The sequence below is a fragment of the Eubacterium sp. AM05-23 genome (assembly GCF_003477535.1).
In the GTDB taxonomy this organism is placed as follows: Bacteria; Bacillota; Clostridia; order Eubacteriales; family Eubacteriaceae; genus Eubacterium; species Eubacterium maltosivorans.
The window spans coordinates 461372-505589 of record NZ_QUDF01000001.1 but is presented as its reverse complement, the minus strand read 5'-3'; the positions used below and the strand labels follow the sequence as shown (position 1 = coordinate 505589).

30 protein-coding genes are annotated in these 44218 nt (G+C 50.2%); all 30 read right to left on the bottom strand.

The genetic code is table 11. From position 1 onward, the window contains the following. Nucleotides 1-610: 610 nt before the first annotated feature. The 30 genes from lysS to DW091_RS02095 all read right to left on the bottom strand — a co-directional run bounded on the left by lysS (nucleotide 611) and on the right by DW091_RS02095 (nucleotide 43997). Nucleotides 611-2077, bottom strand: coding sequence for a lysine--tRNA ligase (gene lysS / locus DW091_RS02235; RefSeq protein WP_058693518.1), 1467 nt, complete (start codon nucleotides 2075-2077; stop codon nucleotides 611-613). 9 nt (nucleotides 2078-2086) lie between these two features. Next, nucleotides 2087-2572, bottom strand: coding sequence for a transcription elongation factor GreA (greA, locus tag DW091_RS02230; protein WP_058693517.1), 486 nt, complete (start codon nucleotides 2570-2572; stop codon nucleotides 2087-2089). Between the two features lie 201 nt (nucleotides 2573-2773). Next, nucleotides 2774-5980 carry a carbamoyl-phosphate synthase large subunit gene (gene carB, locus DW091_RS02225; protein WP_074617565.1) on the bottom strand — a complete coding sequence of 1069 codons (3207 nt, stop codon included), beginning with the start codon at nucleotides 5978-5980 and terminating at the stop codon, nucleotides 2774-2776. After that, nucleotides 5971-7083: a glutamine-hydrolyzing carbamoyl-phosphate synthase small subunit gene (gene carA, locus DW091_RS02220; RefSeq protein ID WP_058693515.1), complete on the bottom strand. Its 1113-nt coding sequence runs from the start codon at nucleotides 7081-7083 to the stop codon at nucleotides 5971-5973. Before carA ends, carB begins: the two co-directional genes overlap by 10 nt. 90 nt (nucleotides 7084-7173) lie before the next feature. Beyond that, a complete protein-coding gene (locus tag DW091_RS02215) occupies nucleotides 7174-8439 on the bottom strand; it encodes an adenylosuccinate synthase (RefSeq protein WP_074617564.1) in 1266 nt (421 codons plus the stop codon). A 352-nt stretch (nucleotides 8440-8791) separates the two neighbouring features. Continuing rightward, on the bottom strand, nucleotides 8792-9130 hold the full coding sequence (locus tag DW091_RS02210; RefSeq protein ID WP_074617563.1) for a helix-turn-helix transcriptional regulator: 339 nt from the start codon (nucleotides 9128-9130) through the stop codon (nucleotides 8792-8794). Between the two features lie 448 nt (nucleotides 9131-9578). Next, entirely contained in the window at nucleotides 9579-10172 is a 594-nt protein-coding gene (locus DW091_RS02205; protein WP_118517277.1) for a D-Ala-D-Ala carboxypeptidase family metallohydrolase, read from the bottom strand. 77 nt (nucleotides 10173-10249) lie between these two features. After that, entirely contained in the window at nucleotides 10250-10480 is a 231-nt protein-coding gene (locus DW091_RS02200) for a DUF2922 domain-containing protein (protein ID WP_118517276.1), read from the bottom strand. 61 nt (nucleotides 10481-10541) lie between these two features. Continuing rightward, nucleotides 10542-10766 carry a hypothetical protein gene (locus tag DW091_RS02195; RefSeq protein WP_013382142.1) on the bottom strand — a complete coding sequence of 75 codons (225 nt, stop codon included), beginning with the start codon at nucleotides 10764-10766 and terminating at the stop codon, nucleotides 10542-10544. A gap of 89 nt (nucleotides 10767-10855) precedes the next feature. Beyond that, on the bottom strand, nucleotides 10856-11485 hold the full coding sequence (locus tag DW091_RS02190) for a sigma-70 family RNA polymerase sigma factor (protein WP_058693511.1): 630 nt from the start codon (nucleotides 11483-11485) through the stop codon (nucleotides 10856-10858). A 9-nt stretch (nucleotides 11486-11494) separates the two neighbouring features. Further along, nucleotides 11495-11695: a hypothetical protein gene (locus DW091_RS02185; protein ID WP_058693510.1), complete on the bottom strand. Its 201-nt coding sequence runs from the start codon at nucleotides 11693-11695 to the stop codon at nucleotides 11495-11497. Then, nucleotides 11692-12315, bottom strand: coding sequence for a restriction endonuclease subunit S (locus tag DW091_RS02180; protein WP_118517275.1), 624 nt, complete (start codon nucleotides 12313-12315; stop codon nucleotides 11692-11694). Before DW091_RS02180 ends, DW091_RS02185 begins: the two co-directional genes overlap by 4 nt. Beyond that, nucleotides 12312-12782: a phage antirepressor KilAC domain-containing protein gene (locus DW091_RS02175; protein ID WP_118517274.1), complete on the bottom strand. Its 471-nt coding sequence runs from the start codon at nucleotides 12780-12782 to the stop codon at nucleotides 12312-12314. The genes DW091_RS02180 and DW091_RS02175 overlap by 4 nt, the downstream gene beginning before the upstream one ends. A gap of 132 nt (nucleotides 12783-12914) precedes the next feature. Next, nucleotides 12915-13442: a hypothetical protein gene (locus tag DW091_RS02170; RefSeq protein ID WP_118517273.1), complete on the bottom strand. Its 528-nt coding sequence runs from the start codon at nucleotides 13440-13442 to the stop codon at nucleotides 12915-12917. 263 nt (nucleotides 13443-13705) lie between these two features. Next, nucleotides 13706-16042: a preprotein translocase subunit SecA gene (gene secA, locus DW091_RS02165; protein WP_118517272.1), complete on the bottom strand. Its 2337-nt coding sequence runs from the start codon at nucleotides 16040-16042 to the stop codon at nucleotides 13706-13708. Nucleotides 16043-16081: 39 nt separating this feature from the next. Further along, nucleotides 16082-16963: a leucine-rich repeat domain-containing protein gene (locus DW091_RS02160; protein ID WP_224168725.1), complete on the bottom strand. Its 882-nt coding sequence runs from the start codon at nucleotides 16961-16963 to the stop codon at nucleotides 16082-16084. A 105-nt stretch (nucleotides 16964-17068) separates the two neighbouring features. After that, nucleotides 17069-17956 carry an ECF transporter S component gene (locus DW091_RS02155; RefSeq protein WP_118517270.1) on the bottom strand — a complete coding sequence of 296 codons (888 nt, stop codon included), beginning with the start codon at nucleotides 17954-17956 and terminating at the stop codon, nucleotides 17069-17071. After that, a complete protein-coding gene (locus DW091_RS02150) occupies nucleotides 17935-19629 on the bottom strand; it encodes an ABC transporter ATP-binding protein (RefSeq protein WP_118517269.1) in 1695 nt (564 codons plus the stop codon). Before DW091_RS02150 ends, DW091_RS02155 begins: the two co-directional genes overlap by 22 nt. Nucleotides 19630-19663: 34 nt before the next feature. Beyond that, entirely contained in the window at nucleotides 19664-21751 is a 2088-nt protein-coding gene (locus DW091_RS02145; protein ID WP_118517268.1) for a leucine-rich repeat domain-containing protein, read from the bottom strand. Then, on the bottom strand, nucleotides 21748-22686 hold the full coding sequence (locus tag DW091_RS02140; protein WP_013382153.1) for an energy-coupling factor transporter transmembrane component T: 939 nt from the start codon (nucleotides 22684-22686) through the stop codon (nucleotides 21748-21750). The genes DW091_RS02145 and DW091_RS02140 overlap by 4 nt, the downstream gene beginning before the upstream one ends. Before the next feature lie 344 nt (nucleotides 22687-23030). Further along, nucleotides 23031-24125, bottom strand: a complete 1095-nt coding sequence (locus DW091_RS02135; protein ID WP_118517267.1) for a DUF4430 domain-containing protein — start codon at nucleotides 24123-24125, stop codon at nucleotides 23031-23033. Between the two features lie 32 nt (nucleotides 24126-24157). Continuing rightward, nucleotides 24158-25099: an ECF transporter S component gene (locus tag DW091_RS02130; RefSeq protein WP_118517266.1), complete on the bottom strand. Its 942-nt coding sequence runs from the start codon at nucleotides 25097-25099 to the stop codon at nucleotides 24158-24160. Further along, nucleotides 25096-29109, bottom strand: coding sequence for an Ig-like domain-containing protein (locus DW091_RS02125; RefSeq protein ID WP_118517265.1), 4014 nt, complete (start codon nucleotides 29107-29109; stop codon nucleotides 25096-25098). The genes DW091_RS02130 and DW091_RS02125 overlap by 4 nt, the downstream gene beginning before the upstream one ends. Before the next feature lie 93 nt (nucleotides 29110-29202). After that, nucleotides 29203-31350 (bottom strand): FIVAR domain-containing protein, encoded by a 2148-nt coding sequence (locus DW091_RS02120; RefSeq protein ID WP_118517264.1) that lies wholly within the window; start codon nucleotides 31348-31350, stop codon nucleotides 29203-29205. Nucleotides 31351-31367: 17 nt separating this feature from the next. Then, a complete protein-coding gene (locus DW091_RS02115; protein WP_158577806.1) occupies nucleotides 31368-34964 on the bottom strand; it encodes a dockerin type I repeat-containing protein in 3597 nt (1198 codons plus the stop codon). A 135-nt stretch (nucleotides 34965-35099) separates the two neighbouring features. Next, nucleotides 35100-40544, bottom strand: a complete 5445-nt coding sequence (locus tag DW091_RS02110; RefSeq protein ID WP_118517262.1) for an FIVAR domain-containing protein — start codon at nucleotides 40542-40544, stop codon at nucleotides 35100-35102. A gap of 105 nt (nucleotides 40545-40649) precedes the next feature. After that, on the bottom strand, nucleotides 40650-41360 hold the full coding sequence (locus DW091_RS02105; protein WP_133067056.1) for a hypothetical protein: 711 nt from the start codon (nucleotides 41358-41360) through the stop codon (nucleotides 40650-40652). Between the two features lie 367 nt (nucleotides 41361-41727). Then, nucleotides 41728-42369 carry a CpXC domain-containing protein gene (locus tag DW091_RS02100; protein ID WP_074617545.1) on the bottom strand — a complete coding sequence of 214 codons (642 nt, stop codon included), beginning with the start codon at nucleotides 42367-42369 and terminating at the stop codon, nucleotides 41728-41730. A gap of 642 nt (nucleotides 42370-43011) precedes the next feature. Then, entirely contained in the window at nucleotides 43012-43164 is a 153-nt protein-coding gene (locus DW091_RS19980) for a hypothetical protein (protein WP_013382162.1), read from the bottom strand. Then, entirely contained in the window at nucleotides 43161-43997 is an 837-nt protein-coding gene (locus tag DW091_RS02095) for a leucine-rich repeat domain-containing protein (protein ID WP_013382163.1), read from the bottom strand. Before DW091_RS02095 ends, DW091_RS19980 begins: the two co-directional genes overlap by 4 nt. Nucleotides 43998-44218 lie beyond the last annotated feature (221 nt).

Genomic DNA, 44218 nt, shown 5'->3' with positions numbered 1-44218 from the left:
GCCAGCGTTCGTCCTGAGCCAGGATCAAACTCTCAATAAAAAGTTTATCGTTTGCCTTTCGGCTTCTTGATCTGGTTCATGTGATGATTTTTTGAAGTGTTCATCGCACTTGCGTTTTTATCCTTTGCTGATTTTCATCAGCTGGAATTTCAGGTTTTATGGTACTATTCTCTTTTCTATGACCCTTTTTTTCTTTTCGACAAAGCCGCATCTGCTGTGTTGCCCGGATCACGCTTTCAGTCACATGCTCAAGTATGCTCCTTCAATCGCTCCTCCGTGCGCCTTGCACCTGCGTCTTTCCCTTAAAGAAAAACGTTTAAAGCGTGTTCAACTTTCTCAAGCGAACTTCTTTATTATACCGCGTCGTTCTTATTCTGTCAAGCACTTTTTAAAATTTATTTTTAAATTTTCTCAAGCGCTGGACTGAAAGCCCTGCGGCGCTGTGCTCTCCGAGACAGCTTAATTAGTATACCCCGTTCCTTACCCTTTGTCAAGCACTTTTAACCATTATTTTAATCTTTTTTGATTTATTTTTAACTTTCGCGTTTTTTACGGCTCAGAATATAAAAAGGACTGGCAGTACTGCCAGTCCTTTGCCGCTTGCTGAAGCTTAATCGTCTAGGGGTTTCATGGTTGGGAATAGGATAACGTCGCGGATACTGTGCTGTCCTGTAAACAGCATCACCAAACGGTCAATACCGATTCCAAGGCCGCCTGTGGGCGGAAGACCAACTTCCAGCGCGTTGATAAAGTCTGCATCATATGGGTGTGCTTCATCATCACCATCAGCCTTTTTCTGTACCTGTGCCTCAAAACGTCCTTTCTGATCAATGGGGTCATTGAGCTCGGAGAATGCGTTGGCACATTCGGCACCGTTGATAAACAGCTCGAAACGCTGAGTATATCGCGGATCAGTGGGTTCACGTTTAGATAACGGCGAAATTTCTACGGGGTGCATGGTCACAAAGGTGGGCTGAATGAGCTTGTCCTCTACATATTCGTCAAAAACTTCTGAGATGATTTCACCGATAGAGTGCTTGTCTTCCACATCGACATGCAGCTTTTTCGCTGCTTCCTGCGCTTCTGCCAGATCGGTCATCACATCAAAATTGACGCCGGTGTGTTCTTCCACTAAATCGACCATTCTTGCACGTTTGAAAGGCGCTGCCAATGAAATGTCATGGCCTTCGTATTCCACGGTATCCGTGTCAAGGATTTCTTTTGCCAAAAATCCATACAAGGCTTCCACCATATTCATTACATCATCATAATCCGCATAGGCCTCGTAGGTTTCAAGCAGGGTAAATTCGGGATTATGGGTTGCGTCCATGCCTTCATTACGGAACACACGGCTGAGTTCATAAACTTTATCAAAACCACCGACAATCAGCCGTTTAAGGGGCAATTCCAGGGCGATACGCATATAAAGCGGAATATCCAGAGCATTATGATGGGTCACAAAGGGACGGGCATTGGCGCCGCCTGCCAGGTTGTATAAAACCGGTGTTTCTACTTCGATAAAACCGCGGTTGTCCAGGAATTCTCTGATCTTACGGATGATCTGAGAACGCAGGATAAAAACATTTTTAACTTCGGGATTTACAATTAAATCGACATAGCGCTGACGATAACGCAGCTCGGTATCTTTTAAGCCATGATATTTTTCCGGTAAAATCTGGAGGGATTTACTCAGTAAAGTCAGTTCTTTTACGCGAACCGAAATCTGTCCCTTCTGTGTTTTAAACACTTCACCCTTAATTCCGACAATATCGCCGATGTCATAGGTTTTGATTTCGTCGTAATTTTCCAGCAGATCCTTCTTTAAAAACATCTGGATTTTTCCGGTACTGTCCTGAAGGTCATAGAAGCCGACCTTTCCCTGACCTCTTTTTGACATGATACGTCCTGCCATGGAAACAGGCTTTTCTTCATACGCTTCAAAGTTTTCATTAACATCATCTGCGTAAGCAGTCACGTCATAACGTGTTATCTCGAAAGGGTTCTTCCCTTCATCCTGGAGCTTCTTCAGCTTTTCACGTCTGACGGCTAGTACTTCACTTAAATTTTCTTCGCTCACTGGGCTCTCCTATCTTCTGATCTCTAAAATTTCATACTGAACTTCACCATCCGGAATCGGAATCGTCACAACCTGCCCGACCTTGGCGCCAATCAACCCTCTGCCGACTGGTGATTCGTTGGATAATTTATTCTGTGTAATATCGGATTCTGCTGATCCGACAATTTTATATTCTTCGGTATCGCCAAACTCAAGGTCTTTTACCTTGACGATGCTGCCGACCCCGACGTCCTCGGTGTGAATGTCATTATCATCAATGACCTTTACCTTTTTAATTTTGGCTTCAAGTTCAGAAATTTCACCTTCTACGAAGCCCTGTTCTGATTTCGCTTCATCATATTCGGCGTTTTCACTCAAATCGCCGTATTCTCTGGCCGTTTTAATACGCGCCGCAACTTCGTAACGTTTAACCGTTTTTAAATACTCTAAACGTTTCTTTAAATTATCAAGACCCTCCTGGGTCATTACTAATTCTTCATTCAAATGATCAGTCATTTTTGTTTCCCCTTTATGTGGTACGGAATGTATTTAATTCCATACGCATTACTTAAAATCATGCTTGATATTATAATTTTTTTAGACGCTTCTGTCAAGTCAACCATTTGATTTCACGTCTTTTGTATACAATTTTACAGATATTATCGAAAAACCACCTGAAACAGGTGGCTTTTCGGACTGTTTAATTCTATAAATTCACTAGATTGTGTTGATGTCTACCAGATCAATATCGGCCATTGTCTTATTGGATTCCAGACAATTGAGCAATGCTCTGGCCGTATCGAGGGAGGTCAGCAGACTGATAGAGCTTTCAACAGCCTTTCTTCGCATCTTAACCTCGTCCTGTTCTGGCTGGCGGCCTTTTGTAGAAGTGGAGATAACATAGGTTACCTTTCCGCTTTCTAAAAGATCCCCAATGTTTGGCGCTTTTTCTGCCATGCGCTTAACCACCTTTGCCGGTACATTGTTTTCGTTGAGTACCAGCGCAGTGCCGACGGTCGCAAATATCTTAAAGCCCATTTTATGGAACCGGCGTCCGATGTCCACAATTTCATCTTTATCGCGGTCCCGCACGGTCAGAAGTACCCCGCCGGTACGTTCCATTTTATAACCGGCTGCTACAAGTCCCTTATAAACAGCGTCCTCAAATTTTTTGCCAACGCCCAGAACCTCACCGGTTGACTTCATTTCTGGTCCAAGCTGGGTATCAACATCCTGGAGCTTCGCAAAGCTGAATACCGGCACCTTGACCGCTACATAGTCCTTAACCGGATGGAGGCCGGAGCTGTAGCCCATTTCCTTTAAGGTTGCCCCCATCATAATCCGGGTTGCAAGGTTAACCATCGGAATATCGGTCACCTTAGAAATATATGGTACGGTTCTTGAAGAACGCGGATTTACCTCGATGACATAAACCTGGCCTTCATAGACAACGTACTGGATGTTTACAAGGCCGATAACATGCAGCTCTTTGGCAAGTTTGCCTGTGTAATCAATAATCGTGTCCTTGATTTCCTGAGACAGGGTCTGCGGCGGATAAACCGAGATGGAGTCCCCAGAGTGGACACCGGCTTTTTCAATATGCTCCATGATTCCAGGGATCAGGTAGTCTGTTCCGTCACAGATGGCGTCGACTTCGACTTCTGTTCCCATGAGATACTTATCGATCAGCACAGGATTTTCAAGCTCATGTTCGGTAATAATGTTCATATATTCCACAACATCGGCTTCTTCGTAGGCGATAATCATATTTTGGCCGCCAAGCACATAGGATGGACGAAGGAGTACCGGGAAGCCCAGCCGTTCTGCCACTTTCACAGCTTCTTCAGTCGTATAGACGGTTTCTCCCTTTGGTCTCGGGATGCCGCAGCGTTCCAGCAGATCGTCGAAAAGTTCACGATCCTCAGCGGCGTCGATATATTTGGGGTCTGTGCCCAAAATGCCGACATTAATTTCATCCAGATGTTTTGTCAGCTTAATGGCTGTCTGTCCCCCGAACTGGACGATGGCGCCGTCTGGCTTTTCCGTCTCTACGATGGAGCGCACATCCTCTGCTGTGAGAGGCTCAAAATACAGACGGTCTGAGGTATCAAAGTCGGTCGACACCGTTTCCGGATTGTTGTTGACAATGATGGCCTCATAGCCCAGCTCTTTTAAGGCCCAGGCACAATGCACAGAACAGTAGTCAAACTCAATCCCCTGGCCAATACGGATTGGTCCAGAACCAAAAACAAGGATTTTCTTTTTATCACTCTTGTGCTCATCCAGGAAAATTTCCGCTTCGTTTTCTTTATCCATTGTGGAATAAAAATAAGGTGTCTCCGCTTTAAATTCCCCAGCACAGGTGTCAACCATTTTAAAGGAAGCATACTGTCTGCCGGTCGGGATCTTTTCACCAGTCAGGCGCTCAATGGTAGAATCCATAAAGCCCAGCTCACGGGCAACCGCCAGACGTTCCATGCCGCGTTCGTCGCTCAGGCCCTTTTCGCGCAGGTCGCGTTCCATCACGGCCAGATGGCGGAGCTTGTCGAGGAACCACATATCAATCTGGGTGGCTTCCCAGATTTTTTCCATATCCAGTCCACGGTACAGGGCTTCATAGACAACGAAGCAGCGTTCATCATCCTTACGGCCAACCGCTTCCATGATTTCATCATCCGGCGCTTCACGGTATTTTTCGACGCTCAGGGTGTCAAAGCCCAGCTCAACCGAGCGAACAGCTTTCATCATCGCCTGCTCAAAGCTGTTGCCGATAGACATAATTTCACCGGTTGCCTTCATCTGTGTACCCAAGGTACGCTTAGCGTAAACAAATTTATCGAATGGCCATCTTGGGAATTTAACAACGATATAGTCAATGACCGGTTCAAAACAAGCCGGCGTTTTACCTGTGATGTCATTCATGATTTCATCCAAAGAGAAGCCCACAGCGATCAGCGACGCAATCTTGGCGATCGGGTATCCGGTTGCCTTTGAGGCCAGCGCTGAAGAACGGGAAACTCTTGGATTTACCTCGATAACCGCGTAATTGAAATTTTCCGGGTCCAGTGCGAACTGGCAGTTACAGCCGCCCTCTACACCCAGAGCCGAAATAATTTTAAGGGCAGAGGTTCTGAGCATCTGGTATTCTTTGTCGCTCAGCGTCTGGCATGGCGCCACGACGATGGAATCGCCGGTGTGGATGCCGACTGGGTCAAAGTTTTCCATGGAGCAGACGGTAATAACATTCCCTTTGCTGTCACGCATGACTTCAAATTCGATTTCTTTCCAGCCGGAAATGCCGCGTTCAACCAGAATCTGGGTGATCGGCGACAGGCGCAGGCCGTTGGTGGCAATTTCATGAAGCTGTTCCGGATTATCGGCAATCCCACCACCGGTTCCGCCTAAGGTAAAGGCTGGACGGACGATGACCGGGTAGCCCATGGTGGAGGCGAAATCCAGGGCGTCCTCAACGGTTGTAACGACCTTTGAGGGAATGACCGGTTCTCCAATTTCTTTCATCATGTCTTTAAATTCCTGACGGTCCTCTGCCTTGTCAATGGTTTCGACATTGGCGCCCAGCAGCTTCACATTATGTTCGTCTAAAAAGCCTTCCTTGGCGAGCTGCATGGATAAGGTCAGGCCTGTCTGCCCACCAAGGGTGGAGAGGATGCTGTCTGGTTTTTCCAGGAGGATAACCCGTTTAACGACATCCAGTGTCAATGGCTCAATATAGATTTTATCGGCCATGGCCTTATCGGTCATGATCGTAGCCGGGTTTGAGTTAATGAGAATAACCTCAAGGCCAACCGCCTTCAAGGCTTTACAGGCCTGGGTACCGGCATAGTCAAATTCTGCTGCCTGGCCAATTACGATCGGGCCAGACCCGATGACAAGTACACGCTTAATATCATTTCTTAAAGGCATCCCTGTTGTCCCCTTTCCATTAAATCCGAAAAACGTTCAAATAAATATCCTGTATCATTGGGGCCTGCGCTGGCTTCCGGATGAAACTGCACGGTAAAGGCCGGAATGTTTTTATAGGCAATCCCCTCGCAGCTGCCGTCATTCATATTGACATGGGAGATGGTTCCCACATCCTCCGGAATGCTCTCAACGGCGTAGCCGTGGTTCTGGCTGGTAATAAAGACCCGATCCTTGGATAAATCCTTAACCGGCTGGTTCAGTCCGCGGTGTCCGTATTTCATTTTGCGGGTGGTACCGCCCATGGCCAGGGCCAGCAGCTGGTGTCCCAGACAGATGCCGAAAATCGGCTTGCCGTAGGCGATGAAGTCCTGAATGTTTTTAATGATTTCCACATTGTCTTCGGGATTTCCGGGGCCGTTGCTCAGCATGATGCCATCTGGATTCAGTCTTCGGATATCATCGACCGTAGAGTTAGCCGGCATAACCGTCACATTACAGCCGATCTGCAGCAGCATTCTGAGGATATTGTGCTTGTAGCCATAATCCATGAGCGCGACATGGTTTGCGCGGTTTTCACGGGTATAGAACCAGCCCTTTTTCTTCTGGGTAACCACCTGTACTGGATTGACCACCTTATAATTCCGGATCTGCTCCAGCAGCGCTTCTTTTTTCTCATAGACGTCCTCGGTGGTGATGGCGCCGTTCATGGTGCCAAACTCACGAATCTTGCGGGTGAGGGCGCGGGTATCAATATCCCAGATACCGATTTTACCCTGCTTTACAAGAAAGTCATTAATCGTGGCTGTGGTTCTGAAGTTTGATGGTTCCTCGCACCATTCCTTTACAATGTAGCCATTTACCCAGCTTTTTTCTGATTCCATGTCGTCATTATTGACCCCATAATTTCCAATAAGCGGGTAAGTCTGAAGCACGATCTGTCCATAATAGGACGGGTCTGTCAGAACTTCCTGATACCCGGTCATTCCGGTTGTAAAGACAATCTCCCCAATGGTGGTGCCTTCGCAGCCGAAATTGTAGCCTTCGTAAACCGTCCCGTCCGACAACAAAATGTAGGCGCGCTTGTCACGTTTAAAATAAGACATTTTCTCCTCCTCTATTTTTCCTTCAACTTTTATACTTACAAAAAGAGAATAATGCAGGCAGCATTATCCTCTTTAAATTATTTCGTTTCCCTAAACAGCTAACTCTTCGCGATCTGGGCCAACGCCGACGTAACCAACTGTGGTTCCGACCAGCTCTTCAATTGTCTTAATGTATTTTTTCGCATTTTCCGGCAAATCTTCAATCTTCCGGATTTCTTTGGTGGAACACATCCAGCCCGGCAGGGTTTCGTAAACCGGCTTTACACGTTCCAGCTCTTCGGTGTTCGGGAAATAGTCAATGACCTCACCATCCAGCTCATAGGCAATACACACCTTAATTTGCGGAAGGTTATCCAACTTATCAATTTTACACAATGCCAAAGTATCAAATCCGTTGATTAAATTTGTATATTTAAGCACCGGAATATCTAACCAGCCCAGACGTCTGGAGCGTCCTGTTCTGGCGCCAAATTCGTCATCCGGCTGATCACCGGTTCCCCTTATCAGGTCGATGTCTCCCTCAAATTCCTCTGTCGGGAAGGGGCCTGCCCCCACAGCGCTCGAAAAGGCCTTGGCCACACCGATGACACGATCAATTTTTTTGGCTGAGAAGCCGCCGCTTACCGCCGCATAAGCCGCTGTGGGGTTGGAGGATGTCACATAGGGGTAAATGCCCAGGTCAATATCCTTCATGGCTGCCAGCTGGCCTTCAAATAATATATTCTTACCAGCGTCAATATAACGGTGCAGGTAACGGATCGGGTCCACAATCATGGCTGCAAAGCGTTCTGCCCATTGCTCACATTTTTCATAGAGAAAATCAACGGTATAATTTTCAGCGCCGTAAGCCCGCATCTGGTTGTTGATGACCGGGACAATGGCCTCCAGCTTCTTTCTGGCAGAATCCAGATTGAGTAAATCCTCAAAACGCAAGTTTTTACGCAGAGCTTTATAGGAATAAGCCTGGCCAATCCCGCGTTTGGTGGTACCGATACCGCCAGATGCTTCCATCAGCTCATCCAGCTTCTGATGATAGGGCATCAGGATATGGGCCTTACCGGATATTTTCAACCCGCTCATTCCGACGCCGGCATCTTCAATCTGCTTGATTTCATCTTCCAGAACATCCGGATTCACCACTGTACCTGTACCGATTAAGCACTCGCCGCCTTCATTAAAGATACCGCTTGGAATCAGATGCAGCTTGAACACGCCGTGCTCGTTGATGACCGTATGGCCGGCGTTATCCCCGCCCTGGAAACGGACGATCAGATCACAGTCCTTTGACAGGTAGTCAATCATTTTGCCTTTACCTTCGTCGCCCCACTGTGCTCCAACTAATACAGAAATTGACATTGTATCATTCCTTCCTCAATATAAGAAGCAGTTCCTTATATCATTCGATTCATTTGCATATTCATACATTTTTTATGCATCTCTTTTGAGACCGCACATATTATACCACATAATTTTTTCCTTGTCTCTAAAAACCTCTCAAAATCTGAGCCTTAAGACAATTTTGAAAACATTTAATATGGCCGGAAGGCCATTTGCCCACGATTTTTTTGAAAACGGGCACTGCATAGTTATTTATGAACCGGCCGGGCCGGCGGTTCCATCTGGCTACCTATTTATATGTGCCATAAAATATGCGCCATAAAAAAGGAGGCTGTGGTTTCACAGCCTCTTACACGTTGTCTCTTCCCCTCTACTCCACCGGATCGTGGCTTAAAAGAAACAATGTCAGGATTTCTTCCGCATAGCTGCCCTTTTCTTTTGGGCAACGTTCCAGCAGCTCCAGTACCTCGGAATATCTGGCGCCCATGTATTCCTTGGGCCCATAGAGAATGGCGTCTGCCGACATTTTTAAAACATGGCAGAAACGGTTCAGGCTTTTTAAGGAAAAGCCCTTGGTGCCCAGCTCGATATCGGCTAAAAAGGTCGGCGTGATGTCAACCTTTCTGGCCAGCTCGTCACGGGACATATTCAGAAACGTTCTCTGTTTGCGGATACGCAGGCCCATGGCCTTGTAATCTAGCTCTTGCATTTAATTTCCCCCTCTTCTCTCTCTAAAGGTAAAGGCTTTGAAATAAAAAACATAGCAGACGCGACAGGAGCGAATGAGCAAAAGCTATCCATTATCCGTCCGTCCTTTCGGAAAATAAAAACTGCGCATGGCAGCTACCCACACACAGTTAAGAAAGTTCAAGAAAAAACTCAACAATAACACAAAATTAAGAACAGCTATTGAATAAAGAAAGAAAATAGCATATAATTAACTTTGCGGTACTCCTCAGGAGGTGTGGTGCCCAGACACCGCATTGCCGTATTGTGGTAGTGACACAGTACGGATGCCGCAATTTTTATTTCTATACTCTTTATTATAGAATAGATTGAAATAATATGCAATTCTTATTTGTTTTTTCAGGCTAATAGTTTTTTTCGTATGCTATTTTATCTTTCAGCGTTTTACTGTTCTTGATTCCCTCCTCTCCTCAACGCCAGATTTCGCAGTGGTCAAACTGCTGATCCGGGTACTCGATGACTCCAAGCCCCAGCGCCCGGGCCGCGGCGGCCACCTCGTCATAGGGCACGCCGGGACAGTACAGGTCGGCCGCATGACCGGACAGGTGCCAGGAGGCCGCAATGCCGCCTACCTCCGCATTGCGCCTTTCACAGCGAACGCCTGAGGTGATGATGATGGGCTGGTCAAAATAACACCGCAGCGCCTCGATTTTCTCTAAAAGCTCTTGGTCCATGGCTGCGGGCCAGCCGTCACAGTAGCCCGCGCAGTCACAGGCATACTCGTCCATGAGAAAGTGGGCCGAGGCCCAGGGGCCGTCGGTGAGGATGGGGTCCTCGGGCAGGGGGTGGTCGATGACAGCCCCGTCCTGAGGCGTTTCCTGTGGATCCGGCGCTGGTACGGCTGGTTCTGGCGCCTGCGGCTCTGTTTCCGAAGCTGATGGCTGCGGCGCTTTATCCGGTACCTCCTCCAGCGCAAAGCCCAGCCCTGTGAGAAAAACGCAGGAAATCAGGATCAGAATTGAGAGGATTAATCTTCGGCTGATGGTTTTATAAAAATTTTTCATTTGGGTTCTCCCTTCTTGAATGCGTGGATGGCGGATCCTCAACGATCCACTAAAAAAAGGGGGCTTTCGCCCCCTTTTTACTCAACGGCTACGTCGGTAGTGGTGGTGTCCACGCGCTTGGCGCCGGACAGCTTGGCGAGGGCGAAGCCGTCGGGCTGGAAGATGTTGTCGGCTACGATGCCGGCCGCCGCTGTTTGTATCTCCGCATCGGTGATGCCCTCTCGGTAGTCTGGGATGGTCATTCGGTACTCTTTGCCGCTTTCGGTGGTAAAAATCAGGTTCAGGTCTTTTTTTGTGGTTATTGCCATGGTTTATCTCCTTTTCTTATCCTTGCTTTTATCTGTTTTCGGCTGCTGTGTGCTTTCTTTTTTACTCGGTTTTTGTAATGTCGCTGGCGGTGATGCGCTCACAGCCCTCGCCAATGGGCTCCTGCATGGAAATGATGTGCCCGTAGGCACTGTCCAGCTGTTCCTTGGTGGCGTCGTGCCTGACGTCGCCGTAGGTTTTGCTTCCGCGTTCAATTTTTCCTTCTTTTTCGCCATAGTTTACCTTTACTTTGAGTTTTGTGTCTTTCAGGTTTTCTTCGACTGCCATGTGTATTTCTCCTTTTTGGGTTTGTATTTTGTGTGGCGTTTTGCCCTACACTATATACATACTTTTTTTTTTGAAAATATCAACGCTTTTCACAAAACTTTTTTTATTTTTTTTAAGGCGCGGTCGCGGCGCTGGTTTACCGCCTGGGGACTGATGCCTTCTGTTTCGGCGATTTCGGTCTGGGTCATGCCCTCGTAGTAGTGCTTTTCCAGCACGCTGCGGTAGCTGGGACTTAAGCGGCTCAGCCCCCTGGCGAGCTTTTTCCGGCTCGCGCTTTTTTCCTCGCGCTGGATATAATCGGCCTCGAGGTTTGTCGCTTTATCGGGCAGCACCTCGGCATAGGTCAGGCCCTGTCTCCCCGGCACCTGATCGTCAAGGGTTGTATCGGGTTTGACGGAATGGTTAAACTGGCCGTGCTGCCACTTTCTGTAATACTGGCGCAGGTGCGCCTGGATAAAGGCGTTAAAGCTGGCGCCACGCCTGGGGTCAAACTTTTTCAGGCCCTCCATAAAGGCGATGACGCCGTCCTGAAAGGCGTCCTCGAACTGGTCGTCATGGATCCCTGAGCGGCTGAGGGTGGCCAGTATCAGCGGCCTGAAGGCCATGACCAGCAGCTGGCCCGCGGTACTGCCGCTTTCTCTTTCCGGGCTGCCGTCCGGATATTCCTGCCCGTTTTTACAGGTTTTTACCAAATCGTCAATCACCTTGTAGTTACTCAAATAAGCCTCCTATTCGTCCTCATAGACGTCTGTAATCTCAAGCACAATGCCGGGAAAGCGGTCCTCGACGGCGGCGCTGAGGTCGTTGAACAGGTCCTCGGCTTCCTCGGCGCTGCGGGCGTAAAAGCCGGCTTTCATAAGACATTCGGCCTCGACCATGTAGCTTCTTTTTCTGCGGACCAGACTGGGTCCGGTGCCGTATCGGTTCATGTGGTTTCTCCTTTCTGCTTTGCCTCTCTCGCGGCCCACATGGCGTTAAAGGCGGCCACGCTGTCACCGGGATACAGGGCCTGGATGGCGGCTTTCTCGGATTCGGTGAGCGGCGGGAGCAGGTTAAAGCCGTGGATGCTGTGGGTATTGGGCGGCTCCTCCTGATTATAATAGAACAGAGACGCCTGTTTAGGGTTTATATTATTTATATACGGTTGCGCCCCGTGTCCGCTTTCTGTAGCGGTTTGTGTCCATACGAGCGTCGGCTCCTGACGCTCTCCGGCGGCGATGCTGGCCGGGGCCAGGCCTTTGTCAAAGGGGATCAGGCGGTATTGTCCCGCCCGGTTTCCCGCGTCGGGGGTGTACGTCACGCGCTGCTTCCGGATCAGCGTCTGCCTTTGTGTCCAGAGGGCCTGGCGGTTTTTAAAGCCAAGGGCGTCCTGAAACAGCTTGTTGGGCACCCGGAATTCCACCGGCCAGTACCAGAAGCCGTCGGCGCCCTTTATGGCGGCGCGGTTATTAAAGTACATGAGGTAATGCCAGAAGGCCTGGAGCAGAGGGCTCAGGCGCTGCTGCTCCATCCAGCGGAAAAAGGCGAGCAACTCGGTCAGGTAGTTCATGCGGACGCCGCCTCCTTTTTAAGCCTGTCCGCAAAATAGATGCAGCCGGCCGGCGTCAGATAAAGCCTGCGCCCCGGACAGGCTGCTGTCTGGTTTCCGATTCTGAGGATTCCCATGGCCGCCGCCCTTTGGCTCACCTGGTTTAAGGTGCCGGGCGCATTCTTTCTCAGGTAGCCTCTGGCGCGCAGCCAGCGGAAAAAATCGTGCTTGCTTATGATGATGCCCTCTGCCTTCATCCTTCTTAAAAAGGCGCTGGTCTCGGTAAGCGGCTCCATGCCCAGACACCACTGCCCGGGGTTTCTTTCCGGATTGGCGGCCAGGTGGATATCCACCACGATGTGCCCGGCGGCCCCACCAAGCGTGAGCTGTGCCGGGGCCTGGAATTTTTGGGCGCACGAAGCACACCTGCCTGCCCCTGCTTTTTTTGCCGTATCCCTGTTTCTTTCGCGCATTTGTTTACGATTCATTGTAAACCTCCTGTAAATTAAAATGATTTTGTTTCCGGTACGCTCGGTACCGCTCTTTATCTTACAGGTATCATTCTAAAACAAATTTTTTACTTTTACAAAGCGCGAAAATAGAATTTAATAGTTATTTATTTAACAATATAGATTTTCAAAATAGCGCTTCCGCCACCGGTAAACCGTGGAGTATTCGCCATAAAAGGGCACCTCGTGCCAGGGGCGGCCACGCCTGGGCTGCAGCCGGCCCGGGCTGCGCAGCTCCTCTCTGGTAAAAAGGGTATGCAGCACTTCGACCACAGTGTATAGGAGCACGCGCATCCAGCGCAGGATAAAAAAGGGGAACACCCGCTGGTTACGGTCACATTCCAGGCAGGTTTTGCTGCATACCCAGAAAAGATAGAGGGTTCCGTCCCCGGTTTCAACCTCCTTATAAAAGCCATTGACGATTTTAAGCCGGCCGTCTTTTTCCTTTACGGAAAGGGTTTTTTCCGCAAGCTTACCGCCGCAGTGAATGCAGACATGCTTTTTATGGCCGTGATAAATCCACTCTTTCACAGGCTTTTCGCCGTTCCTGCTCCGGTATCCGGTATCGACCTCCTCAAAATCCCCGGGGTGCTTCGCGATGTACTTTGCCAGTGCCTTTGCCGTAATTCTCTTTTTCATTCTGGACTCCTCTCCATTAGACCAAACAAAAAAACACCAAAAGCTCCAATGAGCCTTCAGTGTTTTTTATTCAGGGTGACAGCAAGTGTCCCTGTTTTTTATTTAATTGTCCTGTTTCCCTATGAACCGCGCCAACTGTTCGGGGAATAATTTTCTTCTTTCAGTACCATTATAACCGTTTTCAATCAATAATGCAATCCTTTTCTGTCGTGCGTAAAAAAGGCCCTCAAGCGTTCTGTAACACGCTTGAGGGCCTTTTGGCGCTAGCTGTCCGCCTGGCAGCGCAGCAGCGCCCTGATGGTGTTTTCCTGGATTTCCTGAACCATTTCGTCGAACATGGCAAAGCCTTCCTTTGTGTATTCTTTTACGGGGTCGTTCTGCCCGTAGCTTCTGAGGCCGATTCCCTGCTTCAACTGGTCCATGTTGTCGATATGGTCCATCCAGGCCATGTCCACGGCTTTTAAGAGCACCTCTCTCTCAAGGGCGTCCCGTGTTTCCCGGCCGATTTTGGCCGAAAGTTTTTCAAGATGGCTGCTGAAAAGACTGCCGAGGGCCTGCTCCAGCGCCTCCCGGCTCTTTAGCGTATCGACAAACTTAAAATCGGTCTCTGGAAAAAAGGATTTGCCCAGGGCCTTTTTCAGTCCCTGGATATCCCAGTGGTCAGCGATGGGATCGCTCATGAAGATGTCCAGCACTGAGGCGAAGATACGCTGCCCCATGGCGAGGATCTGGTCGTGTATATTCTCGCCGTCCAGAACCTGCTGGCGCTGCTTGTAGATGATCTCACGCTGCCGGTTCATCACATTGTCATATTTCAGAACGTTTTTACGGTCGTCAAAATTCTTGCTTTCCATTTTTTTCTGGGCGTTTTCAATGCCCTTTGTCAGGATTCTGCTGGTGATGGCCTCGCCCTCCTGAAGGTCGATGACCTCGCTGAGCTTTTTCATCCGCTCATCGCCGAAGATCCTCAGCAGCGGGTCCTCCAGGGATAAATAAAAGCGGGACTCTCCCGGATCACCCTGACGGCCCGAACGCCCTCTCAGCTGATTGTCGATGCGGCGGCTCTCATGTCTTTCTGTCCCGATCACGTATAAGCCTCCCAGCGCCTGAACCCCTTCGCCCAGGCCAATGTCTGTGCCGCGGCCGGCCATGTTGGTCGAGATGGTGACCGCGCCGGCCTGGCCGGCCTTTGAGATGATCTCAGCCTCCTGCTCATGGTATTTGGCATTGAGCACGGTGTGCTCAATCCCTTCTCTTTGAAGATAGCCGCTGAGGGCCTCGGACTTTTCGATGGACACGGTGCCGATGAGAACCGGCTGGCCCTTTTCATGACGCTTAAGGACGTCCCGGGTCACTGCCTCAAATTTCGCCGCCTCGGTCGCGTAGACCGCGTCCTCATGATCGGTCCGGATCATGGGCTTATTGGTGGGGATGGTGACCACGTTCAGATTGTAAATAGAGGAGAACTCGTCCTCCTCTGTTTTGGCTGTGCCGGTCATGCCCGCGAGCTTATCAAACATACGGAAGTAGTTCTGAAAGGTGACGGTGGCAATGGTCTGTGTCTCGGCGTTGACCGGGACATTTTCCTTGGCCTCGATGGCCTGATGCAGCCCGTCTGAGAACCGGCGGCCCGGCATGGTGCGGCCTGTAAACGCGTCCACAATCACCACTTCCTCGCCGGCCACGATATAATCCCTGTCCCGCTGCATCAGCTTATGGGCGTAAAGCGCCTTGTTAATACAGTGAAAAAGCTCCATGTTGACAATATCGGCAAGGTTGTCCACGCTGAAGAACATCTCTGCCCGCTGGATTCCTTTCTCGGTCAGCTGGACGGCTTTCAGCTTTTCGTCCTTCTCGTAGTCCTCTGGCCCCAGCAGCTTGACAAAGCGGTTGGCCAGGCGGTAGAGTTTGCTCTCGGGGCCGCCCGGCCCCGCGATAATAAGGGGCGTCCGGGCCTCGTCGATGAGCACGCTGTCCACCTCGTCGATGATGGCATAATGGAGGCTCCGCTGAACCTGGCTGTCGAGGCTGAGTGCCATGTTGTCCCGCAGATAGTCAAAGCCGAACTCATTGTTTGTTCCGTAGACCACATCAGCCGCATAGGCAGCTTTCTTTTCCTCCGGCGTCTGCCCGCTGACGACAAGGCCGACCCGCAGGCCCAGATACTCGTGGATCTTCCCCATGAGCTCCCGATCCCGCCTGGCCAGATAATCGTTGACGGTCACCACAAAAACGCCCTTGCCCTCCAGGGCATTGAGGTAGGTGGGCAGGGCCGCCACCAGGGTTTTGCCCTCACCGGTTTTCATCTCGGCGATATTGCCCTCGTGCAGGACGAGCCCGCCGATGAGCTGAACCGGAAAGGGCTTCAGGCCGATGGCCCTGTACGCCGCCTCCCTGACCACCGCAAAGGCCTCGGCGGTCAAATGATCCAGCGGCTCTCCGTCCTTAAGCCTTTTCCGGAACAACGCGGTCTTATCTCTGAGGGCGCTGTCGCTGAGGGCGGCCATTGCGTCCTCCAGGGCCAGGATCCTGTCCGCTGTTTTCTGAAGCCTTTTTACATCACGCCTGGATGGGTCGAAAATCTGATTTAAAGCTGCCAAAATACGTCTCCTTTGTCAATTGTGATTCTTTTTTACCGGTCAGTCTACATACTCGGTTTTATATTGAAATTCTTTGCAGTAGTCGTCAACCTTTGAGTTTCTTTTACAGTGTACCACCGTGTTGCCTCTGTTAAAAAGCCAGTCGCCCATGACCTCGGGATCATGGAGCAGCACCACCTTTTTCAGCCGTGGGCAGCCGTGAAAGGCCCACTTCTCAATACGCCTGACGCTTTCGGGAATATGGATGCTCTCGAGAAACTTGCACTTCAAAAACGCGCTGTCCCCGATGGTCACCAGCCCCTCTGGCAGGGTCAGGGATTGAAAGCAGCAGCCCACAAAGGCTTCCCGGCCGATGATTTTCAGCTCTGGCGGCAGGGTGACCTGCTGCAGCTGCTTGCAGCCATAAAAGGTGCGGAAGGCGATCATCTCGATCTGCCTGGGAATGACCACCGTCTGGAGGCTGTCGCAGTCGATAAAAGCGTTCTCGCCAATTTCCTCAAGGGCTTCTGGCAGCTCAATGGTCTTGAGCGCCCGGCACAGCTTAAAGGTTCTTGGCCGGATTACCCGCAGCTTTTTGGGAAGATTGATCTCACGCAGCTTGCGGCACTCCATAAAGGCTGCCTCGCCGATTTCCCGCACACTGCCCGGCATCTTGACCGCCACCAGTTGTGTACAGCCCCGGAATGCGTTTTCTCCGATGGACATCACCGAGGGCGCAAGCTCCAGCCGGTGGATTTTTGTGATATTCATGCAGGCCTTTGACCCGATGGTGCGGTACTCACCGCCAATGACCAGATGCCTGACCTTATTCTGCCTGGCAATGGCCGTTGTGTAGACGCCCCGGTTTTGGCTGTTCGGCTCAGGGGGCCGCTGTCGGGCACTGCGCTCCCTCTGGTTGGTGCTTTTGATGTTTTCTGCCATTTCATTTCCTTCCTCTGTGTAATGTATATTTTTTATGCCGCTGCGCTGTCTCCAACACCGTACAGCGGCCATGAAAGTGCCTGACACAGGCATGGGGATATTTTTTTAAGATTTACCGGCTGATCCGTTCTCGATCAGGCCGTATTTTACCTTGATCCGTTCCAGCTTTTCGATCAGGGGTCTGGCGCCGAAAAACAGGAAAATGACCGTTGAGCAGGCGTAAATCAGATTAAAGGGCGCACCTGAAAAATATAAGGGCAGCGCCGACCACCAGGTCACCGCACTCTGGTACATGAACACACTGGCCGTATCCATTAAAAAGCCGTAGATAAAGAAAGTGGACAGAAACCCAAAGAGGCAGAGGGGCCCCTTTTTCATCGTTAATCTTCCTTTTTTAAACAAAAGCCCTGCCAGAAACCCGATGATGCCCGTGGCAAACATCTGCCAGGGCGTCCAGGGGCCCTGTGTCAGGAAAAAATTGGAGGCAAACATGGACACTGCCCCCACCAAAAATCCGGATTCGGCGCCAAAACATACCCCTGCCACAATAACGACGGCGATGACAGGCTTAAACTGCGGCAGCATAAAAAACGCCGCGCGCCCCGCCACCGCAATGGCCGCTAAAAGTGCCAATACGACCAGCTCCCGGGCCTGGGGCCTCCGGCCCTCAAATACCATCACAAAGGGCACCATGGAATAAACCATGATCATCATACTGATAAAGAAATACTTGCGGTCCCCGATGCGGATACCGATAAAAATCGTGAGGGGAATGAGCACAAAAATCATCAGCAGCGCCGCCCATGTCCGTTTTGACAGCTTCCTGCTCTCTGGCTTTTCCACCAGGCTGCCATCGGCTGGCGGCACCCAGAGCTCGCGGTCACTCCGGACTGGAGCCGCATCCTCTCTTTTTTTTACCTCATACTTTTCTTTTGGCTTGCCGCCCTCCAGAAAATCATCCAGAAACCGGTCTAAAGATTCATTTGGCAACATGTGATCACATCCTTCACGGTAATGGCATTGTCAAACAAATGCCGGGACAAGCGGTTGGCCGAGGTCGTATAAAAGCTGTTTCCCGAAAAAAAGGCTCTCGGGGTGTTGGCGGTCACAATACTGCCCTCAAAGAACAGGCCGCAGGTGTCGGCGTATTGGGCGCAGAATTCCACATCGTGGGAAACCATCACGATGGTCACCCCATGCTCCTGGAGGCGCTTGAGAATTTCGGCCAGCTCCCGCTTAAAGTGGTTGTCCAGCCCCTTTGTCGGCTCATCCATCAGCAGTATGCGGGGCTTCAGCAGCATGATTTTGGCCAGGGCCAGACGCTGCTGCTCGCCGCCGGAGAGGTCGTAGGGGTGCTGCCCCAGGAGGTGCCCGATATGCATGAGCTCTGCCATTCCCTCAACCGCTGTGCGTTTGTCCATGTCGCTGTCAAATTCGGAGCGCCTGCGCTCATTGGTACCGCCAATGGCCTCAAACAGGTCCAGCTCCACTGTCTTTTTGACAAAAAGGCTCTGGGGATTCTGGGGTAAAACGCCCAGAAAGCCATGAAACAGCTCCTTATCCGAATATTTTCGAACTTCCCTCCCTTCAAGCTTTACCTTTCCCCGGTATGGCCGGTTAATACCTGAAATCAAGGACAGGGTGGTGGTTTTGCCGGTGCCGTTGCCGCCTACCAGGGCATACAGCTGGCCCCGCTTGATCTCCAGTGACAGGTCGCATACCACATCGGGAAGATTTTTATCATACCGGAACCAGACATCTCTCAGCTCGACAACGGTCTCCGCTTCTTTAAAATGGTCTGCCTCAATGGGAATACTCTTTTTCTCGACAGGCTTTCCCTCAAACAGCTCCGACAGCCACTGTCTTCCCTCCCGCACAGTCAGCGGGCAGGGCATTTCATTATCGATTCCGGCGTAAATCTGCATGGGCGCAGGCATGGACAAAAACATATCATGCCCCATGCCCCGCAGTTCTTTTCCGATTTCCCGCGGAAGCCCCTGAGCGATAACCGAACCCTGGTCCATGACAATGACCTTATCCGCGGCTGGAAAAATATCCTCAAGCCGGTGCTCCGTCATGATAATAGTAGTGCCCAGGTCACGGTTAATCTTCTTGACAGTTTCCAAAAAATCAGAAGCCGCAATGGGGTCAAGCTGCGAGGTCGGCTCGTCCAGAATCAGCAGCGACGGGTGCATGGCCATGATGGCCGCCAGGTTTAACAGCTGCTTCTGCCCGCCGGACAGCTCGTTCACATTCCGCCGGAACCATGCCTGAATCCCAAAATAAGAGGCCATTTCCGCCACTCTCAAGCGAATAGTCGGCGTGTCATAGCCCAGGCTCTCAAGCCCAAAGGCCAGCTCATGCCACACCTTATCGGTCACAATCTGATTGTCTGGATTTTGCAGCACAAAGCCAATTTCCGAGCTCTGTGTCCGGATATCCACCTCAGAAAGCGCGCGCCCTTTAAAAAGAATCTCCCCTGTCCGTGTTCCGTGGGGCGTGAGCACTGTTTTAAAATGCCGCAGCAGCGTGCTTTTGCCACAGCCGCTCTTGCCGCACAAAACGACAAAATCCCCGTCATTTATCTCCAAATTGATGCTGCAAAGCGCCGGATTCTCCATCTCCGGATAGGTGAACATCAAATCCCTTATTTCTACTTCTGCCATATCTTTTTAAGCAGCTCTGCTGCTCAAGCCTCCTTTATTTTTTGTACAGTGCTGATACCTTGGTCTTTAGCCCCGCTTCACGGGCCATTTTCAGAGTGACGGAATTTTCCGGGCACTCCAGAACCGTCCGCGACGCAAAGCTCTGAGGCGAGAAATACGTGACGCCGGCACCAGCCTTTACATACTTAATCTTCTTACAGTTTGTAAAAGCATTTTTTTCAATAATTGACACACATTGCGGCAGACAGAACGAAGCCAGCGCCTGGCAGCCGTAAAAGGCATATTCGTTGATCCTCAAAAGCCCGCCGGGCCAGTTGACCTGCTCCAACCGTTCACAATTCTGAAAGCACCCCTGGTCAATGAGTCTGATAGTTTTCGGCAGGTCCACTGCCTTTAAGCGCCTGCAGTCCCGGAAGGCCCGGGCCGGCAGAACAGTGAGCCCCTCTGGCAGCCGGATTCTTTCCAGGCTCCGGCAGTTCGCAAAGCAGCTGTGCTCCAGATGCCTCAGGCTGTCCGGAAGCACCACCTCCTCCAGCGCGTCACAGTTAAAGAACGCGCCCGCCCCGATTGTCTCTGTTCCCTCTGCGATCACGATTTTGCGAAGCCGGCTCTGGCCGGCGTACTGAAAGCTTTCAACCTGCTTTCCGATATGCCGCACCGACGGCTCCACCAGCGCGCCGGGCGGAGGAACGCTGACCACCTGACGGTGGTGCGTGAGCCTTAAGGCTTTCCAGGCTCCGGCATCGGATACCGTGTAGCCCATGCTTTTGAAAAAAGCGATCATTCCCTCCTCCTCTGGCCGGCAAAGCAGCGTGACCGCCTGCATAAGAAAGGGCCTGAGCGCCATGCCGCGGTGCAGATAAAGCGCCTTGACGGCACTGCCTGCAAAAACCTGATTGTCCAGCTCAGCCTTTCCAAGAAAATCGACACGTCTCAGGCGCTTTGTGTCCCGAAAACTGAAGCGCTCAATACACGCCACATTTTCCGGAATAATCAATTCTTCCACAGGGCATCCCTTAAAAGCGCCCTCACTCACGGTTTTCAGACTTTTAGGAAAAGTAACCTCCCCCAGGCTCTTACAATCTGCAAAGGCTTTTTGCCCAATGCACTCCACGCCCTCGCCGATAAGTACTTTTCTGATTTTTTCACGGCCGCAATAGGCTCTTGGCGGTATCTCCCGGATGCCAAAGACCAGCAGAAATGTATCCTTGGGGTAAGTCTCGAATTCGAGTACTGCTGTTTCAGGGCAATGGTACAGATAGAGCGCGAAGCTGTCCTGTTTTCGGCATAATTTAAATCCCCGGGCTTCCATCAGAAGCCGGGAATCCTGATTCCAACGACAAACAACCCGTGCGTTTGAAGGGAAAGCGGCCCGTCCGAATGCAGGGACCCCGCCTTGAAATATTATTTTTGTTAAATGCGCGCAGCCCGCAAAGGCATAGCTGCCGATGGCCAAAAGGGATTTTGGCAAAACCAGACGGCGCAGCCTGCCGCAGTGCAGAAAGGCTCCGTCCCGGATCTGCTCAAGCCCCTCCGGCAGAAACAGCTCTCTAAGCCCGGCGCCGTCAAAGCAGTGGCTCTTCAGGCACTTCACCGTGCCTTTAAAACTCAGCTTTTCCAATCTCTCGCAGCGGTAAAAGGCGTAGACCCCGATAGCTTCAATTTTCCCGCCAAATTCAATGGCTGCCAGAGACCGGCAGTTCCAGAACGCGCCATCCTCAACGCACCGTACAGATCTGAGACCTGTCACAGTTCTGAGCTTAAGGCAATTTTTAAACAGCTCCTTTGAAATAATCCTGAGTCCAGAGGGAAGCCGTACATATTCCAACGACTTACAGCCGCAAAAGGCTTCATCTCCAATGGACTCAACCCCATCGGGCAGCATAATCTCCTCAAGTCCCTCGCAACCCCAGAAGGCCCGCTCATCAATATGTAAAAGCGTTTTGGGCAAGACAATCCTTGTAATATTTTTCATGTCTTTAAAGGCCGATACCTCAATATCCGTAAAGCCGTTTGGAATAACGACCTCACCACTCAAATGGTTGTTGAGCACATAGCTTCTCTGCAAAACAGCCCGGGGCGAGCTCCGCCCAAAGCCAATCTCCACTGTCTGCCGGATCAAATAACCTCAACTCCTTCGTGCCGCGCCTCTGCTTCAGGAATGCGTCTCTTAAGCCACCACCACTTGAACTCAGCCACACCGTCGATAATGACCGGCATCATACAAAAGATAAAATAAAACAGATAGGTGAAAAAGCTGCCCAGTGACAATGGCTGAAGCCCGGACATCTTAATCTGCGGGTTATACTGCGCAAAGGCAAAGCCGTGATACACCCCGGCAATCACACAGGCCAGGACGGCCAGCATAACGACAGAAGCCACTGCGTCACGGCGGTCAAAGCGGTAAATGGAGAAAGCAGTTCTGCCCTTAAGCCCATATCCCCGCGCCTTCATGCTGTCTGCTGTCTCGATGGCGTTTTCCAGCGCCCAGGTAATCATGATTGACAAAATGGTCACCCCGTGCCGGGCCCGCTCAAAGATACTCCCATTGCTCAGATCCCGCCCGATACATTTCTGTCCATTGCTGATCACCTTGATCTCCGCGATAAACTTTGGCACAAAGCGCAGTACCATCGAAAGGATCAGGGACAGGGCGGGAATGATGCGCCCGAATAAAAAGATAAACTTATCCGAGGTCATCACCTTGCTGTAGCAGGAAAACCAGATGAAAACCGTGATCAGCGTTATGCCCATGAATATCCCGTAGACAATGGATTCCATCGTGATGGGGTTGCCGTTGTTAAGATAGAAAAGAATCGTAACGCCATAGTGGTTAAACAGGGGGTTGATCAGCATCACGATGATGATCACCGGCAGGCAGAGCAAGGCGGACTTCAGCGCTTTAAGCCATCCCTTCAGGATGCCTGAATAGACAAAGGCCGCAAAGAGCGATACCAGTAAAAACACTGGGTGAAGGATAAACATGCTAAAAAGAAGCACCGCGACAAAATAACCGAAATTAATGACCGGATGATAACCGGAAAAAGAATCTTCCATATCGATCTCCCCTCGATTGTTATAATATAATCCTTGGCGGAAGCGGAGGTGGCTCGCTCCCGCCGCCTGTCATCACATCCTTTGTTCTTATTTGTGTAATAATTAAGAACGATGGTTTCTGAATGAAGCGGTGCAGGCGCGCGCCCGAATGCTGCCCGTACGATTTCACCGCTTCACCCAACATAGAAAAGATAGGGATGACAAGACACTTAAAAGAGCCGTTGTATGCGAAAGCTCCTCTAAGCGCCTTTTTAAAAGCTTGCAAAGAAGCCCTTAAAAAAGCGCTCAGCTAAAAGCTGGCGACAGAGGGGCGGCCTGTCCCCTCCGTCACCTGTTTTATGGTTTTACCACATGCTGTTATCGCCAACGTCACGGCCAAGATCACAGGTATAAACCCAATTGATCACATCGCCGTTTTCGACGGTATACTGGCTGCACCCATAGTTCGGGAACCAGCCGTTGACGTTATACATCCATCCAGAGAGCTCGCCACAGTCAAACTCATAGAGCTGATTGATACCTTCCACGTAGGCCGAATTATAAGCCGGCGTAAAGCTGGATTCCATATGAATACCATTGTCGCGGCATACCCGCTGCAGCACATCATGGACACTTTCTCCCTCATTAAACTGAACCGTCGTTGGTTTTAAAATCCAACCATCTGAAGGCACAAAGCTTTCTTTACCGCTTTTTAGATTGCCCATGTTGTTAAGAATGGTCGAACAGCTGATGGAAATGGTACAGCTGCTGCCGCCTGAGCTTCCAGAACCAGTATTTCCGCTGTCACCCGGTGTTGTTCCGTCAGGATTTCCAGCAGACGTTGTGGGAACCGGCGCGATGGTTTTCCCGGCTACGATATAATAATCCCCGCCAGTTTCCACGATGTTCACTGTCATCTTTGTGGTTTCTGCGCTGTTGTCAAAGGTCACATTACTCATTTTTGCCGGCTGCCCGTTGTTCAGCTTGCAGAAAACAGCCGAATCTGCATCCCATTTTTCCGGCAGCGTAATGGTGAGCTGGGGCACGGTGATGAGCCCCTTATTGCCCGTCAGGGTGATGCCGAGGCCGTAGGTGGCGTCGCCGGCCGCTGCCTTGACATTGTTGAGTGTATTCCCCTCTGTCGTAAAATCGACCTTGAGGTTCTGATCCTCCGGATTGTGAATATCCTTGCCGTTAAAGCTCCAGCTGTACTGGATTCCGCTCATGGTGCTGCCATCAAAGGTCACCACCTTGTCCTGCCCCTGTATGGAGCGGAACTGCGCGGCTGTCACAACGCCATTTTCCGGCAGCGGGTTTGTATCTGCCAGCTGAACCACCTCTTCATCAGAGCCGCCCTCTGTCAGCCCGCTGATGGGGTCCTTGCACCCTGCCAGCGTGAGCACGGCCAGCAAAAGCATTGCCAATAATAAAACGCCCTTTTTCTGAATACCTCTTTTCATTTTTTCTCCCTTTCTTTTATTGTTTTCGGCCTTTAATGATACAGGCCGAATTTAATCTTTACCCGTTCCAGCTTCTCAATCATCACCGGCCCAAGCAGCGCTCCAAAGAAGGCGGTGCCCAGACCATGTACCGCGTCGTAGGGCGCGCCGGAAATATAGAGCAGCTTCATGGAGCCCCAGTCAAGGCCCACGCCAGAGCCGGAAACCCCGGCCGACATAACCAGCGCGGCGATGTTCATGATACCGCCGTAGATGATAAAGGTGGCCAGAAAGCCAAAGACCGCCAGCGTCAGCCGGTCCACGGGCAGGCGGCGGCGCTGGAGCAGCACCCCGGCCAGCAGGCCAATGGCCCCAAAGCCGTAAAGCCACCAGCCCACAAAGGGCCCCTGGGCGTCTGAGACAATCCAGATGCCAAAGCCCAGCGCCAGCGATACCACAATACAGATGAGCGGCCCCATGACCACCTTAAAATCGACTTCCTTTTTTGAGAACTCCTGATCCCTGTTAAAGCAGAGCCCGCCGAGAAAGCCAAGAAGCCCCCAGCAAAACATCTGCCAGGGCGTCCAAGGTCCCTGACTGGCAAACATATTGATGACCAGCCTTGCCATAGCTCCTGTCAAAAAGCCCTCCTCAGGCCCCAGGCATATTCCTGCAATGATCACCAGCGCTGTTCCCGCCTGAAATGGTCCCAGCATGAAAAACGCCAGATTCCCGCAGGCCGCAATGGCCGCCATCACAGCGATCACAACAATCTCCCGCGCGTCGGGCCGGCGCCTCTCAAACCGCATGACAAAGGGAATGGCTGTGTAGAGAATAATCAGCAGACTGATAAACAGGTATCTCCGGTCATCCAGAAACCGGATGCCAAACCAGATGGTCAGGGGGATCAGCAGAAAGATGATCATCGCTGAGACAAGGGTCCGTTTTCTTTTTGCCGTTTGTGTGCGGATATCCGCAGCTGCTTTATCCATCATGGCTTCTTAACCAGCTTCGGCCAGAGCGCGCATCCCGTAATATACAGTGCCGCCATGGCAGCTGCCGTACATCCCAGGACAACCGCGGCCTTTTTCAGCTGCTCCTTACCCGACGGCGTTTTGGACACACTTCTGCTGTATGGCAGCATGGCCCCGTCAAAATCCCAGGGCTTAAATTCATCCTCAGCCTTACTGGCCGTCTTTCCAGAGGCTCTGGCGGTCATACCATCGCTGCCTGCTTTACTGCCTTTCTGCATTCCCAGGCGTCCCTCCACGGGCGCCGCCTCTCTGACAGGCTCCGAGGTGCCGGTCAGAGCCATAAGATGCCCCCGGTCATTCCGGTAATAGATGGTTCCGTCCGCGTCACAGTTGAGACTGGTGGTGGTATATTCCTGCTCATCACCCGGGGCGCGGTAGATCACCTCGGCCTGCGGCGTGGTGTTGCCTGCCCAGTCCTTTACCCGGACAATGGCGCCGTCGTGATTGTTTACCGTGATATAGAGGTAAACTGTCTGCTGGCCGTCAGCCGTATAAGCTGTTGTAAGCAGTGGTGAGGCCTTGGACGGGCCGCCGATATCTGTCTGATAGATCATGCTGAGAGAACCCGCATCCAGAACCGCCAGCTTTCCATTTTCCGTATTGCCCTGGTCAATGACCGTGGCCTTGTTATAATCCTCCTCATGGCCCGAGCCATTCGCCTTCTGAGTGGTGACATACACACGGCCATTGTAAACCACCGGCGATGTGGTTGACGCTGCCGGAAGTTCGGCAATTTTAGCCCCTGTGTAGTGCCCGTCACTGGTAACACCGAGCTTAAAGACCTTCCCGCCGCCAGTGATCCCGTTGGCGGTGGCGCCGCCGCCCGCTGTAAAATAAAGGGCGCTGGTTCCGGCGTCATAGGCAATACACGAACGGATAACGCCGCCAGTGGCGTACCGGTCGATGAGCGCCCCCGTCGATTTGTTACGGGACTGCACCACGCCAGAGTCCCCTCCAAAGATTACCGCGTCGCCAACCACCGTGGCGCCGCTCCAGTAATAGCCGCCGTCATCGTCCGAAACCCACCGCGCACGCCGGATACCGTTGGTCTGGTAAATTTCGCCGTTACTCGTGGTGTCTATACAGAAAAAGGTTCCCTTGTTCGTCGAACCGCTCCAGGTACCTGAGTAGATAAAGCCATCGGCATAGGTAACCTGGCAGTTGCTCTGCCCGCCAAAGCTTTCGGTGCGCCAGAGCGAATCCAGGGTATCGGCGTTAAAGGCCTCAATGGTACCCTCTTCCTCTGGCACGAAGATCATGCCGTCGCCGTAGGTGGCATAGGAGAAAAACTCGACTTCTTTCGCGAGCTTTGCCTCTTTGACAATAGCGCCGGTGTTTTTATCCAGCTTGTAGAGCTTGTTGTTCTGGGTAGCGACAAAAATATAGTTGTCCACCACCAGCGGGGTGCCGGCAGTCATCTGCTTGCCCCCTGTGTTGATGTCGCTGTTTATCCACTTTTCGGTCAGGTTGTTTCCCGCGTTTGGCAGGCTGGCGTCCACAATGGCCATGTTGCTGTTGTTCTTCCTGAAGGTTGGCCAGTAGCTCTCAAAATCCACATAGCGGTTCATCTTTACCGTCACCGTGCACTGGTTTTTAATGCCGCACACCTCAGCGGTAATCACTGCCGTCCCCTTGACATGCCCGGTGACAATGCCCTTATCATCCACACTGGCCACGGACGGGTCCGAGGAGGTATAGGTCAGTCTGTTTTTATCCGTTGTATCATAGGGCTTAAAGCTCAACACGCTCAGTTCAAAGCTGGGATTTGCAATATCCAGTAAAAGCGTTTTTTCTGTATCACTCAGCACAAAGCTCTCAACGGCGACGCGGCTGTCGGATACCACTGTAAAGGTCGAAAAAGCGTCTGTCGAAAAGCTGAAGCGCTTATTCTGAGCATCGTAGGTGACCAGGGCATTCCCCTTTTCATCTACAAAACCGATGCGCTCGCCGTTATGCAGGAGGGTCAGCTGGCCGTGCTCGCCAAGCCCCGGCGCCGTGTAACCGCCGGAGGGCATCGTGATTTTAAAGCTCTTGCCCTGGGTATCATATTCCGGTATGGCGTCCGCGCTTTCGGCAGCGGCAAAGTCCCTCAGCCTGATTTCATACTGGCTCTCAACGGCCGGCTCCAGATACTGGGCGTCCGCCTCGAGGGCAGCCCGCTGCTCTGCTGTGACCTCAACCGCCTGCGCCACCACCTGCACGGTCCAGGGCAGGGTCAGGGAACGCCCTTTAACGGTAACGTCGTTATCCGATGCGTTGGTCACCGTTAAGGCACCCGTCACCTTTTTCATTTTCTTTTCAGCCTGATCATAGATTTCCTGATCCTGGGTCAAGAAGCCATCGTAATCGCCTATGGCATTCAGCGCTTTTTCGGCTTGAACCAGATCAAAAAGACTTTGGTCGTCGGGTTTTCCACCGCTGTCGATGACGGCCTGAACCGCATCTGCCGCAGGCTCGCATATCGCCACCACCCGAGACAGCACCTTGCTGTAGCCGCTGTTAATGGCGACCTGTATATTGGCATCCTGTTCTGGTGTTAAAAGGGACTGCTGCGCGCTTGTCAGGTTATTATAGGCATTCTCAACCACTTTAACCTCATCCAGAGACGGACTGGCATTGGTGTTCAGAATCGCCGCCAGCCGAACCACTTCCTTGGCCGCGGCAATGTCCTCATCGGTAATGTCCGGCGGATCGACCGGGTCGTCCTCTGTGACGGTAACCCGGCACTCCGCGGTAAAGCTGCCCACCTGCGCCGTGATCACGGCCTCACCCTTGGCCACCGCTGTAATACGGCCATTTCCGTCCACTGCCGCCACCTGTTCATTGTCCGAACGCCAGGTAACGGTTTTGTCATCCGTCGTATCTGCCGGGCAATAGCTGACCTTGAGCGCAGTGGTCTTACCCTTGCCCAGGCTTACTTCAGATTGATTCAGGCTGATGCTCTGCAGCGGCTTTTCGGCGCTCTCCTCACTTACAGTGACCTCACAGCTGGCGGTGAAATCGCCGAGGGTGGCGGTGATGGTGGCGGTGCCAACGCCAGTAGCATACACAATTCCTCCATCAACATATACTATGCTTTCATCACTACTGCTCCATACTACCCCTTGTTCTACCCTGCAATCTTCAGGATCATAGATCACCTGAAGTTCTCCCTCCGTTTCATATTGGAGATTCATTTTTTCCTGGTTCAGTCTAATTCCCTGTAAATTCCGTGCATCTACAGCTGTTTTTAAATACGCAAGAGCACTGTCTACGCTTGATTGATCCAATGTTAAATCCTGGATAATCTTCATAGCATTATCATAAGCATCCTGAATGTGTTGGATAGATAAAAGCACATCTTTATCTGCCCGTCCGTTAAACTCTGCAATGTACTTCGTTAACGCATCTCTGTTTGCAATAAATATTCCACTGCCATCATATTTATCACCCACATCTTTCCCTGTTCCCCAGAGCGTAAATTGATATCGGACAACGTCGCCATCCTTTGGAATATAATATCCCATTCCCTGTTGTGGAAATGTATTATTTACCATGTACATCCAACCAGATTTTTCAGAATAAGAGAATTCTCCAAGCCCTGGGTAATGTTTATTGCCGTCATTTTGCTCATTTGTTACCCGGTAACCACTCATTTCCTGAATATACATAGGTATATCCAAGACACCAGCATCTGCATTTTTTATAACTGCCAGGTAAAAACCATATGAGGAATTTTCTTTTGTCTCGTAAGCATCTGGTCCGCCCAAAACACGGTCCAATAAATCTGCCCCTGTATCCCCCGCATAGATCGGAACTTCCTCCGGCTCAATAAAATATCCTTGCCCCAGAGTAAAACGCTCAACACTTACTGTTACTGTTCCAACCGGCGCGTCCGCTTTTACGGTGGCCGTATTTACAAAACACGACAGTATTAATACGATGCATCCAATTGTAAAAGCTTTAAATATATTCCTTTTTATGTTTTCCATTTTCTCTCCTCATACAACAATTCTTTATAGTAAGGGTATTCGTTACTGCTCCCTGTTACCAGGAAGCAGGGGCTTACACCCTTTATTTATTTGCTATGCATTAAATCTTTTCCTATAAGCAATTAGCCCCGCTATTGCCAAAATAAGGAAACCAACTGCTACCGCCACGCTACTGTTGCCGTCCTGAACAATGCCTGTATTCGCGTTGTTTCCAGAAGCATTCGTACCTGTCGCATTATTCACAGTGTCAGCCTTATTATCACCGCTTGGATTAGTCCCCGGATTTTGTTCTTCCGGTTTCATCATACCAACCACCGCAAATTCAGAAAAGCTCTTAACCTGAAGGGTAAGCTTATTATCCTTTGGTGTTACAGCAGTCCAAATAAACATACCGGTTTCTTCATCCTTATGACCAATATAATACAAATCATAACCCATCTGTTTTTCAGTGAGAGGAATTGTCAATGTAAAGGTGCCATCTGCATTTTCAATCACCTCAGGCTTAATGTCTGCAAGGAATAAAATATCCGCTTTCTTAGCATCTGAGAACTCAGAAGCGCTGTCAATTGCTTTTTGTGCTTCTGATAATGCTTCTTTATCTGCCATCTTGTCCGTTACAATAATCTTTTCACCTGCTGGTAAACCGTTAACTGTTACACCAGTCTTTTCATCCGTGGCGATGGTCACCAGCTTAGAGACGGCGGCATTCAAATTCGTGGCCACTGTATCTACCTGCTGCTGTGTGCTGTCATTCAGGTTTCCGGCAACCTTTTCGGCTGCGGCTAAGGCTTCCTTTACAACGGCAAAGCTGTCCGCGGTGTAATGACTTTCATCTAATTTTTTAGCTGTTTCAACCGCTTTGGTCAGGTCTTCGGTTTTTGTTGCCTTTTCCATTAAACCCTTTGTCGCATTCTGCAAGTCGGTCAATACCTTGTCCGCTTCTGCTGCCGGCACCTGGCCTTCTGCCAGCCGACCTGCCATGGCATCCGCATTTTTGAGGGCTTCCGCTACCGCTTTCCAGCTGCTGGTGGTGTAAGCTTCTTCCTTGAAGGCTTCGCGCACCTGCGCAACCGCTGCGTTAAAGGCGTTTTCGTCTGCTGCAATCACCAGCTTGGCGACCGCGTCATTCAGGTTTTTAACCGCTGCGGAAACCTCAGCATCTGTGGCATTTTCCTGGCCGACCAGTGCTTTTGCCGCATTCAGGGCTGTCTGCACATTTGCCTTGGTTTCGTCCATATAGGTGACATCTTCGCGCGCAAGCGCTGCTTCTGCCGCCTGGATGCTGGCCGCCAGCGCCGCCTGGTCACCCTTGGCGCTCAGGGCCGCAATGGCGGTCTTAACCGCCTGAGCCGAGTCCGCCACGGTTTTCTGGTTTTCCGCGTTATCCGCGAGATCCGCGTCCAACACGCTCTGGGCGTCGGCGACCGCTTTGGTCAGGGCCGCGTAGCTGTCCGGTGTGTACAGGGCTTCATCGTAGGTTTTGGCTTCATCGACGACTGCTTTTAAAGCCGTTTTGTCAACCGCTTTAACCAGCTGCTTTATGGCGTCATCCAGCGCCTTAACCTGCGCCGCGACTTCGTCTTTTGTATTTTCAGTGGTTATTTCCTTTGCCGCCGCAATGGCTGCTTCCAGGTTTTGATAGCTTGCCGCGGTGTACAGGCTGCTGTCAACAGCTTCTGCTTCGGCGATTTTGCCGGTCAGCTCGGTGATGTCTGTTGGGGGGAGCTTAGAAACAAGCCCGGTTGTATCGTTAATAATGGTGGGTGTTATAACCTTTCCAGAAGGATCATTCACGTCATCCACAGCAAATTCCTTGTTATAAACAGCAAAATTCAATGTTCCTGTGACGCCGTCATTTACGGTAAAAGACGCCGTAAGCGCCGGGTTTCCCGCTACCTTTCCATCAATAAAATAGGTCAGCTGTATTTTTCCTGGAAACTGCGTATCTGCAACGTCTGAACTACCTATTTTAAAACCACATTTCGCGCTTCCTGCAACATAGGTTACTTTACTGCTGTCATAGCTTATTCCAAATGTCCCTGCAACAAAATCAGAATTTTCAGAAAGCTGCAAAGAAAGGGTTACTGTTTCTCCAGGAGCGACTTGTGTTTTATCTGCCTGCAATGTTAGTATTTCTGTTTCTGTTGTACCTGCCGCCATTGCCACCGACGGTACCACACTGCCAAAGGCTAATGCGAGGGTAACGATAGCCGTGGTTAGCTTTTGAATCATTTTTCTCATTGATTTCTCCTTAATTTTTATTTAAACGATGCTTTTCCATTGACAACTTTTTGAATCAATAAAGCGTCACGGGCTGTAATCTCACCATCAGCAACGACATCCGCTGCTTTTTTCTGTGTTTCTGTCAAGTTTACTTTTCCATTAACAGCGCGCATTACCATTAAAGCGTCACGGGCTGTTACCTCGCCGTCACCATTAACATCACCGAGCATCACATCTTCTTCCAATCCATTAAACGCATTGTCCAGCCCTTCAATGGCGCTTGTAACCGCGCCGCCGTCAGCATCGTTGCTTTCAGCCACGTCTTTTGCCGTACTCAGCGCATCCTCCAGCGTTTTCCACTTTTCCGCAGAATAATCTTTCTCATCGAGAGCCTTCATCTTTTCTGTGATCTCTGCGATCTTGTTGTTCAGCTCCGTTTTATCCGGCTGTTCTTTGAGGGTATCGTTCACATAACGCTCCAAAGTAATCTGAGCATTTGCAAGCTCCTGAACTGTGGATGTTTGTACGTCTACTTTCTCTGCGATGGTAATATACTGTCTGGCAGCTTCTATGCTGGATGCCAGATACTTATCTGTTTGAGCAAGCTGTTCCTTGGCCGCTGCAATAGCTGCTTTAAGACTGTCTCCCGCCGCTTCCAGGCCCTCAACCGCTGTAACGTTGGACAAGAGCGTATCTCTGTTTTTAATTCTTTCACGAGACTCGTCGTATTTCAGCTTATCATAAAGGTCCTTCGCTGTATCTACCGGCTTACGGCCTTCAAGGGTTGTGAAGGGTTTGATCTGGTCAATGGCAGTCTCAACCTTTTTCATATCCTCCGCTTCCGTGGTGACCAACGCTTCCACTGCCTTTCTCAGCTTACTGGCCTGCTCGGCTTTCTGCTCAGAAGTCGCCTGGGTATCTTTCTGAACCTTCTCAGCTGCTTCAACTGCCGCTTTCAGATTGTTAATACTGTCCTGAGTATAGATTTCAGACACATTGCTCTTACTTAATTCTGTCTTCGCAAGCTCCAAAGCACTCTCAAGATTTTCATCTGGATAGAATTTTTCATAGATGGCCTGCAGTTTTTCTTTGTTCGTATTTGAAATATTCGATTTTTGCGTATCGTTCAGCTTGTTGTACTGTTCCCAGCACTGGTCAAAATCCTGGCGTTTTTCTTCGGTTATGGCTGCCGCCTCCGGCAGAGCGCCAATGGCGTTATTAATCTGAACCGTAGAGTCTTCAACGTCGCGGCAGTCAAACAAATTATGAGGGTTTTGTTCATAGGCTCGTATAATGGAATTTAAACCACGTGCTACCTGGGCGGATTCGCCGCCTTTTACATCACCTCCGACCTGGCCCCCTTCAAAGAAAGAAACAGCACGTGTGATCAACGTATTTCCGTTTTTGACAAACCGGGCGTCAAAGGGGTCGATCCCGGCCAGCCCAACACTGATCTGAACCTGGGCGTTTGTCCAGGTGTTGGTAATATCATACTTTGGCTTGCCGGTAGAATCCGCTGAGTTGATGTATCCTCCCCAGCAGTTACCCATATAGGTCTGTGCTGCCGATATCTGGTTTAAGCCATCTTCCACAAAAAGCTTAAGGTCATACCATTCGCTGCCCTCCTGTGCGTTGGGATCATAGAAAAACATAAGAGGCTGCCAGGCCATTGTCCACATATCAGCTGCCTGGTCTTTTTCAACCTTTACGCCGTCCGCATCCACCTCAATGGGCGTGACCTTTGATTTTACATAGTCCGCCATGCTATAGCCGTACTGGCTTTCATCAAAATCGTTGGAATACATGGCGAACGCAGCTGTCTGGCTGGCAAAGTAATCCCTGTCGCCGCTGTGGTTAATGATGACGTCCAGCAAGTCATAGCCGCCGACATTTCTGGGATCATATCCAATGGCACTGATGGCCAGAACATCTTTCGCGGTATCGGAGGTGTCGAAGCCATCCACCTGTCCCTGCGCCTTATAGGCCGCGTAGCGGGCTTCATACTGCTTGTATACCTGGTCCCAGAAGCCATCTGGCACCTTATAATTACAACGCGCCGCAGAAAAAACAAGCCATGAGTCGCTGGCCACAGTCGCCGCATCGGGAGTACTGCCCAGCTTGTAGTCAAAAATCAAATCGCAGGCCTTTTTAGCCTGGTCAATAAGCTCCTGTTTTTGATCGTCGGACAGGACGGTCCCATCCTGGGTGAAGCTTCCCCAGGCCTCTGCCTGCTTGCGGTCAGCGTATTTATAAAAATCCGAAGGCAAATAGTACTCTGCCTCATCATTTTCGGTATACTTTACCTCGACCTTGTCAAACTGGGCCAGGCCCCGCGCATGATCGCCCATCATACCAACATAGAAGGTGTTTTTGGTGTCTGGGGTCTCCTCATAATCAATGGTAACCTGATGTGGATTACCGCCCAGATCGGTCTTTATTTTGATATCCTGCACACGGGTTAAGGTGGAATCACCGCCAAGGGCTTCGCTGTAGACGCGAGGCTCCAGCACCACCTCTGTATCCAGGATCACCTTGTCCTTCAAAATGGTATAGCCCGTGTTCAGTACTGGGTGATCGTCGCCCATTTTCCAGATTTGTCCAAAGTCCCAGCCTTTAAAGGTTTCCTGACTCCGCATCTTATAGGTAGGTACCTTTTCACCCTGCGCATTTGCAGGCAGTGTGCTGATCTTTAGGCTGTCAAAATAACAGCTCTCCATATTTTCGTTTGCAGTCGACATCCGCGCCAGCGGCTGAGAGATTTCCTTATTAACCTTGCCCTTAAAGCTCCCGGCAAAGAAACAGTTTTTGAGGACTTGCACCCCTGGGCCAATTCCATAAAAATTGGCTGATGACTGGGTGTTGTTAGTAAAAACAATGGTAGAATAAGAATCCTCAATAGTACCTTTGTACTCACTGCTGTTGGAGACGTTCGCTTCCTTGGGAGGATTAGCGAAATCAACCATTCCACTAAAGCCTACATATCCCTGATAATCACTCTGGATGGTGACAGAACCCGTGGTCGCGCAGCGCTGTATCCAGGCGCCCGGCATCATGTTGGCAATAACACCGTAAGTAGAAGACCGGAGTTTTTTTGTGTCCTTTGTAAAATTCACATTGGCTTCAACGGTCAGATTACCAATCTGTGCGCCTGGCGCCAGAACATCAAACAGACCGGAGCCGCTGTCTTTAAAGTTATAAATCTTATGCCCCATACCGTTGAGCTTCCCTCTGAAAATATAGCCGAAGAGACCTTCGCTTGTAGTGTAGGGCTCATCGGTTGGGGGCAGCTCTGGATAAGGGGTCAGGTTCCCGGCGTCAATATCGGCTGTCAGCAGCAGGTGTTCGTTTTCATACTCAATATCCCTGACTATGTCTGCTCTTAGCGTATTCAGATCCTCGACAGACCCGATAAGGTAGTTGCCCTCGGCGTCCTGCTTTAAGGACGGCGTCCCCTTTTCCTCAGACACTGCCTGTGCTTCCGGCTGTGCAGTGTCTGCCAGCACGGTGTTTCCAGCTTCCTGACTGGTGTTTTCCTCTGCCCTGGCAAAGGGGGTAAAACAGGTCAGTGTCAGCAGCAGCGCCAGAAAAAAGCACAGCCATTTTGCGGGCTTGGTTTTCCTTAAACCTTCCATTATTAATGTTCCTTTCGTACTCAAACCTTTTATAAAGATAAGCATCTCTGTTACACGTACCAAAAGAACACCTGATTCAGGTGTCCTTTTGGTACACACGAAAGCAGAAGTCTGCTTTCTGGTCAACTTGTTATTTTATTTTTTACCAATCCGCTTTCTGCTGACTGCAATGCCGCCTGCGGCTGCCAGCGCCAGCAGTCCCACAGCAAGGTAAACCCCTGTGTTGTCTGCGGCGATACCGGTATTGGTGTTTTTTGTTCCTCCTGCGGTGGCTCCAGTACCTGCGCTGTTGACAGAATTCTGGGACTGGCCGCCGTTTCCGGTGTTATCCGGATTGACTGGCTGGCCGCCGCCCTGGGTATTTTTAAGACCCACAATTCCAAAATCCGACAGGGTGCTCTCAAAGGTCAATGTATTCTGATCTTTGTCGAAAGACACGTTTTCAAGGTATTCTTCCGGTTTGTCTGCAGGCTTGTGGTAAATAACATAGCGGTCGTAACCCTGGGCTTCTTTCGGTATCTTAAGCGTGATTTTAAGCTTCATACCGTCGGGCAGGGCCGGTTCTGCTGTGATGTGGAACAAGGCTGCCAAAGTACCATTTTCGTACTTCTGGGCTATCGTGTTCTGCACCGCTCCGATGTCTCCGGCTTTTTCTACTGTCAGCTTCGTGCCGTCCGGAACCTCCGTAATTACCTCATAACCGTCAAAAGTTTCCTTGACAGGCATCCTCAGGCCTGTCAGAGCTTTGCTTAAGGCCGACTCCGCAGATGCGACCATTTCCTGGCTGGTATCTGGGTTTGCAAGCGCTGTCTCTGCCGCTTTAATGGCCTGTGCCAGGCTGGCGTAAGTAGCTTCGGTATAGGCTTTTTCATCCTTGTCCTTTGCCTGGTCATACAGCACCTGCAGGTTTTTGGTATCTGCTCTGAGCTCGACGTTGTCCCTGGCTGTGTTCAGCTTTTCGATGGCTTCAGACACCTCCGTCTCTGTCAGCTCGTTCTTCTTTAAAAGAGTCTCCGCTTCAGCCAAGGCCGCCTCATAGGGCGCGTAGGTCGTTGGTTTATAGCTGTCCTTATTTTCAGGATTAACCGCTTCTCTCGCTTCTTTCACCGCTGTTTCCAGAAGCCCCCTATCGCCCAGTTTATTCATGTCAAGGGCTGCCTTGGCCGCGATTAAGGCATTGGCCGTGCTGTTGGTTTCTTCCTGGGTTATGTCTCCTTTGGCGGCAGTTTCAGACGCTTTGGCCATCACCGCCTCAAATTCGGTCCAGGCAGCTGTGGTGTAATCCGACGCCTTTAAGCCGCTGTATTCTTCCAGCAGCTGGTTCAGGTCTCCCACAAAAACCAGACGCGCTTCGGCTGCCTTCAGGTTTTCTACAGCCTGATCGACTTCTTTTTGCTGATCCTTTTCGGTATCCGCGCTGTTCAGCTCGCCAGCGGCGTCCAGAGCTGCCTTAAAGGCCGCGTAGGAATCTGCGCTGTAGCTGTCCTTTTTCTGGGCAAAGCTGTCCGCTTTTTTGATTTCAGCCTGAAGCGCGGTAATGTCCGCGGCTTCCTTCATTCCTTCTAAAGCCGTGTTGAGCAGAGTCTGCTGTTCTTCCACCATCGCCTTGCTGGCTTCAGGATTTTCATTGACAGCCGAGGCTGCTTCCAGAGCGGTCCGCAGGCCGGTATAGCTGGAGGCCGTGTAGCCTTCCTCCAACAATCTGGCCTCTGCCTGGGTGATCAGAGCCTGCAGTCCGGCTTTGTCCGGCACTTCAATGAGCCCGTCAAGGGCTGTCTGAAGGGCCTGTACCTGATCGTCAACAGCCTCCTGGGTAGCGTCCAGATCACCCAGCACCGCCTCGGCGGAGACGATGGCTGTCTGAAGCGCCTCAAAGCTCGCCGGTGTGTAGCTGGCTTCTGTTTTGCCTTTAGCTTCGTCCAGCTTGGCGCTCAGCGCGCTGGTATCCGCCTGGTCGGTAAAGGCCCGCAGCATTGGGAACTCGCCGTCCACAATCTTCCAGGTTTCCTTTGGCCATTCGGCAAAGGTGGCTGCTTTTTTCAGCTCCTCACCAGTTTTGGCATATTGGGCGTCTTTTCCCTCAGAGGCCCCAATGATATCCGAGTTATAAAAGCTGTTATTTACTTTGATGTTTTCATGTGAATAAGACGCTTCAAATATCCCCAGAATCCGATCTACTTGAATCGCTCCATTGACCAGACAGTTTTCAACTGTCAGCCCCTCGTTCGAGCCTGAAAAGACCCACGCACCCTTTGCTGTTATATTGGGGGCAATCAGACAGTTGCGGTACTGTCCCATATAATTTTTAGCGACGACAGCATGTACAAAACCGTCCTCTTTTTTTATCTGCCCGTCAATCCAGCAGTTTTCCACCAGAGTCTCGTGGCTGTATAAGTTTGAGGCCAACGGCGCGTAGCGATACTCCTGATTTGATCCGTCATAATATTTCGGGATATTATCAACATTCACATTGAGATGAAGATTCCTGACGACTGCCGGTTTTCCTCCGTATTCATCAGAATAATCCCGGAGTCCCAGCTGATAGAACAGGCCCACATGGTTATCATGAAAATTCAGGATACTGTGCCCCTGGCCGTCAAAGGTACCGGTAAAAGCACGGTTATTATAATCGCTTCCAGAGAAGTCTTCGAGCACTTCCAAGGTTAGCAGGCCGTCACCCGCGGCGTCGATATCATTGTTAAGCACAACGGTCTCACCGTCAAAGGCGTAGTAATTCAGATACATACGGAAAGCGTTGAGGTCGTCCAGGGTACTGATGACAAACTCGCCCCTTTCGGCGTGGAAGGTGTTGGCCGGGTCTGTGGTGACCAGCTGGACGCTGGCGTTAAGCAGGTCGGCCGCCGCCTGGTTTACCTGGGCCTGGCTGGTTGCCGGAACGTCCTGGTTATTGTAGGCCTCTGCGGCTTCCAGCATGGCCTGATAGTGGCTCAGACTTTCATCGGTGTATGGCCGTGCCAGAAAATAAGCGGAGCGTTCAATCTGATTCTTCAGCTCCGTAAGGTCTGCCGCGGGTACCAGCGCCTCCCGCGCTGTGTTCAGCGCCTCGACCTGGGCGTTGACTACGGACTGGCGGTCTACCGCCGGGTCTTCGGACACTGCCTTGGCCTCAGCTATCTTTTCCTTAAAGGCATTGTAGCTTGTGGCTGTGTAGAGGCTGCTGTCCAGAGCTTCCGCATTGCTAATGGCGCTGTCCAGAGCTTTTTTGCTGACTGGCGCCAGGGCCAGTGCGCTCTCGGCTGTTTGGAGACTCTTCAGGGCTTCATCCGCTTCTTTTTTAAATAAAGGATTCTTGGCCGCTGTTTTTTTGGCTGACTCCAGAGCGCTGGCGTAGGCCTTATAGCTGTCCGCCGTATAATCCACCTCTGGGTGGCTGGCTTCGGAAGCTGTGATGGCGTCTGCCAGAGCCTGTTTATCTCCCTGGTCCGCATATTCCTTGGCGTCGAGGGTATCCTTGGCGTCTATGAGCGCTTTGTAGGCTTCCGCGATCTCCTCACCCGAAGGATTTGGCTTATTGGCTGTTTCCTCCGCCTTTGTGAGGACGCTGTTAAAGGCATCGACCGCTCCATCTTCATACTGGTCCTTATTCAAAACGAGGCCTTTATACTCGTTTACCTTGTCCTTGAGCGTCTGCTGGTCAACGTTGTACTTCAAACCGTCCATTGCCGACTGGAGCGCCTCAGTCTGCGCCGCCACCTCGGTCTGCTTGCAGGTATCGCCCGCCGCTATAAAATCCTCCGCCTTTTTTATGGCTTCCTGGAGGGCGGCAAAGCTTTCATCTGTGTAGAGCCCGCCGTTGTTGCTGATTTCTTTGGCTTTGGTTACAAGTGAGAAAAGGCCGTCAACCGAGCCGAACTGGTTCAGGCTGGGGTAGTCCCCTTCCTTAAAGAACCAGACCGAATCGTCCCAGTCCTTGTACAGGTTATCCTTGGTCTTTAAAACCGTCAATTCTTCAGTGGTTTTGCCCGGTTCTGTATAAGCTGCGCTGGTCACCTTTGTGCTGTCGTAATAAGCGTTGGTCACCGTGCTGGTATTCATGGTGAGCCCGCGAATATTCCTTCCACCTAAGGTTCCCACAAACAGGCTGTTTTCAGCCTTGAGTGCGCCGACTGCGTTCAAACCGCCAACGCTGTAGGTTGTATCGACATCGGCTTTTACCAAACAGTTTTTGACGGTTGGCTGACCTGCAATATTTTGAGCAAGCGTCCCGACCAGGCCGCCAGCATTACAGGTTGGGCCCGTCACAGTCAGCTTACCTTCTACGGTGCAGTTTTCAATGACGCTGTCACCACTGTAGATGGTATTGCAGAGCAGGCCAAAGGCTGCTCTCGACTGGGTTGTATCCTTAACATTCCAGTCCAGCCCCAGATTTTTGATGACGCCGGCCTTTCCGGTTTTCCCCAGCGCTTTAAAAAGGCCCGTGTTCTTTTCACTGCTGCTGGAAATGGTATGGCCCTGGCCGTCGAAGGTGCCGCAGAACCCATAGGAAGAAGCCGCAGCATCAAACTCTGCCAAATTGGCGTCGATATTTTTCAGCAGAATGACCTGCTTTCCATCATAGTCGTTTTTTTCAAGACTATTCATAAAATTCACCAGGTCGCTGGCGGTGCTGAGCTTATAGACCCCATCTGCAGGATTGGGATCCCATGTATCGCCCGAGGGCTCAACGGCTTGAAAAAGCTTGAGGACCGGGTAACCGCCTTCCTTAAAGCTCCAGACCGAATCATCCCAGCCTGCATACAGGTTATCCTGGGTCTTTAAAACCATCAGTTCCTCAGTGGTTTTACCTGGATCTTTGTAGGTCGCATTGGTTACCTTTGTACTGTCGTAATAAGCATTGGTCACCGTGCTGGTATCCAGGGTGAGCCCGCGCACAGTTTTTCCTTCCAGTGTTCCCGTGAAAAGGCTGTTTTCAGCATTAATCACGCCAATACTGTTAAGGCCGCCTGTATTAAGGGTTGTGCTGACTTCCGCCTCCACAAGACAGTTCTTGACAGTTGGCTGACCCTGGATATTTTTGTCAAGCGTCCCGACCAGGCCGCCCGCATTACAGTATGCACCGGTAACTGCTATTTTTCCTTCAACAAAGCAGTTCTCAATGATGCTTTCGCCGCCATACACTGTATTGCACAGCAGTCCATAAGCTTTTTTGACAACAGAGTCCTTAATGCTCCAGTTTAAATGAAGATTTCTGATGACGCCAGCCTGTCCGGTGTCCCCCAGGGACTGAAAAAGCCCAGTTGTCTTGTCCTGCGTGCAGGAGATGGTATGCCCCTGACCGTCAAAGACACCGCAGAATTTATAAGAAGCCGCCGCACTGTCGTAGGCAACGGCGCTGTCATCAATGTTAATATCTGTTTCTAATTGGATGGTTTTATCTTTATAACCGCCATTCTTCTCAAGGCCATTCAGGAAATTCACTAAATCGTCCGCTGTGCTGATTTTATAAATATCCCCTGACGGGTTCCATGTACTGCCCGTCTCCGCCCAGGCCATGCCTGGCAGAAGCCCACCAAGAATGATGCTGAGTGTTAAGAGTAAACTGATTACCTTTTTTCGCATATTCTTTCCCTCTACTCTACTATTGCTATAAAACGGTATAAGCGGGAGACGGTACCGTCCCTCGCTTATACCTGTTCTTATTTCAAATTAAATGTTGTGGAATGCTTAGTTGGCTGATGGCCACGCGATAGTAGAGCTTGTAGTTGCTCTAATTGTTTCCGGAGTGTATGATCTATCACCTTTTGTTTTGTTTACCAAACCATTAACCCAATCGTATTCCGGACCATAGTCGCCTTCTTTGATAATGGTTGGCAACGCAACATCATTCAGGCCAACATCAGCACCCATGTTGATGGAGTACTCAAAATGGATAACGCCATCGTTTGGAATGTTGGCAGCGGTTGTGTCAGCATTGTAATACTGATCGCCACCATACATGGTTTCATCATTTACTGAGAACATCCAGCCGGAAACGCCAGAGTATTCAGAGCCTGCCAGGTAATTGTCGCTCGGGCTTGGGTAGATCATGGAAGCGTCAAAAATCGCATCGGTATAGCCATTGGCTGCCTTATAAGCTGCCTGGTCAAAAGCAGGAGTAGCGGTATCTCTGAATGCGGAAATATAGGTACCCCAGGTAGAGGCCGAGTACTGGATTGGTTTTGCGTCTGCCGGAGCCGCGTCATAGTTGCTGGCCACCTTTAAGATATCAATGATTTTAGCGTCTGAAGGAACATTGGTCACTTTCACTGGTCCAATTAATTTATCATTTGAACCTCCAAACACTTTTCTATCCACCTGTACATAGACGGTCTTGGTTCCTGCGTCCGCGGTCTGTACCTGTGCTGCGAATGTCGGAGCTGCGAATCCTACCATCATTGCTGCTGAACCTAAAAGTGCTAAACCTCTTTTTGCTGATTTTGCGAATGCCATAATTAAAATCTCCTTTAAAATTTATTTTTTCGTTTTTGAATCGGGCTTTCCTTAAAGGGATTGCCCAAGAGCCGTAAATGAGATATAATTATGAAGTCTATAGGAAATATCAGACTTCATGGGACCGTTTGGAAATTAGGCCTTCCAGCGGTCCTTTTTCCTGCCCTTTTAACGGCGGGCAGGTGCCTCCTTCACACTTTTACCTTCTTCGATAAAACTCACTCTTTTCCCATTCTCACAGCATCATATTTTTGAAATATTACCATTTATCTTTCTGCTGTGCTCCACTTTGGAGCAAGCATTGTAAACCTTGCTACGCCAGCGCTTCTGCCCAGGCTTTATCAATCACGTACTCGCCCTCTTTTTCCTTAAAGCAGGGCACCAGCCTCGGCGAATTGGCCAGGGCTTTGTAGTCGGCAAAGGGGGTATCGATAAAAATCTGCTTTCCAGCGTTGTTGAGCGCCCCGAACACCACTTTTTTCTTCTGGAACTCAAAGCTGCCAAACAGCACCTTGTCAATGGCGATGGGCGAGTTTTCAGCCCTCAGCTTTGCGGATACGTCCTCGTATATCTTATGATCCAGATAGGCGATGATCTTATCGTTCAGGTTGGACTCGAAGATATGAATCTTTTCCAGAAGGTCCATCACATCCTTCACAATGCGGATCCGGTAATTTGGAAACATCTCCAAAACCTCCTCCGCTGCCGCCGCTGTATCAACATCGCCCATATCCAGGATCACCATGTATTCTTTTTCCATGTCCTGATACTTGAGCGAATAGGGTTCTGAAAAAACCTCACCGCACTCTGGACAGGTGTGCTTAAACAGCTCTGTCTTAATGAGCTTTGCCTTCAGCTCCTCATCTAGACTGGCGTTTATGGTTTCATATCCTTTAATCTCAAAGGCTTCGCGGCACTTTGGACACTCGATGGTAATGGTTTTTGTTTTGGCCATGATACGGCCTCCTCTCTGTTTCCTGTCAAAAATTTTGTATACAAAAAGGGGCCTCTATCATAGAAATCCAATTCAAATAAACTGTACGCCACCAAAACAATTGCTGTTTTGATCGGTACAATATTTTTGATTATGAATATCTGTGATAGAAGCCCCAGAATAGCCGTAGAGCGTCTATATTTTCGATGAACAACCCTAGTGACGAGGATTAATTGCATCAAGACTGTAACAAACAGGTTTCCGACTCGTCTTTACCAGTGGTTTCCGGCAAGCATCACGATAGCGGCTCTGTACTAGGATTCACACCTACTTCCCTCAGGCGTCTTGAGAAACTCTCAAAACACCCTAGCTGCATATAACCAGAATGATTATCATGCGGCAATTCATTACAGTTGTTATTAAATTATGCAAACGAGTGGTTCTTTAAAGAATAGCTGCAATTGATACAATTTGTTGTCATCTCGTTTACAAGCCTTATTCTAGCATTATAATTTATTTTTTGCAACCTCTATTTTTGATTTTTTTTAAATACAGTTGCTAAAAGTACCATTTTCCGGTCTGTTTCAGCGTTTTTTATTTTTAAAGCTATCCGCTGAAGGGTCCGATTCGCAATTAAGGAACTATTATTTTTTTACCCTCATCTTATAATATCTGGGGCGGCATATTCCGATAAGCACCGAGAAAAACAAAGCTGTCTTTCATGCTGTTTTTTAACGTATCACTATCAACATCTCGGTTAAAGTAATAGGCCAGGGGGCCGAGGCCCACATGGGCGTTGGCGGCTATGTCTGTCATTGAGAATCTGGCTGGATATAGTGGACCTTATAATCATACTGCCTGCAGTAGCGGTCTATTTTGGAGCCCTCGTAGCAATGCACGGTCACATCGTTCCGGTTAAAGATCCACTCGCCCATTTCATCGGGATTGTGCCTTATCTCGACCTTCTTGAGATTGGGGCAGCCGTGAAACGCCCATTTTCCAATGGTCTTAACGTTTTTGGGCAGCTTTAAAGCTGTGAGCTTTTTGCATTTTAAAAAGCCGGATTCTTCAATGACTTCCAGGCTCTCAGGCAGCTCCAGCTGCTGAAAGCTGCAATTCACAAAGGCTTCTTTACCGATATATTTTAGATTTTGCGAAAACCGGATGGATTCCAGGCTTTTGCACATGTAAAAGGTTCTGAAGGGCAGTCTTTCGATGGTGTCTGGCAGCTCGATATGCGCCAGCTTATCACAGTTGTAAAAAGCATTCTCACCGATCCGGACAAGCCTGTCCGGCAGGGTGATGCTTTCCAGGCCGCGGCAGAATTTAAAGGTGCGGTCCTTGATGGACTGGACGCCCCCTGGTATTTCAAGCGACTGTATTCTGCGGCACTCCATAAAGGCGGCCTCTCCCAAAAGCTTCAGGCTTGAGGGCAGACTGACGGCGGAAAGCATGGTGCATCCCTCGAAGGCATGGCCGCATATCTCCTTCACGGATTCTGCGATTCTGACCTCCTTCAGCTTTGTCAAATTTTTAAACGCGTTTACGCCAATCCGTTCAAAGCCTTCCGGAACATTGACACGTTTGATATTTGCCTTTGGCAGATCTTTTTTTGAAAAAGCCTCGATACGTTTTGCGCACTCACTCATCTGTTTCCTCCAAAATTTCTTCTTCTGACTGGACTTTCAGCTACATTGCTCTTATCCTTGCGGCAGAAACCTCTCATAAGTTAAAGTAATAAAACTCCTAAAACGTTTCTTTTCTTTCTATATAATCGTTTTATTCTTTAAATGGCTATTTTGTTTCTTATATTTATTTTAACGCATTAATTATATACAAAAAGTTTTGAAAGTCAATTTCAGAACCTATT

Bases quoted from the DNA above. Each gene is read 5' to 3' on its own strand.
- greA (WP_058693517.1), bottom strand. From the start codon at position 2,572: ATGACTGATCATTTGAATGAAGAATTAGTAATGACCCAGGAGGGTCTT.
- carB (WP_074617565.1), bottom strand. From the start codon at position 5,980: ATGCCTTTAAGAAATGATATTAAGCGTGTACTTGTCATCGGGTCTGGC.
- carA (WP_058693515.1), bottom strand. From the start codon at position 7,083: ATGTCTTATTTTAAACGTGACAAGCGCGCCTACATTTTGTTGTCGGAC.
- DW091_RS02215 (WP_074617564.1), bottom strand. From the start codon at position 8,439: ATGTCAATTTCTGTATTAGTTGGAGCACAGTGGGGCGACGAAGGTAAA.
- DW091_RS02210 (WP_074617563.1), bottom strand. From the start codon at position 9,130: ATGCAAGAGCTAGATTACAAGGCCATGGGCCTGCGTATCCGCAAACAG.
- DW091_RS02205 (WP_118517277.1), bottom strand. From the start codon at position 10,172: ATGAAAAATTTTTATAAAACCATCAGCCGAAGATTAATCCTCTCAATT.
- DW091_RS02200 (WP_118517276.1), bottom strand. From the start codon at position 10,480: ATGGCAATAACCACAAAAAAAGACCTGAACCTGATTTTTACCACCGAA.
- DW091_RS02195 (WP_013382142.1), bottom strand. From the start codon at position 10,766: ATGGCAGTCGAAGAAAACCTGAAAGACACAAAACTCAAAGTAAAGGTA.
- DW091_RS02185 (WP_058693510.1), bottom strand. From the start codon at position 11,695: ATGAACCGATACGGCACCGGACCCAGTCTGGTCCGCAGAAAAAGAAGC.
- DW091_RS02180 (WP_118517275.1), bottom strand. From the start codon at position 12,315: ATGAACTACCTGACCGAGTTGCTCGCCTTTTTCCGCTGGATGGAGCAG.
- DW091_RS02175 (WP_118517274.1), bottom strand. From the start codon at position 12,782: ATGAATCGTAAACAAATGCGCGAAAGAAACAGGGATACGGCAAAAAAA.
- DW091_RS02170 (WP_118517273.1), bottom strand. From the start codon at position 13,442: ATGAAAAAGAGAATTACGGCAAAGGCACTGGCAAAGTACATCGCGAAG.
- DW091_RS02160 (WP_224168725.1), bottom strand. From the start codon at position 16,963: ATGGCAGAAAACATCAAAAGCACCAACCAGAGGGAGCGCAGTGCCCGA.
- DW091_RS02155 (WP_118517270.1), bottom strand. From the start codon at position 17,956: ATGTTGCCAAATGAATCTTTAGACCGGTTTCTGGATGATTTTCTGGAG.
- DW091_RS02150 (WP_118517269.1), bottom strand. From the start codon at position 19,629: ATGGCAGAAGTAGAAATAAGGGATTTGATGTTCACCTATCCGGAGATG.
- DW091_RS02140 (WP_013382153.1), bottom strand. From the start codon at position 22,686: ATGGAAGATTCTTTTTCCGGTTATCATCCGGTCATTAATTTCGGTTAT.
- DW091_RS02135 (WP_118517267.1), bottom strand. From the start codon at position 24,125: ATGAAAAGAGGTATTCAGAAAAAGGGCGTTTTATTATTGGCAATGCTT.
- DW091_RS02130 (WP_118517266.1), bottom strand. From the start codon at position 25,099: ATGATGGATAAAGCAGCTGCGGATATCCGCACACAAACGGCAAAAAGA.
- DW091_RS02125 (WP_118517265.1), bottom strand. From the start codon at position 29,109: ATGGAAAACATAAAAAGGAATATATTTAAAGCTTTTACAATTGGATGC.
- DW091_RS02120 (WP_118517264.1), bottom strand. From the start codon at position 31,350: ATGAGAAAAATGATTCAAAAGCTAACCACGGCTATCGTTACCCTCGCA.
- DW091_RS02115 (WP_158577806.1), bottom strand. From the start codon at position 34,964: ATGGAAGGTTTAAGGAAAACCAAGCCCGCAAAATGGCTGTGCTTTTTT.
- DW091_RS02110 (WP_118517262.1), bottom strand. From the start codon at position 40,544: ATGCGAAAAAAGGTAATCAGTTTACTCTTAACACTCAGCATCATTCTT.
- DW091_RS02105 (WP_133067056.1), bottom strand. From the start codon at position 41,360: ATGATGGTAGGATTCGCAGCTCCGACATTCGCAGCACAGGTACAGACC.
- DW091_RS02100 (WP_074617545.1), bottom strand. From the start codon at position 42,369: ATGGCCAAAACAAAAACCATTACCATCGAGTGTCCAAAGTGCCGCGAA.
- DW091_RS19980 (WP_013382162.1), bottom strand. From the start codon at position 43,164: ATGACAGACATAGCCGCCAACGCCCATGTGGGCCTCGGCCCCCTGGCC.
- DW091_RS02095 (WP_013382163.1), bottom strand. From the start codon at position 43,997: ATGAGTGAGTGCGCAAAACGTATCGAGGCTTTTTCAAAAAAAGATCTG.